The 57,529-nt window shown below is 65.0% G+C and carries 54 protein-coding genes (2 of these 54 running past the window's edge); 22 read left to right on the top strand and 32 right to left on the bottom strand.

Translation table 11 applies throughout. The features are described from left to right. Positions 1-691 carry the 3' portion of a DUF1524 domain-containing protein gene (locus tag CXY72_RS09435; protein WP_233197735.1) on the top strand. It extends 284 nt beyond the left edge of the window, so 691 of the gene's 975 nt are visible here — the last part of the coding sequence; the start codon falls outside the window, past its left edge; its stop codon occupies positions 689-691. A 149-nt stretch (positions 692-840) separates the two neighbouring features. Here the strand turns inward: CXY72_RS09435 and CXY72_RS09430 are convergent, their stop codons facing one another. Further along, positions 841-1,578: a nuclease-related domain-containing protein gene (locus CXY72_RS09430; RefSeq protein WP_146071120.1), complete on the bottom strand. Its 738-nt coding sequence runs from the start codon at positions 1,576-1,578 to the stop codon at positions 841-843. Between the two features lie 195 nt (positions 1,579-1,773). Between CXY72_RS09430 and CXY72_RS09425 the strand changes: the two genes are divergently transcribed. Together CXY72_RS09425 and CXY72_RS09420 are read left to right on the top strand one after the other, a co-directional pair. Next, complete coding sequence (locus CXY72_RS09425; protein ID WP_104127439.1) at positions 1,774-2,199, top strand: hypothetical protein; 426 nt, start codon at positions 1,774-1,776, stop codon at positions 2,197-2,199. A gap of 184 nt (positions 2,200-2,383) precedes the next feature. Then, positions 2,384-2,968, top strand: a complete 585-nt coding sequence (locus CXY72_RS09420; protein ID WP_104127438.1) for a PepSY domain-containing protein — start codon at positions 2,384-2,386, stop codon at positions 2,966-2,968. 60 nt (positions 2,969-3,028) lie between these two features. Here CXY72_RS09420 and rraA read toward each other — a convergent pair whose 3' ends face one another. Then, on the bottom strand, positions 3,029-3,496 hold the full coding sequence (rraA, locus tag CXY72_RS09415; protein ID WP_104127437.1) for a ribonuclease E activity regulator RraA: 468 nt from the start codon (positions 3,494-3,496) through the stop codon (positions 3,029-3,031). 44 nt (positions 3,497-3,540) lie between these two features. On the opposite strand from rraA, the gene CXY72_RS09410 reads away from it, so the two are divergent. Next, complete coding sequence (locus CXY72_RS09410) at positions 3,541-4,464, top strand: Pr6Pr family membrane protein (protein ID WP_146071119.1); 924 nt, start codon at positions 3,541-3,543, stop codon at positions 4,462-4,464. Between the two features lie 59 nt (positions 4,465-4,523). Here the strand turns inward: CXY72_RS09410 and CXY72_RS09405 are convergent, their stop codons facing one another. Next, a complete protein-coding gene (locus CXY72_RS09405; protein WP_104127435.1) occupies positions 4,524-5,936 on the bottom strand; it encodes an NAD(P)/FAD-dependent oxidoreductase in 1,413 nt (470 codons plus the stop codon). 201 nt (positions 5,937-6,137) lie between these two features. Here CXY72_RS09405 and CXY72_RS09400 point away from each other — a divergent pair, with 201 nt between their 5' ends. From CXY72_RS09400 to CXY72_RS09390, 3 genes are read left to right on the top strand one after another with little or no spacing between them, the layout of a single operon-like run. Then, complete coding sequence (locus CXY72_RS09400) at positions 6,138-6,518, top strand: GntR family transcriptional regulator (protein ID WP_104127434.1); 381 nt, start codon at positions 6,138-6,140, stop codon at positions 6,516-6,518. Then, positions 6,515-7,429, top strand: a complete 915-nt coding sequence (locus CXY72_RS09395) for an ABC transporter ATP-binding protein (protein WP_104127433.1) — start codon at positions 6,515-6,517, stop codon at positions 7,427-7,429. Before CXY72_RS09400 ends, CXY72_RS09395 begins: the two co-directional genes overlap by 4 nt. Then, the gene (locus CXY72_RS09390) at positions 7,426-8,208 is read left to right on the top strand and encodes a hypothetical protein (RefSeq protein WP_104127432.1); all 783 of its coding nucleotides are present in this window, start codon (positions 7,426-7,428) and stop codon (positions 8,206-8,208) included. The genes CXY72_RS09395 and CXY72_RS09390 overlap by 4 nt, the downstream gene beginning before the upstream one ends. On the opposite strand, the gene CXY72_RS09385 is transcribed toward CXY72_RS09390, so the two are convergent. The 6 genes from CXY72_RS09385 to CXY72_RS09360 form a co-directional block, all read right to left on the bottom strand. After that, the gene (locus CXY72_RS09385) at positions 8,205-8,684 is read right to left on the bottom strand and encodes an SDR family oxidoreductase (RefSeq protein ID WP_104127431.1); all 480 of its coding nucleotides are present in this window, start codon (positions 8,682-8,684) and stop codon (positions 8,205-8,207) included. The genes CXY72_RS09390 and CXY72_RS09385 overlap by 4 nt on opposite strands. Before the next feature lie 248 nt (positions 8,685-8,932). Beyond that, a complete protein-coding gene (locus tag CXY72_RS09380; RefSeq protein ID WP_104127430.1) occupies positions 8,933-10,540 on the bottom strand; it encodes a methyltransferase in 1,608 nt (535 codons plus the stop codon). 40 nt (positions 10,541-10,580) lie between these two features. Further along, positions 10,581-11,768: an NAD(P)/FAD-dependent oxidoreductase gene (locus tag CXY72_RS09375; protein ID WP_104127429.1), complete on the bottom strand. Its 1,188-nt coding sequence runs from the start codon at positions 11,766-11,768 to the stop codon at positions 10,581-10,583. Next, a complete protein-coding gene (locus tag CXY72_RS09370; RefSeq protein WP_104127428.1) occupies positions 11,761-12,588 on the bottom strand; it encodes a class I SAM-dependent methyltransferase in 828 nt (275 codons plus the stop codon). Before CXY72_RS09370 ends, CXY72_RS09375 begins: the two co-directional genes overlap by 8 nt. Continuing rightward, complete coding sequence (locus CXY72_RS09365) at positions 12,589-13,809, bottom strand: type III polyketide synthase (RefSeq protein WP_104127427.1); 1,221 nt, start codon at positions 13,807-13,809, stop codon at positions 12,589-12,591. It abuts the gene before it with no gap. 50 nt (positions 13,810-13,859) lie between these two features. Beyond that, positions 13,860-14,726, bottom strand: a complete 867-nt coding sequence (locus CXY72_RS09360) for a phosphatase PAP2 family protein (protein WP_158252526.1) — start codon at positions 14,724-14,726, stop codon at positions 13,860-13,862. A gap of 432 nt (positions 14,727-15,158) precedes the next feature. Between CXY72_RS09360 and CXY72_RS09355 the strand changes: the two genes are divergently transcribed. Continuing rightward, positions 15,159-16,097, top strand: coding sequence for a phosphodiesterase (locus CXY72_RS09355; RefSeq protein ID WP_104127425.1), 939 nt, complete (start codon positions 15,159-15,161; stop codon positions 16,095-16,097). Here the strand turns inward: CXY72_RS09355 and CXY72_RS09350 are convergent. Beyond that, complete coding sequence (locus tag CXY72_RS09350; RefSeq protein ID WP_104127424.1) at positions 16,027-17,823, bottom strand: stealth family protein; 1,797 nt, start codon at positions 17,821-17,823, stop codon at positions 16,027-16,029. The genes CXY72_RS09355 and CXY72_RS09350 overlap by 71 nt on opposite strands. Before the next feature lie 496 nt (positions 17,824-18,319). Further along, entirely contained in the window at positions 18,320-20,599 is a 2,280-nt protein-coding gene (locus tag CXY72_RS09345) for a thioredoxin domain-containing protein (RefSeq protein WP_104127423.1), read from the bottom strand. Positions 20,600-20,786: 187 nt separating this feature from the next. On the opposite strand from CXY72_RS09345, the gene CXY72_RS09340 reads away from it, so the two are divergent. After that, complete coding sequence (locus tag CXY72_RS09340) at positions 20,787-21,008, top strand: hypothetical protein (RefSeq protein ID WP_104127422.1); 222 nt, start codon at positions 20,787-20,789, stop codon at positions 21,006-21,008. On the opposite strand, the gene pnuC is transcribed toward CXY72_RS09340, so the two are convergent. Both pnuC and CXY72_RS09330 read right to left on the bottom strand, forming a co-directional pair. Beyond that, positions 20,992-21,657 carry a nicotinamide riboside transporter PnuC gene (gene pnuC, locus CXY72_RS09335; protein WP_104127421.1) on the bottom strand — a complete coding sequence of 222 codons (666 nt, stop codon included), beginning with the start codon at positions 21,655-21,657 and terminating at the stop codon, positions 20,992-20,994. The two genes, CXY72_RS09340 and pnuC, sit on opposite strands and share 17 nt — an antisense overlap. A 161-nt stretch (positions 21,658-21,818) precedes the next feature. Next, complete coding sequence (locus tag CXY72_RS09330; RefSeq protein ID WP_104127420.1) at positions 21,819-22,652, bottom strand: aldo/keto reductase; 834 nt, start codon at positions 22,650-22,652, stop codon at positions 21,819-21,821. Positions 22,653-22,753: 101 nt separating this feature from the next. Here CXY72_RS09330 and hrpA point away from each other — a divergent pair, with 101 nt between their 5' ends. Beyond that, positions 22,754-26,851: an ATP-dependent RNA helicase HrpA gene (hrpA, locus tag CXY72_RS20075; RefSeq protein WP_233197733.1), complete on the top strand. Its 4,098-nt coding sequence runs from the start codon at positions 22,754-22,756 to the stop codon at positions 26,849-26,851. 115 nt (positions 26,852-26,966) lie between these two features. On the opposite strand, the gene CXY72_RS09315 is transcribed toward hrpA, so the two are convergent. The 8 genes from CXY72_RS09315 to CXY72_RS09280 form a co-directional block, all read right to left on the bottom strand. Next, on the bottom strand, positions 26,967-27,734 hold the full coding sequence (locus CXY72_RS09315; RefSeq protein WP_104127419.1) for an amino acid ABC transporter ATP-binding protein: 768 nt from the start codon (positions 27,732-27,734) through the stop codon (positions 26,967-26,969). Next, complete coding sequence (locus CXY72_RS09310) at positions 27,734-28,717, bottom strand: amino acid ABC transporter permease (RefSeq protein ID WP_104127418.1); 984 nt, start codon at positions 28,715-28,717, stop codon at positions 27,734-27,736. The genes CXY72_RS09315 and CXY72_RS09310 overlap by 1 nt, the downstream gene beginning before the upstream one ends. 21 nt (positions 28,718-28,738) lie before the next feature. Further along, positions 28,739-29,632, bottom strand: a complete 894-nt coding sequence (locus tag CXY72_RS09305; protein WP_104127417.1) for an ABC transporter substrate-binding protein — start codon at positions 29,630-29,632, stop codon at positions 28,739-28,741. A 166-nt stretch (positions 29,633-29,798) separates the two neighbouring features. After that, the gene (locus tag CXY72_RS09300; protein WP_104127416.1) at positions 29,799-30,800 is read right to left on the bottom strand and encodes an iron-siderophore ABC transporter substrate-binding protein; all 1,002 of its coding nucleotides are present in this window, start codon (positions 30,798-30,800) and stop codon (positions 29,799-29,801) included. Positions 30,801-30,878: 78 nt separating this feature from the next. Next, positions 30,879-31,718, bottom strand: coding sequence for an ABC transporter ATP-binding protein (locus tag CXY72_RS09295; protein ID WP_104127415.1), 840 nt, complete (start codon positions 31,716-31,718; stop codon positions 30,879-30,881). Beyond that, complete coding sequence (locus CXY72_RS09290) at positions 31,718-32,773, bottom strand: iron chelate uptake ABC transporter family permease subunit (RefSeq protein ID WP_104127414.1); 1,056 nt, start codon at positions 32,771-32,773, stop codon at positions 31,718-31,720. Before CXY72_RS09290 ends, CXY72_RS09295 begins: the two co-directional genes overlap by 1 nt. Continuing rightward, positions 32,773-33,825, bottom strand: a complete 1,053-nt coding sequence (locus CXY72_RS09285) for an iron ABC transporter permease (protein ID WP_104127413.1) — start codon at positions 33,823-33,825, stop codon at positions 32,773-32,775. Before CXY72_RS09285 ends, CXY72_RS09290 begins: the two co-directional genes overlap by 1 nt. Then, entirely contained in the window at positions 33,822-34,805 is a 984-nt protein-coding gene (locus tag CXY72_RS09280) for a siderophore-interacting protein (protein ID WP_104127412.1), read from the bottom strand. Before CXY72_RS09280 ends, CXY72_RS09285 begins: the two co-directional genes overlap by 4 nt. A 170-nt stretch (positions 34,806-34,975) precedes the next feature. Between CXY72_RS09280 and CXY72_RS09275 the strand changes: the two genes are divergently transcribed. Together CXY72_RS09275 and CXY72_RS09270 are read left to right on the top strand one after the other, a co-directional pair. Next, entirely contained in the window at positions 34,976-36,184 is a 1,209-nt protein-coding gene (locus tag CXY72_RS09275; RefSeq protein WP_104127411.1) for an MFS transporter, read from the top strand. Between the two features lie 24 nt (positions 36,185-36,208). Further along, on the top strand, positions 36,209-37,024 hold the full coding sequence (locus CXY72_RS09270) for an aldo/keto reductase (RefSeq protein ID WP_104127410.1): 816 nt from the start codon (positions 36,209-36,211) through the stop codon (positions 37,022-37,024). A gap of 229 nt (positions 37,025-37,253) precedes the next feature. Here CXY72_RS09270 and CXY72_RS09265 read toward each other — a convergent pair whose 3' ends face one another. The 10 genes from CXY72_RS09265 to CXY72_RS09225 all read right to left on the bottom strand — a co-directional run bounded on the left by CXY72_RS09265 (position 37,254) and on the right by CXY72_RS09225 (position 48,093). Then, complete coding sequence (locus CXY72_RS09265; RefSeq protein WP_104127409.1) at positions 37,254-38,240, bottom strand: aldo/keto reductase; 987 nt, start codon at positions 38,238-38,240, stop codon at positions 37,254-37,256. A 46-nt stretch (positions 38,241-38,286) separates the two neighbouring features. After that, positions 38,287-38,403, bottom strand: coding sequence for a type IV toxin-antitoxin system AbiEi family antitoxin domain-containing protein (locus CXY72_RS20405; protein WP_304466362.1), 117 nt, complete (start codon positions 38,401-38,403; stop codon positions 38,287-38,289). Between the two features lie 301 nt (positions 38,404-38,704). Next, a complete protein-coding gene (locus CXY72_RS09260) occupies positions 38,705-40,009 on the bottom strand; it encodes a thymidine phosphorylase (RefSeq protein WP_104127408.1) in 1,305 nt (434 codons plus the stop codon). Then, complete coding sequence (locus tag CXY72_RS09255; RefSeq protein ID WP_370446245.1) at positions 40,006-40,422, bottom strand: cytidine deaminase; 417 nt, start codon at positions 40,420-40,422, stop codon at positions 40,006-40,008. The genes CXY72_RS09260 and CXY72_RS09255 overlap by 4 nt, the downstream gene beginning before the upstream one ends. A gap of 5 nt (positions 40,423-40,427) precedes the next feature. Then, the gene (locus tag CXY72_RS09250) at positions 40,428-41,720 is read right to left on the bottom strand and encodes an ABC transporter permease (RefSeq protein WP_104127407.1); all 1,293 of its coding nucleotides are present in this window, start codon (positions 41,718-41,720) and stop codon (positions 40,428-40,430) included. After that, complete coding sequence (locus CXY72_RS09245) at positions 41,717-42,991, bottom strand: ABC transporter permease (RefSeq protein WP_104127406.1); 1,275 nt, start codon at positions 42,989-42,991, stop codon at positions 41,717-41,719. The genes CXY72_RS09250 and CXY72_RS09245 overlap by 4 nt, the downstream gene beginning before the upstream one ends. Continuing rightward, complete coding sequence (locus CXY72_RS09240; RefSeq protein ID WP_104127405.1) at positions 42,988-44,508, bottom strand: ABC transporter ATP-binding protein; 1,521 nt, start codon at positions 44,506-44,508, stop codon at positions 42,988-42,990. The genes CXY72_RS09245 and CXY72_RS09240 overlap by 4 nt, the downstream gene beginning before the upstream one ends. A gap of 94 nt (positions 44,509-44,602) precedes the next feature. Then, the gene (locus CXY72_RS09235) at positions 44,603-45,709 is read right to left on the bottom strand and encodes a BMP family protein (RefSeq protein WP_104127404.1); all 1,107 of its coding nucleotides are present in this window, start codon (positions 45,707-45,709) and stop codon (positions 44,603-44,605) included. A 137-nt stretch (positions 45,710-45,846) separates the two neighbouring features. Continuing rightward, the gene (locus CXY72_RS09230; RefSeq protein WP_104127403.1) at positions 45,847-46,908 is read right to left on the bottom strand and encodes a BMP family protein; all 1,062 of its coding nucleotides are present in this window, start codon (positions 46,906-46,908) and stop codon (positions 45,847-45,849) included. Positions 46,909-46,971: 63 nt separating this feature from the next. Beyond that, the gene (locus CXY72_RS09225; RefSeq protein ID WP_104127402.1) at positions 46,972-48,093 is read right to left on the bottom strand and encodes a mannose-1-phosphate guanylyltransferase; all 1,122 of its coding nucleotides are present in this window, start codon (positions 48,091-48,093) and stop codon (positions 46,972-46,974) included. Between the two features lie 96 nt (positions 48,094-48,189). Between CXY72_RS09225 and CXY72_RS09220 the strand changes: the two genes are divergently transcribed. The 10 genes from CXY72_RS09220 (at position 48,190) to CXY72_RS09175 (ending at position 57,383) form a co-directional block, all read left to right on the top strand. Beyond that, complete coding sequence (locus tag CXY72_RS09220) at positions 48,190-49,374, top strand: glycosyltransferase family 1 protein (protein ID WP_104127401.1); 1,185 nt, start codon at positions 48,190-48,192, stop codon at positions 49,372-49,374. Between the two features lie 110 nt (positions 49,375-49,484). Continuing rightward, the gene (gene sdhC, locus CXY72_RS09215; RefSeq protein WP_104127400.1) at positions 49,485-49,898 is read left to right on the top strand and encodes a succinate dehydrogenase, cytochrome b556 subunit; all 414 of its coding nucleotides are present in this window, start codon (positions 49,485-49,487) and stop codon (positions 49,896-49,898) included. Positions 49,899-49,909: 11 nt separating this feature from the next. Further along, the gene (locus CXY72_RS09210; RefSeq protein WP_104127399.1) at positions 49,910-50,362 is read left to right on the top strand and encodes a succinate dehydrogenase hydrophobic membrane anchor subunit; all 453 of its coding nucleotides are present in this window, start codon (positions 49,910-49,912) and stop codon (positions 50,360-50,362) included. 17 nt (positions 50,363-50,379) lie between these two features. Then, on the top strand, positions 50,380-52,206 hold the full coding sequence (gene sdhA, locus CXY72_RS09205) for a succinate dehydrogenase flavoprotein subunit (RefSeq protein ID WP_104127398.1): 1,827 nt from the start codon (positions 50,380-50,382) through the stop codon (positions 52,204-52,206). Further along, positions 52,206-52,967, top strand: coding sequence for a succinate dehydrogenase iron-sulfur subunit (locus CXY72_RS09200; protein WP_104127397.1), 762 nt, complete (start codon positions 52,206-52,208; stop codon positions 52,965-52,967). The genes sdhA and CXY72_RS09200 overlap by 1 nt, the downstream gene beginning before the upstream one ends. Before the next feature lie 100 nt (positions 52,968-53,067). Continuing rightward, a complete protein-coding gene (locus CXY72_RS09195; protein WP_104127396.1) occupies positions 53,068-54,138 on the top strand; it encodes a YihY/virulence factor BrkB family protein in 1,071 nt (356 codons plus the stop codon). A gap of 13 nt (positions 54,139-54,151) precedes the next feature. After that, positions 54,152-55,009, top strand: coding sequence for an exodeoxyribonuclease III (locus tag CXY72_RS09190; protein WP_104127395.1), 858 nt, complete (start codon positions 54,152-54,154; stop codon positions 55,007-55,009). After that, positions 55,006-56,010 (top strand): tryptophan--tRNA ligase, encoded by a 1,005-nt coding sequence (gene trpS, locus CXY72_RS09185; RefSeq protein ID WP_104127394.1) that lies wholly within the window; start codon positions 55,006-55,008, stop codon positions 56,008-56,010. Before CXY72_RS09190 ends, trpS begins: the two co-directional genes overlap by 4 nt. Beyond that, positions 56,010-56,615 (top strand): GNAT family N-acetyltransferase, encoded by a 606-nt coding sequence (locus CXY72_RS09180; protein ID WP_104127393.1) that lies wholly within the window; start codon positions 56,010-56,012, stop codon positions 56,613-56,615. Before trpS ends, CXY72_RS09180 begins: the two co-directional genes overlap by 1 nt. A 42-nt stretch (positions 56,616-56,657) precedes the next feature. Further along, positions 56,658-57,383, top strand: coding sequence for an HAD family hydrolase (locus CXY72_RS09175; protein WP_233197732.1), 726 nt, complete (start codon positions 56,658-56,660; stop codon positions 57,381-57,383). An 80-nt stretch (positions 57,384-57,463) separates the two neighbouring features. Here CXY72_RS09175 and CXY72_RS09170 read toward each other — a convergent pair whose 3' ends face one another. After that, positions 57,464-57,529, bottom strand: the end of a protein-coding gene (locus CXY72_RS09170) for an endonuclease domain-containing protein (protein WP_158252525.1). 858 nt of this gene lie beyond the right edge of the window; only the last 66 of its 924 coding nucleotides appear in the window; the start codon falls outside the window, past its right edge — the gene reads right to left on this strand; the stop codon is at positions 57,464-57,466.

The following is a 57,529-nucleotide window of genomic DNA, read 5'->3' as shown; positions in this document are numbered from 1 at the left end:
CGGCTACGACCGCGAGGAAAGCTTCGGATCGGCTTGGCAGGACGTGGACCAGAACGGATGCGACACCCGCAACGACGTACTGGCCCGCGACCTGAGCGTCCTCGTGGTTGACGACGGCTGCGAGGTGCAGAGCGGCACCCTGATCGGACCGTACACCGGTCTGACCATCGCCTTCGTGCGCGGGCGGGCAACCTCGTCGCTCGTGCAGATCGACCACCTCGTGGCACTGTCCAATGCCTGGCAGACCGGAGCGCAGCAGCTGTCGCCGGAGCAGCGGGTGGCGCTCGCCAATGATCCACTCAATCTGCTCGCCGTTGACGGCGTGACCAATGCACGCAAGGGTGACGGCGACACGGCCACCTGGTTGCCACCGCTGAAAAACTTCCGTTGTGCCTACGTAGCGCGGCAGGTTTCGGTCAAAGCGACCTATGCGCTGTGGGTGACCGCGGCCGAACACGATGCGATGAGACGCATCCTGTCCAACTGCCCCAACGAACTCGCGACGACGACGACCCCGAAGACGGACGCCGTCGTCGGGCCCGGAGCGGCACCGTTCGTCGAGACGCCGAACGACGTCTATTTTCCTAACTGCACCGCGGCCCGCGAGTCCGGCGCGGCGCCGGTGCACGTGGGTGACCCCGGCTACGGCGGCCATCTCGATCGCGACGGTGACGGCGCCGGCTGCGAATAGTCCCGCGTAGAAGCCGCTGTGCACCGTGTACCCGCATAGTGTCGCGCCACTTCTGCAGGGCTTGACACTGCGGTTCCGGTGCGGCTACCGCGCGCTGGCAATCTGCGGAAGCAGCAGCAGCACGTGGAGGGCGCCGAGTGTGCTGAGAACTATTCCAAGCGCCATCCATCGCAGGCGGGTGTGTCTCGCACGGGCCACTTCTGCCTCGAGCTCGCTAAAGCGCTGCAGAGTTTCAGCCGGCTGCAGTGCTGTGAGCGCCTGCCAGAGCGCGGGGTTCTCGACGAATCGGGTAATTTCCAACCGGTCGAGGGGGGGGGCAGCACAGAAGGAAGCCCCTGCAACCAGGTACACAGGTCGGTGACCTTGATGATTTTCACCCGCGACGGCTGCGTCTGCACGGTCACACGTTTGGTATCGACGAGTACGACGACACCCCGTACCGACGCTGTGCTCGGCATCCGCTGGGAAAGCAGGGCAGTGAGGCTGACCGCCTCGAATTCAGCCTCCCTTATATACGGAATCTTGCGGGCGCCGACGAGCACACTGCGTCCGGCAACCAGTACAGATTTGCGCGCCTGACGGTCAGAATGGAGGGCGAATACGCCGCCAGGTCCGATCACAAGGTGGTCGACGTCGGCGCCACTGTCGCCCACCGGCAGGGAATGGAAGACGATCCAGTCCCGAGGCAGCTCGGCCAGCGCGAGCCCCACGGCGATTTCCGCCCGGGCGGCATCGAGGCAGCGCACGCTGTCGGCGCCGAGTGGCGACCGACCGACCAGGCGCTCCAACGCCCGACGGGGGGCAACCAGCCGTTGCTCCAGCAGGAGCACTTCTATGATCGACTGCGCGGGGCACCGCAGTCGCATTATGGGCGCATCGATTGTCACGGTTCTCCTGTTCGGTGTTTGAATATATCCGCCCGGCACCCAGTTGGAGCAGCCCCCGATCGGGCGGTGCGCGCATCAGGTGCCCGACCTACACGTTCAGAGAGCGTCGTACACCCCAGTACGGGGGGGCAGTTGGGCACGACCGCGTCTCGATCACAGCGCTCGCGATCCATTCGTCGAGGCGGTGTCGCTCTCATGCTGCTGTCCCCGGTGGTCTGGATCTTCGCCTACTTCTTTGTACTGGTCACCGGCGGTGAAGTCAGCATGCAGGCGATCCTTCCCATCGCCTGGCTGCTGCCCGGCACCGGAGTGGTCTTCGCCGGTGTGCGCATGGCTCGCCCACTGCCCCTGGACGACGCAAACGCAACAGTGGCAATCGTCACTCGGGTAGCCCTGCTCGGTTTTGATCCGCTCAGCCAGCCGGCGCGACTTCCGCGGACGTGGACCGAAGATCCCCGGGTGGGTGAGCGCCTCGACCAATTCATGCGCGACGCCTACACGAATTTTCCGACGCCGAGCGAACTTCCGGCCCTACGCACCCCGGACGTACGATCAGGACGCACCGAGGTGTCTATTCAGGTGCGGGCCTGCTCGAACAGTTCGCCGCAACGGATGCGTTGAATCGCCTCTGACCGGCCGCCTACGGTGGCAGGGTGTCGGCGCTTGCATGATCTACCCGTGAATTGGCTGAGGCTTACGCCGACGTAGAAGGGGCGTACATTCCTTCGCTTATGCTGAACCAAGCAACTTGGGCACGGCCGTTCGGTCTCCGGCTTCTGGGGGCACCGACGTAAGGCATTGATCCATGAATAAGAAGAATGTTCTCATCGCTGTCGCCGCAGGCGTAGTTCTACTCTTCGCCGGCGCCGGTACGGCCCTGGCCGTGAGCGCCAACGACAATGACGGCCCACTCACCGGCGAGACCCTCGACCGCGCGAGCAATGCAGCCATGGCCGGGGTCGGCCCGGGCACCGTGACCAAGGCCGAACGCAATGATGACGGCGGAAGCGCCTACGACCTGGAGTTGCGTCTCGACGACGGCAGGACCGTCGACGTTGAACTCAACGATGCATTCGATGTGGTGTGGGTTGGCGATTTCGACACTGACGACTCCAGCAATTCAAGCAACAGCACCAGCTCATCCACGCCGGGTGCCACCCCTAGCGCCGAAGCCGACACGAGTGCCATCGCCCAAGCGGCGAGCGAGCGAGCCAGCGCTGAGGCCGCAGCTCTCGCTGCGATCGGCAGCGGCCGGGTGACCGACTTCGACCGGGACGACGACTGGAACCACCTCTACGAGGTTGAGGTCACCGTCGATGACGGCACCGACCGCGACGTCGACCTCGACGCCAACTTCGTCGTCGTCAGCATCGACGACGTACAGCAGTAAGACCCGTTTTCGCGTGTGGCGCTGGGTGACTTCGCTTCGCGCCACACGCGTTCAACGTCGTTAGCGCTCGACCAGAATGCCGTCTTCGTCGCAGTAAACGGTGCGTCCGGGCGTGAAGACGACGCCAGCGATCTCAACGACGGCATCCGCTATACCGGCCCCGGTCTTGGAACTCTTGCGCGGGTTGCTGCCGAGGGCTTTCACCCCAAGGTCGAGGGCTCCAATAGCGACGCGGTCACGCACGGCACCGTTGATGATCGCGCCGGACCAGCCGTTCGCCACGGCGAGGTCGGCGATCATGTCGCCCATGAGCGCTGTGTTGAGTGAGCCGCCGCCGTCGATGACGAGCACCGCCCCATGACCGGGCGTGGACAGGATCGACTTGAGCAGTGCGTTGTCTTCGAAACAAGTGACGGTGCGGATGGGGCCGCTGAACCGGGCTCGACCGCCGATCGTCTGAAACTGCAGGGGTACGGACTGCAGCTCGTCGCCACGCTCATCATACAAATCGGCGGTCAACACAGTCATTGTTCCTCCAGGGTTTCGATGCTTCCAGAGTACGGCCCGGCCTCGTGTCTGCCATAACCCTGCGCACCTGCGCTCGTAACCAGCCCGAAGGCAGCACTGAAATCAAGGGGCGGCAAGCATCCGTTACGCGTATGCTGCTCTGGCCGAAAACCGCATCGTGCTGCGCCGCCGTGACCGCCCTCGAGGTGGGTGATGTCACTCCCACCGTCAGGGGCGAGTTGGAGATCATCGCCGGCGAATGGGGGCTTCCCGGCGCTGGCGTAGCGTTAGCCTATGACCGCGCGCACGAGCCCCGCCGGGGTACGGGAATGAGAGCGCGAACCGCGTTCGGTGTGGCGCGCCTCGGATTGACCGCGACAGGACTCGTTGCCCTCATCGGATACTTTCAGTACACCCTCGGGGTGTCCACGTTCGCGATCGCGAATTTCTTCAGCTATTTCACGGTGCAGAGCGCCATCGTATCGATTCTCGTCTTCATGTCGGCCGCCGTTGTCGCGCTGCGACGGCCTACCGACCCGGCCTGGCTCGACATGCTTCGGGCCATGGTCACGACCTATATTCTGGTCTCGGGCGTGGTTTACGGCATCATCGTCTGGCAGTCCTCCAGCGCGAACTACTCCATCGAGGTACCGTGGTCGAGCCAGATTCTGCACTTCGTGATTCCAATATTCGCCCTCATCGACTGGATCATCGATCCGTATAAAGCCCGACTGCCGTGGAAATATCTCGGTTGGGCCATCGTTTTTCCCGTGTTCTGGCTGGTCTTCACGCTCATTCGTGGGCCGATCGTGGGCTGGTACCCCTACTTTTTTCTCGACGCCCGGCAAGTGAGCGGCCCCGGCGAGACCGTGTCGTACTGCTTGCTCATCGTGATGATCATCACCGGAATTGCGGCGCTGCTCACGGGGATCACCCGGCTGAAGCGGATGCCGCGGCATCTCCTTCCGCCGTGGCGCAACTCCCCCTGAACCGGTCGCTTCGGCTAGTTGACGTTCGACTGCCTGACGTTCGGCTGCCTGACGTTCGACTACTTCGCGGCAGGCACCGCGAGGAACGGCTCGAGGCCGGTGAGCGCTGCCGCCAGAAAGGCGTCATCATCGAGCTCGGACAACCTGCTCGCATTTTCGGCGGCGACCAGGCCCATCAGAACAGGTTCGCCGGTGAGCGGCATCATGTTGATCCAGACCGGAAAGTCGGCGTCTGCGCCGGCGATGGTCCAGAGCCTGGCCGACGTGTCCCAGAACGGCACGTCGAAGCGCAGCCAGATCTTATCAACCACGCCCATGCCGAGGGCGGCGATCGCACCTCGGTGAGAAAACGGCAGCGCCGGCGAGAATTCGATCGCCGCATTCTTCAGCACGCCCAGCGGCACGGTCACGATGACTCGATCGGCGGACAACGACTCGCCGGTGCCGAGGCGCAGGCTCACGCCGTTGTTGTCGCGGGCCACACGGTTGACCACCTTGGAGAGCAACAGTTCGAGGCCTTCCGCTTCGCGGGTGAGCAGGGTCGAGTATCCGCCGATCACGATTTGATCGTCATCGCTACTCGCGATGTCGGTTGAGTACCAGGCCGATTGCTGGCTCGGAGTGGCCCCGGATTCGACCTTGAGTTTCGTAGCGATTTCGTAGTCGAGCCAGTCGGCATCCGAGAGGCCTTCGGCGTTCGGGGTCTTCGACAGGCTGGCCTCGCCCGAATCAATCAGGGCGCGTTCGACCGAGACATCCTGCTGCTGATTCGCCGCCCAGTCGAGCGCGCCGGCGATGGCTTGAGCACCCAGCGGTGACACCTCCACGACACTGCCGGCCCGAGTACGCACCTCTGGTGTGCGCGCGAACGGTAAGAGCCTCACCCCGAGGGCGGTCAGTTCGTCGTACAGAAAATCCCCGGACGCGCGCTGCACGAACGAGGGGCCTCGTTCGATCGGAAACGGCCAGTCGCCACTGACGGTATCGATACGCCCACCGATGCGGTCGCGCGCCTCGATGACGACCACGCTGAAGCCGTCGTCGACGAGTTGGCGAGCCGCCGTGATGCCGGCGATTCCGGCACCAATGATGGTGATGCGTTCCCCCGGAGCGGCGACGTCACGCACCTGGCTGGCCGCCAGCAGGCCAGAGGCACGCGCGCCCTGCACGGTTCCAGGCTCCTGCGCTGCGGTAGCTTCACCGGCGAAGAACATGCGGGCGTCGACGGACTGACCGAGGGCCATTCGGTGCTCAGGGGTGGCTCCGACGGCGGCGTAGCTGAAGGATCCGCGGGAGAAAGGGTCGGTCGACCAGTTCGTGCGGGAGACCGTGAGCGGCTGGGGCACGAGGGACGGTGTCAGCGTGGGTGGTGCAACGGATGGCGATGGCATCGGCTGCGGCGTCACGCACGCTGCGAGCGCCAAGACCGAAAATCCCGACGCCGTGCCGAGCAAAAAAGTGCGCCGATTCACGATCGGTCTGTTTCAGAACGGCAAATCTCGGGCGCGCGCCCGCGGGCGTTCAGTACGGCGCCAGTCATGAGTCCAAACTACCGCAGACCATGCGGGTTGACATTTTCTTCTGAAGGTAGTTAGTTAGTTACATGACCAACTAACCAGTGAACCGGCTGACGGTCGTGAGGGCGGCATCCACTTAATGAAAGCAGGCAGTCCTTGATCGAAGCGGGCAAGCCGATCTTCGTGCAGATCGCGGATCAGATCGAGAACGACATTATCGATGGAGTCATCAAAGAGGAAACGCCCGTGCCATCGACCAATGAATTCGCGGCCTTTCATCGCATCAACCCGGCCACCGCCGGTAAGGGCGTCAACCGTCTGGTGGAAGACGGCATTCTCTACAAGAGGCGAGGAATAGGAATGTTTGTAGCAACCGGAGCCAGGCAGCGACTCATCGGCGCTCGCACCGAGCAGTTTCGGGCCAACTTTGTCGGACCGCTGTTGTGCGAGGCCGCCAAGCTCGGCATCACCCCCGAGCAGGTGGCCGGCATGATCCGCATCGAATCCAGTACCGAACGAAAGGGTAGCAATTCATGACCGACACCGCCGTGCGCGTCACCGGCCTCACCAAGAAGTTCGGCGCTTTCACCGCCATCGACGATATGAGTTTCACGGTCGAACGCAACAAGATCTACGGCTTGCTCGGCCGCAACGGTGCCGGCAAGACCACCCTGATGCAGCTGCTCTCCGGACAACAGTTCGCCACGAGCGGCTCTCTTGAAGTATTCGGTGCCTCCCCGGTCGAAAATGCGCGGGTATTGCAGTCGCTGTGTTTCATCAAGGAGAGCCAGAAGTATCCAGACAGCTTTCGGCCGGAACACGTACTAGCGAGCGCGCCGTGGTTCTTCGCCAACTGGGACGCGGCCTTGGCGGACCGCCTGGTCGACGACTTTCGCTTGCCGCTGATGCGCCCGATCAAGAAACTCTCCCGCGGGCAACTCTCGGCGATCGGAGTGATCGTGGGGCTCGCCTCCCGCGCCCCGCTCACCTTCTTTGATGAGCCCTACCTCGGGCTCGATGCGGTCGCACGGCAGATCTTCTACGATCGCCTGCTCGAGGACTATGTCGAGCATCCGCGCACCATTATTCTGTCAACGCACCTCATTGATGAGGTCAGCAACCTGCTCGAGCATGTTCTCGTCATCGACGAGGGCCGCATTCTCATGGACCAGGACGCCGAGCTGCTGCGCGGCTCCGCGAGTACCGTCGTGGGCAAGAAAACAGATGTCGATGCTTTCGTCGCTGGCCGCGACATCATTTCTCGAGATGGTATCGGCGGGCTGGCTTCGGTGACCGTCGCGGGCCTCAGCGAGGCCGAACGAGCCGCCGCCCGCGCCGCCGGGCTCGAACTCTCCCCCGTGTCGCTGCAGCAGCTGATCGTGCAGCGCACAACGAGTATTACCCAAGAACCCGAGATCAAGACCGACGCCTGGAGTGCACGCGCATGACTGCCACCGATTTCGTGACCGACACAGCGACATCCGTGCACCCGCGAAGCGCCCCGGAGCGCATCTGGAACGTGGTGCGGCTGCACCTTGTTGACCGCCGCACCTACATCGGCATCCCCTGGCTGATCGTCGGCATGGCTTTCGTGGTCACTATTTTCGTCGCGCAGATCGTCGGTTTCACGACCGGCGGCCTAGGCACCCCCGACGCGATCGAGGGTCAGCGCTACAGCTGGGCCGTTCTCTCGCCGCAGTGGTATCTCGTCATCGTCGGAGTGCAGGCCATCTCGTTCGGGTTTCCGCTCGCGCTCGGCTTCGGTGTGACCCGCCGGGACTTCTATCTCGGGACCGCGTTGCTGTTCGTGCTGATCTCGGCCGCGAACGCACTGGCTTTCGCCGTGCTGACGCAGATTGAACAGCTCACCAACGGCTGGTGGATTGACACCTACATGTTCAACGCGCTCTGGCTCGGGCTCGACGGGTTCTGGGTCGATCTGTTCTCCTTCTTCGTCATGCAACTGCTCGTGTTCTTCATCGGCGCGTCGATCGCGACCATCTACATGCGCTGGCGCATGCCCGGCATGCTCGTGTTCTGGAGCTCCCTGGCCCTGGCCGTGGTCGGTACCGTCACGATCATCACATTCACGAACAGCTGGCCTGACGTCGGCCTCTGGTACGGCGCGCAAGGCATCGCGGGTATCTTCGCCTGGCTGCTGCTCCCGGCCGCTATCGCGGGTTTCGGCGGTTTCCTGGCCTTGCGCCGGGCCACCCCGAAAAGCTAGGGGTCAGGTCGGGCGACTGGCTCAGCCACGGAGTTTTCCCCGTCGACGACGATCACCTGCCCGGTGACGTGGGCGGCTCCGGGTGAGGCGAGAAATGCACTGACGGATGCGACTTCTCCCGGTGTACCGCTGCGACCAGCCGGTACCAGCGCACCCTCCAGAGCTTCGCTCGTGAGTTCGAAGCCGGTCGCGATCCAGCCGGGGACGAGGGCGTTGGAGGTGATGCCGGCACCGGCTTCGTCGACGGCGAGGGCTCGGGTCAGGCCCACCAAGTCAGCCTTCGCCGCGGCGTAGGCGACATCGCCGCAACTCGCCCTGATCGTTCCGCTCGCGCTCGACACCGTCACAAGGCGGCCCAGCCGGCTGCGCGCAGGAAACTGATCACGGCGCGCGTGGCGTGCAAGGCCGTGGACAGGTTGAGGGCAAGGCCCCCATCCCCCTCGAGCGGGGCTGGTCAGACTGTCGCCGTAGCCCATCTCAGCGTCGCCGACGGCGACAGGTTAGCGCCTGCGCGCCCGGTGCCCGGTGCCCCTTGCCCCGAACCCGGTGTCCGGCGCATAACTCCTGCAATTTGGGGTCGGTGCCAGGCGGATGCCCGAAATTCCGGCCGAATTTTCTGAAGCGTGTGCAGATTGCAGGAGTTATGGGCAGGGCAGGGCGGGGCCGGGCCAGGCGGGGCGGGGGCGCAGGGCGGGGCAGGGCCGGGCCAGGCGGGGCGGGGGCGCTAGGCGGGCTCGGGCAACAACAGGAAGCCGTCGACGAGCAGCTCGCGCACCTTCGGCAGGAGTTCGGCGGTAAGCGCTGCCTCGTCCGCGTCGAGCAGTTGGGCGAGAGCGCCAATGATGGCGCCGACGGCGAGGTCTCCGTCGCAGGCGCCGACCAGACCGGCCAGGGCCGTGTCGAGGGGAACCGAACGGCCGAATCCGCTGCCCTGATGCAGGGTCATGAGCGTCGGATCCTGCTGACCGGGCCAGTAGTGGCGTTCCTCGGTGACGTCGGAGGCCACGGTGAGCTGCGTGCGTAACAGGCGCGCATCCTCTGTTTGGGCCTGCCAGTCGTGGGCGGCGAGGCACTCGGCGAGGTGCGCGCCGAGGCCGGCCGGGTTGTGGCCGAGGGCATCGGGCATCCGTTCGAGGCGACGCAGGGTGGGGGCGGCAAGACGCGCGTGAGGCAGTCGCAGCAGCAGGTAGCCGAACCCGACCCGGCGCACGCCGCGCGCGTCGAAGTCCTGTAACCAGGCGTCGTACAGCCGGTCGAAGTCGGGGCCGGGCCGGGTGCCGCCGTCGCGAATCCAGGTTTCGGCGTATTGGCCTGGCGACTGCACTTCGCGTTCGATGATCCACGCGTCGAGTGCCGGCGAGGATGCGGCCGGTGCGGACGCCGGGAATGTCGCGGGCGCGCCGGCCCCCGGGAGCATCGCGGGCGTGACCCAGCGCTCGAGCCGCTCGAAGGCATCCGTTTCGCCGTGGTATTCCCAATTGCCGAGCAGCTGCACGACGCCGCCGGGCGTGAGGTGCCTCGCGGCCCCGCGCACGACGGCCTCGACCAGCGCGTCGCCGACCATTCCGCCGTCGCGATACTCGTAGCTCGGCACGCCCTCGGCCCGGGGCGTGATCACGAACGGCGGATTGGAGATGATGTGATCGAATTTCTCCCCCGCCACCGGCTCGAACAGGCTGCCGAACCGAAACTCGATATTGTCGATCTCGTTGAGCGTCGCGTTCAGCGCCGCGAGCTCGAGCGCTCGCACCGAGATATCGGTCGCAACAACATGCTCGGCGTTTCGGGAGGCGTGCATGGCCTGGATTCCGCAGCCGGTGCCGATGTCGAGCACGCGCTCCACCGGGTTTGGCATCATGAGTCCGCTCAGGGTGAGGGACGCTCCGCCGATGCCGAGAACATGGGTTTCGCCGAGCGCATGCCCAAGCGCCAGCTCCCCGAGATCGCTCACGATCCACCAGCTGTCGGCGCCGTGGGCGTCAATGAAGCTATACGGGCGCAGGTCGACGAGCGGGCGCACGCGCACGTCATTGTCGGTGGCGACAAGACTCAGCTCCAGAGCGCCAGCAGCCCCGAGCGACGGCAGCGCGGCGTCGAGGTCCGCGACCGAAACCGGGTCACCGAGCAGGAACAGCCGGGCCAGGGTCGCGGCAGGCTCGTTTCGGCCGAGTTTGACAGCGAGGGCGGCGAGCGCCCGCCGGGCCGGAACCCGTTGGTTGCGGTGCAGCGCGGCATCCGCGTCGATCCCCCACAGGCCGGTCAGGCCGGGAACCGAGAAGTGGGCGGCAGCGAGGTCGGTGCGAAGGCGCGGGATCAGAGTTGCAGAAGTCACTCATCTATTCAACTCGATGCGCGGCCGATGCCCGCACCAGTCACAGCCAGCGCATGGTGAACGCGTGGGCGACGACCTCGTTGGCCGGCGGCAGCGTGAGTGAGCGCACGACGGCGTTGCGGGCGTGGAGCCGCGCACCGTGGGCGGGGCGGCCCATATTCATGTTGAACCCGGCCTGCAGGGCAGCGCGACGCCCTGCGCTGCGACGGGTGCGGTCGTAGGTTGCCAAAACGGATGCTGCCGCCGCCGGATCGAGCAACGCCCGCTGCAGTGCCGGCGCGAGTGCAACGGCGTCGAGCCAGCCGAGATTCATGCCCTGCCCGCCGATCGGACTGATCTCGTGTGCCGCGTCGCCAACCAGCACGATGCGGCCCGCAGCCCGGGGACCGGAGCTCGGCCCACCCAAAACGTGCAGCGATTTCGAATGCATGCGCCGGGCCAGCCTCTGCTGTACGGCAAACGCGCTGGCGGCTCCGAGGGGTTCGATCACACGCACCCCCGTTCGATGACGAATGAGCGCGGCCAGGTCGGCGCTGTCGGCATCCGTTGCGAGAAAATCGGTCATCGCCACCCAGCGGCGACGACCATCGGGCAGCGGAAACGATTCGACCACGCCACCGCGCTCGAAATAGAGCACCGCGCCGGCGTCGCCCGGATGGGTGCTCGTCGGGGCAGTATCGACGAAGTCGCCCATGAGGTAGGTTTCGCTGCGCCCAAGCTGCCGCCAGGCGATGCCCGCCGCCTCGCGTACCCGGCTGCGCGCTCCGTCGGCCCCGATCACATAGCGGGCCTCGATCAAACCGGAATCGGTGGACACCGAGACGGCGTCACCGCGATCGCGCACCCCGGTCATCGTCACGCCGCTGCGATATCGTCCGGGCCGGAGCGCGTCGAACCGCGCGCGCAACAGGGCCTCCGTCTCGTACTGCGGCAGGGCGACCACGAACGGATATCCCGGCGCTGCCCGTTCAAACGACAGCTGCCCGAGCCTATGGCCGTCGGAGCGCACCTCCCCCGCGCGAATGCGCACGGCTCGCTCGAGGAGAGCGTTAGCAACGCCGATTGCGGCGAGTGCCCGCAGCGACGGCGGGTGAATGCCAATCGCCCGCGAGCGCAGCGACGGCTGCGCACGTTGCTCGAGCACCTCAACGTCGAGGCCGCCGACGGCGAGGACACAGGCCAGCATCGTGCCCACCGGTCCCCCACCGACGATCAGCACGTCACGCATCCGATGTGCTTTCCGCCTCTGGCGCCGCATCAGGCTCTGATCGTTTGCCCACAGGCCCTGGCGCCTCTGGAGCATCTGGCGCATCATGCAGCGCGGGATCAGCCGCGGTCGTTGCCGGCTGCTTCGGAGCTTCCCAGCGCAGCTCTAACCGAGAGGGGAGGCCACGCGATACGGTCCACTCGGCGGGCACGACCGCCCGCAATTCTTCGGCGGTATAGCTGCGTTGAATCGAGGTGAGCCCGTCGGGGCGTATGTACGAGTGCCGAAAGAACGGCGACGTCGCCGCCGCGAACCCGAGGTAGGCGAAATTCGATCGCTCGAGGTCGGCGTGCAGCACCCGGCGCCTCGCGAGCGCCTCAGAATCCAAGAGCAACCCTTTCAGCTCGTCGACGCTCAAGTGGTGCAGCACGTGATTGGAGACCACGAAGTCGAAGCGCTCGCCGTCCGCTACGAGGTCAGAGCTCAGCGCCCGCTGGAATGACAGCCCGACGATTTTCGGCTGACTGGTCGCGAACACGTGCGCACGGGAGTCCGGATCGATGCCGGTCACCTTGAGCCGCAGACCGTCGCGCACGGCCCAGCGAGCCAGCGCCCGCGACACGTCGCCGCCCCCGGAGCCAACGTCGAGCAGCGTCATCTCGGTCGTCGTCGACAGAGCAGGGCGGATGCTGCGGCGATAGATCTTCCACCAGCCAGACACGACTGCGTTGACCACACGAAAATCCTGATAGGTGCGGGTGAGCATGGCCGGGTCGCACAGCGGAGAATCCATGAGTTCCACGGCCCTGTGCGCCCGCACGCGGAGCGATGGAAGGGCCATTCAGCCCTCGATCACAGTCATCAGGCCGGACTCCACGGTGAGACCGGGGCCGAACGCCAGGGCGCAGACCCGTTCACCATCGGCGGTGGCCGCACCGTCAAGAATGGATTTCATCACGAACAGAATGGTCGCGCTGCTCATATTGCCGTTGGTGCGCAGAGTCTCTCGCGATGGACTCAGCTGGTCGGCGCGCAGTTCGAGCTTTGCTTCGGTCTTGTCGAGAATGCTTCGGCCGCCGGGGTGGATTGCCCAGTGCTCGATCACCGAGCTGAGCGAGGCCGGGGGCGCGAGGGTGAGAACACGGGCGGCCACGCTATCTCCCGCAGCTGATTCGCTCGTCCCCTCGCTGAGCGGAGCTGCGAGCTGCGCGGTAATTGATGCATCGCGGGCGAACAGTGGAGCGAGGGCTTCCTCGATGTGCTCGTCGATGATGTGCGGCACATACGTGCTCAAAATCATCTCGAAGCCCTCATCACCGATCTTCCACGCCATGTCGCCTTCGCCGACCGGGGTGATCACCGTTTCGAACAGGTCGAGGCCGAGGGCTTTCTCGCCGGGCAGCGGGGCTCTGGCGCTCACGATACCGGCGGCGGCACCGTCAGAAAATAGCGAGGAAGCAACGATGGTGTCCGGGTCGTTCGAGGTGCGCAGGTGCAGCGAGCAGAGTTCAGCGCTGACCACGAGCACGACCGCGTTCGGGTCGGCCTCGACGAACTGCTTTGCGGTGCGAAGAGCCGGCATCGCTGCATAGCAGCCCATGAATCCCAGGTGGTACCGCTGGGTACTGGCCTTCAGCCCGAGCTCCCGCACCAGCATGTAGTCGGGGCCGGGCGCGTAAAACCCGGTGCACGAGACGGTGACCACGTGGGTCACATCGTCGGGCCGGATATCGGGGCAGGCGGCGAGCGCCCGGCGGCCAGCTTCAACGAAGAGTTTGGTGGCCTCGGTGATGTAGAGCTCGTTGCGTACTTTGGTGCTCGGGACCAGCAGAAGCTGCTGGCGCGCATCGAAGAACTGGGGTTCGGCTGCATCGTTGTCGATGGTGAGTTCGGCGATGACGGTGTGTCGGGTCTCGATGCCCGACACGTTGAAACTCGTGCTGACCAGCCGTTGAGCTAGTCGGCTCAGCCCCGGCTGGGCGGCGAAGATGTCGCGCACCTGCTCTTGAATCAGAATCGTCGGGGGAACTACAGTCTGGATCGCTCTTAGCGTGACGGCCATGATTCAGTGTCGCACGTGGCTCTGACTGAGTACACCCCTCGGCGATGAATCTAGTGCAGGCGGGCAAACAGCCGGGTTCCGCTGAGCGCCAGCAGCAGACCGGCCGTCACGATGGCCGCCACTCCGCCCAGGTAGGCGACGACGGTTCCCAGCGTGCCGACGCGCTCGAACAGGCTGCTGTCCAGCACGAGAGTCGCGATGAACGCCACGGCAGAGAACGCCCCACAGCCAATCGATACCCACCGAACAATGCGAACCGTCGAGTGGCGCAGCCCGGTGAATTCTCGGCGACGAGGTGTCGGGGCCGGGATCGCAGTACCGGCACGCGTCACGATGCCCGGGCGCGGCCAGGCCAGAACCGCCCCGGCGAGGCACCCCCATAAGGCGACCCAGAGCAGAGCTGCGATGACGTCACTCGGTCGATGCCACTGGTTGGCGAGCGTTGCCACACCGGCCAACACGGCGAAGGCTGTGCCCCAGCCGGCGACCATCGGGCGCAGGCGCGGGCTCGCGACCAGAAATACCACGAGAGCGGATGCCGCCGCCACCGTCGTATGCCCCGACGGGAATGAATTTCCGGCATACCCCTCGACCGCAAGGTCAGGGCGGGCCAGTATCCCGTATTTCAGCAGTTGCGCCGACCCCGTGGCCGCCGCGGCCGCGACCAGCGCAACGATCAGGGTGCGCCAGTTGCGGCGCACCAGCGCGATGATCGCGGTCAGCACCACCCCGAATACCACGGCGATATCCGGCACGGAGTCGAGCACCCGGCCGGTGAACGGCGTGATGCTGAGCCGGCCGAATTCGGCGCCGTCATACGCGAGCTGGTCGGCCTCCTGGCCGGCATGGCTGCGTACGAAGAAAAGATAGAGGCCGAGGAAGGCGAACGCGGTCAACGATGCCCCGACGAGGTACATCAGCGGTCCCTGCCGGAGGGAGCTTCGAGGTAACCAATTGCGCACGGTCAAGCATGCCACGGGTTTCGAGGAGGCACAGTGTCGCCTGCGATCAGACCGGGTCCACATGAATCCGCTTGCTGTCGAACACGGCGTCACCGATTGGAAAACGCGGGACAGCATCACCCAACTCGTCGATGACGCCGGATAAATCGTTGCCGTTGCTGTTTGCCGACGCCGTTGCCGCGGGGTGAAACCGCCTCGTAGCGCGGTGCTGCCGGGCCGCCAGCGCAGCGCCATCACTGATTGAACGAACTTTTACCCATTTACCCCAGCGATGTTCGATTGATGTGTGGCGTACACCCGTTGTTCAAGAACTTCTGATCCAATAGTAAGAACAATCGTGATGACGCGCCAGATTGAGCACGCCCGCGACAAACGAATGGACGCTCTGTGAGCATTCGAACGGCTGAATTTCCCCGGCCGGACCACTTTCTGTTACACCTGAGCGACACCCACCTGTTGGCGGGAGGCTCGAAGCTTTATGGCAGCATCAACGCTGAAATCCATCTGGCCGACCTTTTCGCCGAGGTCGAGGCCTCAGGCGCCCGTCCCGAGGCGATCGTCTTCACCGGCGATCTAGCCGACAAGGGCGAACCGGGTGCCTACGAACTACTGCGGGCAATCGTCGAACCGGCCGCTGAACGTCTCGGCGCCCGCGTTATCTGGGTGATGGGCAACCACGACAATCGCTCGGCGTTTCGCGCTGAACTGCTCGACCAACTGCCCAGTGAATCGCCCATCGACCGGTCCTATGACCTCAATGGTTTGCGAATCATCACCCTCGACACGTCCGTTCCCGGCCACCACCACGGCGCCGTGACCGACCAGCAGCTGCTCTGGCTCGCCGCAGAACTGCGCGTGCCCGCGCCCGACGGCACCATTTTGGCCATGCACCACCCCCCGATTCCGAGCGTGCTCGACCTGGCCACCGCTGTTGAGTTGCGCGATCAGGAGCGCCTGGCCGAGGTGCTGCGCGGCTCCGACGTGCGCAGCATCATCGCCGGTCACCTGCATTACTCGTCGATGGCGATGTTCGCGGGCATCCCCGTGTCGGTTTCGTCAGCGACCTGCTACACCCAGGACCTCAACGTTCCCGTCGGCGGCACCCTCGGCCGCGACGGCGCTCGCGCATTCAACCTGGTGCACGTTTTCCCGGGTACAGTGCTGCATTCCGTGGTGCCACTCGGCCAGCATCCAACACTGGAATACGTCGATGCCGCCGAAAGCGCTCGTCGCCTGCACGCTTCCGGCGTCGAGACTATGCCGTCGGCAACTCTGCCCGCACTGCGCGAGCCCCCGATGACCAGGCCGATCCCGGTTCTGCACTAGTCGCCGGGCTGGCCCGTTCCCATGGTGCCACGATCGGAAAGTACAGCTCCAGAAATTCGGTCACCGCGGCGCGGCGCACCTCGGTAGAGATTTCCGGGCGACTGCCGTCGTTCAGGCAGAACATGTCCTGATCGCGATGCTTGCGCAGGTGATTCATCTGTCGCAGGGCGATACGCAGCGTCGTCTCGATATACAGCGAACGCACCTGCGTCTGCGCGACCGCGCGACCAGTCATCAAGGCGTAGTAGTGATAGAGCGAGTTGGTGACCGAGATGTCGGTCGGCGAGCGAAACCGGCTGGCGGCTGTGCGGCTGAAGTCCTCGGGAAACTCCCGTTCCAGCTCAAGCAGCACACTCTTACGCATGGGTGCCGGCGTGTGCTCGAGGTGCCGGGTGGTGACCTTGCCGAAGCGCCCACGCAACAGCGCCCGATTCACCCGAGCAGCGTTCTCGAACCCACTGCGGGTCGGGTCGTTCTCGCCCAGACCGATACGAGTGGCTGCCTCGACGAATTTGGTCACGCCGCCCGGCGAGAAGAACAGCTCTGGACCGACCGGACGACCAAAGAACATGTCGTCGTTCGAGTACAGAAAGTGCTCGGCCAGGCCCGGAATGTGGTGCAGCTGGCTTTCCACGGCGTGCGAATTATGAATGGGCAGCACGCTCGTGTCACCGAAGAAGTCTTCGCTGCGCATGATCGTGACACGCGGATGCTCGGCCAGCCATTCCGGCGCGGGCGAATCGGTCGCAATGAAGATACGTCGAATCCACGGGGCGAACATATACACGCTCCGCAGCGCGTACTTGAGCTCGTCGATCTGGCGAAAACGGGCGTCGGAATCGTCACCCTCGCCGATGACGTAGGCCTTCATCCGCTTGGCGCGTTCCCGCTGAAATTCGTCGCTCGACCCGTCGACCCAGCTGAACACAAGGTCGATATCGAAAGAAACGTCGCTCGCCAGGTCATCGAACATGTTCTGCAGGGTCAGCCAGGAGCGCCCGTACAGGTCGACCGTGGTTTCACGGGCTTCAGCGCGCGGCAGCCGGGTGCGCATGAGGGCATTTTCCACCGGGGCGATTATTTCGTCTTCGCCGAAGCGCCACAATTCCAGCTGAAACGCGGTCTGGGCGCCGTAGCGTAGGCGGCCGATCGGTTCGATACGCGGCCGGTAGACGCGAAACACGGAGGACTTGCGCAGCGTCGTGAGAGCGCCGTCGGCGAGCAGAAATTGCTGGCTGACGTTGCCATCCTGCGGCTTGGCGTAGAAAGGCTCGTTGGCGAACGCCCGGCTCAATACCTTGGTGATTTCCTTGCGTCGTTTGCGGTCGACGGCAATGACCGGCCGGTTGTGGTCGCCGCGCACAAGCAGAAAGTCGATGCCAGCAGCGGTGAGGGCGTCGTACACGGCCACGAGGTCCTTCACCATGGACTCGTGCGGCGTGTAGTGGCCGTTGATGAGGGCTATCTCGCCCTTACGCACGACGAGATCGTCACGGTCGAAGCGACGGGTGCGGGCATCCGGTGTGATCAACACCAACTCGGGCTCACTGCTGAGAGACAGGGTCGGAATCAGCCCGGTGTTGGTGGGGGGTTCAGGCTCGCTCGAATCGAATCCGACCGAGTCGGGGCGAAACGCGTCGGTGTCAAAGATGTCACCGTCGAAAGTATCGGCATAGCCCTGGTCGGGAGTCTCGGGTTGTGCCTCGGGGATATCACGTGTCGCCATGGTCCTCCTTGAGAAAGTGGTGCGCACGATCGTGGACCAGCCAGGGCTGACACCGAGGAGTGCATCGAAATTGCCGGCGTGAATGATTCAGGGTGTTTTGCAGCGACGATCTTCTCGAGAAGCGACGAGGTTCTCGATGAGCGACTGGCGTTTTGTGAAACGCGGTGGCATTTGTACTTAGTGTACGTCTTGACGTCGGCAATTCGGTGCCGCGACCGACCAACAGACCGGCCGCGCATGAACGGATGCTGCGGCATCCGTTCGCCGGTTTAACGGGGCCAGAGCGCGGCGATATCGAAGAGGCCCCTGATCAGGGCCATCAACAAAATCATCCCCCGTTCTGGGGCGAGGGTAAGCCGCTGAGGCCGGCCGGGCGGCGATCGAACGTAACGTGCGTGACCTTGTGCGCTGCAGTGAATCCGGCCCAGATTTTGATTTCGGGAACCATGACGGTTCTTTCGATGGGTTTTTCGGATAGGGGACGGGTTGGCCGAAGTTAGTGTGTGGGCGCCGAGTCGGGGTTTTGCCGTTCGGCCACCACGCGAGCGATCAGGTCGGTCGTCGCCGCCGGCAACGGCAGCTCGCCCGGGTCGGTCACCGGCAGCTGGCAGACGAAATCGCGGCAGAGATACGCGGTGGGTAGACCGCTCGGCGCGGCGCGCTGGTCGAACAGGGCGAAGCCGGCGGCGGCGAAGGCCCGGGCCTGGGTCTCTGAAACGGATGCGACGACCTGCGCCGGATGCCGCCGTGCGAGGTCGGAGAGAGTGACGGGGTGCGGCGTGACGGGGTGCGGCGTGACGGTCTGCTGGTTTTCGTCGCTCCGGTCGGGCGAGACGATTACGAGTTGCTCGATCGGGGTGCTCAGTTCGTCGAACAGGTGCAGTGCGGCGCCGAAGGCAAGCGGCTGCCGCGGCGCGGGTGAGGCCACCAGGCTGAGGCCCGCCTGCGCGGCCCGGCGATAGCGATCGTCGCCGGTGAGGCGGTACAACAGCAGGGCGGCGTCGGCGGTCGCGGACAGTCCGGACGGGTAGGCCCCTTCGGAGGGATCGACAACGCTGACCAGCCCTTGCGCACTGAGCACCGGATCCGCGCCGTGCGGCGGGCGGAAAATAGCGGATTGGTGCGTGCCACTGGCTCCGGACCGCGTCGCTGATTGCGGCGATTCGGCGGCGGAGGGGGCGTTTGAGATCGTGCTGTCGAGCAGGCGGCGAGCCCGGCTGGCGTAGGTCACGTCACCGGTAACGAGTGCGAGTTCGAGGAGCCCGCGTGAGTACATGCCATAGTCCTCCAGCGTGGCTTTGGCCGCTGACGTACGGCCGGAGAGAGCACGATCGGCAGCAGCGGCGTCGGCAGCGATACCATCGGCAGCAGCAGTGGCGGCGGCAGCGATGTCATCGCGGGTGGCGCGGCGCGCGTTGACCCGGGCGGCGCCTACATCGGCAACAGAGGCGCGCACGAGGGTACCGTCGGCGCGCTCGTGTTGCTCGTGCAGGGAATCAGCGGCACGACGGGCGGCGCTGATGAGGTCGGGGCGGTCGAAGACGAAACCGGCTCGGGCCAGGGCCTGAATGGCGAGGCCGTTCCAGCCGGTCAGCACTTTCTCGTCCAGTGCGGGAGGAATTTGCCGCTCGCGGTCACTCGCCGCGAGCGCGTAGTAGCCCCCCTCGACCCGCACGCCATCAACCGTGCTCTCAGAGTCTTGCGCGCTGGCGAACCCGCCGCTCGGAAGCTGCATCACATCAGTGAGAAAACCTGCGACGCCCTCGGCCACGTGGCGTGCCCACGCCCCGCCGGTGAGCATCCAGGCGCGCGTGTAGAGGCCGAGCAGTTGAGCATTGTCGTAGAGCATACGTTCGTAGTGCGGATCGCTCCAATCCCGGTTGACCGCGTAGCGAAAGAAGCCACCCTCGATCGAGTCCCGCAGCGGGGATGCACCCATGATCTTGAGCGTGCGCAGCGCAAGGGCCGTGCCGTCGCTTGGGACCGCGCTACTCAGCGCGGCGTCGTGCTCGGGCTCGGGCTCGTGCTCGGGCTCGTGCTCGTGCTCGTGCTCGGGGGCGACCTCGATATCGCGCCTCGACACCCTGCCGTGCCCGAGCAGAAACGAGAGCGTCGGCGACGCCGGAAACTTCGGCGCGCCGCCGAAACCGCCGAAAAGGGTGTCTTCGAAGCCGACGAGCTCCGCGACGGCGTGGTCGAGTTCTTCCGCGCTGGGTCGGGCGTCAGCCGTGGAACCATCCCCTCCAACCGACTCCGACCCCGCGGCAAGCTGCCGAGCCGACTCGGCGAGCACTTCGGCTACCCGAGCTGCACCCGCCGTCACCTCCTCGCGGCGGGTGAGCCAGGCATCCGTCACCGCGGACAGTACGTCGCGAAATGATGGATGTCCCGGCTGACCGACCGGGGGAAAATACGTTCCGGCATGGAAGGCCTGCCCGTCGGGCGTGACGAACACGTTCAGTGGCCAGCCGAGGCCCTGCACGAAGGCGCTCGCGGCGGCGAGGTAGCTCGCGTCGACATCGGGGTGTTCCTCACGGTCCACCTTGATGCTCACGAAGTGCTCGTTGAGATAGCCGGCGATATCTGGATCGCTGAAGCTTTCCCGAGCCATCACGTGGCACCAATGGCAGGTCGAGTATCCAATCGATACCAGAACGGGCAGATCACGTTTTTTTGCCTCGACAAAGGCTTCGATGCCCCAGCTGTGCCAGTGCACGGGGTTTTCTGCGTGGGAACGCAGGTATGGACTGATGGCATCAGCTAGGTGGTTGGGCATTCTTCCATTGTGCTCCGACCGCGCAGGTTAGGGTACCCGCGCTCGATCGCTGTCTCGGCACACGTGACAACAGATGGGCACATTGCAGCGAAGAATGCTCTGGTGATGAATCAGAAATCCCATCACATGCTCGCAAAATAAACCGTCGGACGATTTCATGTAGAAGAAGTCGACATCAAATGTTCGTTTGACAATCAAAACTTGGTTCGAGCTGGCTCTCCCGGATATGCCGTGGTTCTCGTGTGGATTGGGGACAGAGGGTCACAATGGCGCGAGCGCGGCAACGACCCAGGAGACCCTGCAAGTGATGCGGGAGGGCATAACCGCCCAACGCGACGTTGCCGAACAGTGGCGACTGCTTGAGAGCCGGCTCACGGCGATGGAGAAGACGCTCAACGACGTATCGTGAGTGCTTGGGCGCGGCGATGCACCCGCACCCAGACAATGAACCCGATGACGGTAAACGCCCCGTAGAACAGGTACAGCACGGCGGAGGCGTAGTAGCCGGCACTGATCAATAGCGGCACCCCGACGATGTCGACGGCCACCCAGATGAGCCAGAATTCGGTCCAGCCCTTGGCCATGCCGTAGGTCGCCAGCAGGGAGCCGGTGAAGATCCAGGCATCCGCCCAGACCGGCTCGAAGGAGCCGAGCGCGCGAAAGATCGGGGTGAGCACCAGCGTGCCGGCGACGAGGCCAAGACCCAGCAGAACACGCGTGCGATTGCTGGCCCAGTGCGGCACGACGGCCACCTGCACCGTGGAGATACGGCTGCGGCGCCACTGCACCCAGCCAAAGATCGACACAACGATGAACATGATCTGGCGGCCAGCCTGCCCGAGCAGGTTCACCGGATTGGGCGTGCCGAAAACGGCTCCGAGGAACACGGTGAACAGCAGCGCATTGCCGATAATGCCCACCGGCCAGGCCCAGATCTTGCGGCGCATGCCGCCGACCGCGCTCGCGATTCCAAACGCATTGCCGACAACCTCGCGCCAGAGAATGGTCTGGGTGCCGATCTGCAACTGGGCGTCGAACAGCCATTCAATCGGATTCATGGGATCTTTCTGCCTATCGGCGCGGACGCGCGCCCGCGCCTCATAAAAAACGCAACGCATCCCAATGTACGCCGCTGGCGGGCCGAATCCAGCCGAGCAGAAGGCCGTGGCCCCACCGACCATGAGTCAGCGGGGCCACGGCCTCACATGCACGCTGCGTGCTAGTTCACCTCATTGGGGTGCGCCGAGACGCGGCCGGCGCGCTCCAGAGCGGAGATCATGGCGACCTCGGTGTGGGTGAGTTCGAAGTCGAAGACGTTGAAGTTCTCGGTCATGCGCTCCACCCGGTTCGACTTGGGGAACAGGATGTTGCCGACCTGCAGGTGCCAGCGAATGACGACCTGTGCGGGCGACTTGCCGTGCGCGTCGGCAGCATCCGCTATCACTTGCTCCTCAAACAATGGGTACTTGCCCTGGCCGAGCGGGCCCCAGGCTTCGATGTTGATGCCATTCTCGCGGGAGAAGGCAGTGACCTCTGGCTGCTGGTGCGCCGGGTGCAGCTCGATCTGGTTGATGGCCGGCACGATGCTCGTCTCATGCAGCAGGCGGTCAAGGTGCGGCACCAGAAAGTTCGAGACACCGATGGAGCGGGCCCGGCCGGACTCTCGAATCTTCTCGAGAGCTCTCCAGCTTTCGACGAATTTGTCGTTGGCCGGGGCCGGCCAGTGGATCAGGTAGAGGTCGACGTAATCGAGGCCGAGCTTCTCGAGACTTTCCTCGAACGCATCGAAGGCCGACTGGGTGCCCTGACGGTCGTTCCAGAGCTTGGTAGTGATGAACAGTTCGGAGCGGTCGATGCCGGAGGAAGCGAGGGCCTTGCCCACGCCCTCCTCGTTGCCGTAGACGGCGGCGGTGTCGATGTGGCGGTAGCCGACCGAGAGCGCGTCGGCCACGATGCGGGTGGTTTCGTCGGGTTCGACTTTGAACACGCCGAAACCGAGCTGCGGAATCGTGTAGCCGTCGTTGAGGGTGATGGTGGGAACAGATTTCGTCATCCCGTCAGCCTATTGGCTGTTGTTCTGCCGCAACCCCCGTGAACGCCCAATGTTCACTCACCGCGAAAGCGGTGATGTGGCCGACGTAATATTAAGGCTTCATGGAAACGCTGAATATCACCTTCCCGCCCGAACTGCCGGTCAGCCAGCGTCGGGACGACATCGCCCGCGCGATTCGCGATAACCAGGTCGTGATCGTCGCCGGGTCGACCGGGTCGGGCAAGACCACCCAGTTGCCCAAGATCTGTCTGGAGCTCGGCCGCAAGAACATCGGCCACACCCAGCCGCGCCGGCTCGCCGCGCGCACCATCGCCGAACGGATCGCCGAGGAGCTCGGGCAGGAAGTCGGGCAGCTGGTCGGCTACCAGGTGCGGTTCACCGACAAGGTCGGCGCCGACACCCGTATCAAGTTGATGACCGACGGCATCCTCTTGAATGAGATTCACCGCGACCGCATGCTACGCAAGTACGACACGATCATCATTGACGAGGCGCACGAACGCAGCCTCAACATCGACTTTCTGCTCGGCTACCTGCGGCAGCTGCTGCCCAAACGCCCCGATCTCAAGCTCATCATCACCTCGGCCACCATCGACCCGGCCAGTTTCGCGAAGCACTTCGCCGCCGCCGACGGCACCCCGGCGCCGGTTGTCGAAGTGTCTGGCCGCACCTTTCCGGTCGAGATTCGCTACCGACCACTCGTCGCCGAGCCGGGAATCGATGACGATGACGACACGACGGACTCCGCTCCCCCGGTTGACCGCGACTACATCGAGGGCATCACCGCGGCTCTCGACGAGCTTGAACGGGAGTCCAACGGCGACGTTCTCGTCTTTCTTTCCGGCGAGACCGAGATTCGCGACGCCGCCGACGCGCTGCAGGGCAAATACGTCTCCTCGGCCAGCCGTAACCCGACCGAGGTGTTGCCGCTTTACGGCCGACTGTCGTCGGCCGACCAGCACCGGGTGTTCCAGCCGTCGACCGTGGCGGGGGTGAAACGACGCATCGTGCTCGCGACCAACGTGGCCGAAACCAGCCTGACCGTGCCGGGCATCCGCTATGTCATCGACGCGGGAACCGCGCGCATCAGCCGCTACAGCGTGCGCTCCAAGGTGCAACGACTACCGATCGAGGCGATCTCCCAGGCCTCCGGCAACCAACGCAGCGGCCGCAGCGGGCGCACCAGCGACGGCATCGCGATTCGGCTGTACTCCGAAGAAGACTATATGCGCCGCCCGGAATATACCGAGCCTGAGATTTTGCGCACGAACCTCGCCGCCGTCATTTTGCAGATGATCTCGCTCGGCCTCGGCGACATCGCCTCGTTCCCATTCCTGACCCCGCCGGACAGCCGCAATATCAAGGATGGCCTTGACCTGCTCGCCGAACTCGGCGCCATCGAGGCCGCGGGCGCCGGGCGCACCAAGAGCGGTCGCGGCGCTGCCCGCGGTGCAGCGGATGCCGCGGCGCCGGCCGTCACCACCGGCCCGGCCACCCCGCGCCTCACTCGCATCGGCCAGCAACTCGCGCAACTGCCGATCGACCCGCGCTTTGGCCGCATGGTGATCGAATCGAAGACGCAGGGCACCAGCCGGGAGGTCATGGCGATCGTGGCCGGACTCACCATCCAGGACCCGCGGGAGCGCCCGCTCGAGCGTCGCGCCCAGGCTGACCAGTTCCATGCCCGGTTCGCCGACCCCACGAGCGACTTTCTCAGCCTGCTCAATCTCTGGAACTACCTCGAAAAACAGCAGTCCGAGCTGGGCTCGAGCGCCTTTCGGCGGTTGTGCAAGAACGAATACCTCAACTACCTGCGGGTGCGCGAATGGCAGGACGTGTTGCGGCAGTTGCGCCAGCTGGCCAAGCCGCTCGGCCTGCATCTCGGTGAGCCGAGCGCGAACCCCGACGGCGTCCACCGTTCGCTGCTCGCTGGGTTGCTCTCGCACATCGGCCTGAAAGACGTCGCGAAGAAGGACTATGTCGGCGCTCGAGCGCAGCGTTTCGTGCTCTTTCCCGGATCGACCCTGGCCAAGAAGCAGCCGAACGCGGTCATGAGCGCCGAACTGGTCGAAACCAGCCGGCTGTTCGCCCGCATGAACGCGGTCGTCGACCCGGCCTGGGCGGAACCGCTCGCCGGCAACCTGTGCAAGCGCAGCTACTCCGAACCGCACTGGGAAATGAAGCAGGGCGCCGCCGTGGTCTACGAACGTGTGACGCTATACGGCGTGCCGATCGTGGCCCGCCGTCGGGTGCAGTTCTCGCGGATCGACGCGGCCTATGCCCGCGAGCTGTTCATTCGCCATGCGCTGGTCGCCGGGGAGTGGGACCGGGCCTCGGGGCCGCAAACGCCCGTGGCGGAAAAGGAAGCGGATCGCGGCGGTCGCGGGCCGTCGCGCAACGAACGCGTCGGCATCGCGGTCGACGGCGGCACAGCGTCGAGTGGGCGCGGTTTTGGCCGATCAGACGGCGCGCCCGCCGTCGGCTCGAGCGCGAGCCGTGGCGGACGGCCCGGCCAAACGGGCGACCCCGGCATGTGGGCGTTTGAACGCGCCAATGCACGGCTGCGGGAGGAATTGGCCGAGCTGGAGGAACGCACCCGGCGCCGGGACATCCTCTTTGATGATGAAGCCGTCTTCGACTTCTATCAGCGCCGTATTCCGGCCGAGGTGTCGTCGACCAAAAGCTTCGAGGGCTGGTGGCGTACGGCCAGGTTCGACACCCCCGACCTGCTCACGATGACCGCCGACGCCCTCGTGGCCGAGGACTCCCCCGAAATCGACGAGGGACTCTTTCCGCCGAGCTGGCAGCAGGGCGACCAGCGCCTGAACCTGGGTTACCGCTTCGAGCCCGGCGAAGAGGACGACGGAGTGACCGTGCGCATTCCGCTCGCGTTACTGGCCCGCCTGTCACCGAACGGTTTCGACTGGCAGGTACCGGGCCTGCGCGCCGAACTCGTCACCGCCATGATCAAGTCGCTGCCGAAAAGTATCCGGCGTAATGTCGTCCCCGCTGCCGACTGGGCCGTTCGGCTGCTGGGCGAACTGCCCGGCGAGCCCGGCATCGTCGAGACTTTGCCGACAGCAGTGCCGGAAGCATCGTTCGCCGAGACGCTCGCGGCACTGATTCAGAAGCTCACCTACGTGCCGGTCAGCATGCGCGATTTCGAGCTCGACCGAATTCCCGCGCACCTGCGCATGACCTTCGTCGTCACCGACGAGCGCGGTCGCACGGTCGCCGCCGACAAGGACCTCGCCGACCTGCAACGCCGGCTCGGCACCCGGGTGCGCGAGAGCGTCGCGAAGGCGACGAGCGCCGCTGCGCCGAGCAACGCGATCGAGCGGGGCGGCCTCACGACCTGGGACCTCGGTGAACTCCCCCGCTTCCTGGACACCAAGCAGGGTGACAACACGATTCGCGGGTATCCGACGCTCGTCGATGATGGGGCATCCGTTTCTATTCGCATGATGAGCACCGAGCTGGAGCAGGCCCGCGCTCTGCCCCGCGGTGTGCGCCGGCTGCTGTTGCTCGCGACGCCGTCACCCGCCGCGTACGTGCAGCAGCACCTCACCGCCGCCGAAAAGCTCAGCCTTGCAACCAGCCCATACACAACCACGCAGGCCCTGTTCGCGGATTGCCTGGCCGCCGCGGTCGACGACGTGTTGTTTCGGGTGCGCCCCGACGGGCAGGTGTTCATGAAGGCGGAGTTCGACACCATCCGTGACCGGGTGTCCGGGGTGGTGATGGATTCCATGTTCGAAACGGTGGGTTTGGTCGCCCGCATCCTCACCGCGCAGCGCCTGGCTGATAAGGCGCTCAAGGCCGCAACCAGCATGGCGCTGCTGCCGGGAATCAGCGATGCCCGCCAACAGCTCACCGCCCTGGTCTATCCCGGCTTCGTCAGCGAAACCGGTCTCGTCCAGCTGCGCCACCTGCCGCGCTACCTCGGCGGCATCAGCGCCCGGGTACCCAAACTCGTCGACAACCCGAACCGCGACCGGGTCTGGATGAACGAAACCCAGGCGGCCACCGCCCGGTTCGAGAACGCCGGCGGTACCATGCCGCTCCAAGCGGATGCCACGGCATCCGTTCTGCGCGCCCGCTGGATGATCGAGGAGCTGCGCATCAGCCTGTTCGCGCAGGAGCTCAGGGCGGCGGAGCCCGTCTCGCTGCAGCGCATTCAGAAGGCGCTCGCCGGATAGTTCGCGCCCCCGGCCCACCTTATGAACGCGGGCCCAGTCTATAAACTGGGCCCGCGGACGGGGCCCGGGCCCCGTCCGCATTCGTTGGTGCGGGTGTGGGTGGGGGTGGGTGGGGCTAGAGCACCTTGGAAAGGAAGGCCTGGGTGCGGTGGTGCTGCGGGTTGGCGAGCACCTCGGTGGGCACGCCGCTCTCGACGACGACTCCGCCGTCCATGAAGACCAGCGAATCGGCGACCTCACGGGCGAAACCCATCTCGTGGGTGACCACGATCATGGTCATGCCGTCGCGGGCCAGGCCCTGCATGACGTCGAGCACCTCGCCGACGAGCTCGGGGTCGAGCGCGCTGGTGGGCTCGTCGAACAGCATGAGCTTGGGCTCCATCGCCAGGGCGCGGGCGATCGCGACCCGCTGCTGCTGGCCGCCGGAGAGATGCGCCGGGTAGTAGTCAGCGCGTTCGGCGAGACCGACCCGCGCCAGTAGAGTCCGGGCGTTGGCCTCGACCCCGGCCTTCGACAGGCCCTTGACCCGGATGGGTGCCTCCATCACGTTCTGCAGCGCGGTCATGTGTGGAAACAGGTTGAACCGCTGGAACACCATGCCGATGTCCCGGCGCTGCCGGGCCGCTTCCCTCGGGTGCATCTCGTAGAGCTTGTCATTGGTCTCGCGGTAGCCGATGAGCTCTCCGTCGACGCTGAGCCGCCCGGACGAGACGACTTCGAGATGGTTGATGCAACGCAGAAAGGTGGACTTGCCCGAACCGCTGGGGCCGACCAGGCACATGACCTCGCCGCGCTTGACCTCGAGCGAAATGCTCTTGAGCACCTCGTTGGAGCCGAAGCTCTTGGAGACGCGGTCGGCGACGACCATGGGTGTGTCGAGCATCAGCGATCTCCCTGGGGCGGGTCGGTGGGGGGCAGCACCACGGTGGGTTGGCCGCTGCCGACGACCGGGGTGGCCCCCGTGAGCGACGCGGCCGCGTCATCCGCTTTCTTGTCTGGGCGACGGTCGCCAATACCGCGGGCGAACCGCTTTTCGAGGAAGTACTGGCCGACCATGAGAATAGACGTGAAGAACAGGTACCAGATCGACGCGACGATGAGCATCGGCACTGTTTCGAAGGTCACTGCGGCGATGTCGCGGGAACGTGTGTAGAGCTCGAGGGTGAACGGAATGGCCGTCACCAGCGAGGTGGTCTTGAGCATCGAGATGACCTCGTTGCCGGCCGGCGGAATGATCACCCGCATCGACTGGGGAACGATGATGCGCACCATGGTCTGGAACCAGCTCATACCCAGCGCGGTCGCCGCTTCTTCCTGCCCGCTGTCGACCGAGAGCAGGCCGGCGCGCACAATCTCGGCCATATAGGCGGCCTCGTTCAGGGCCAGTCCCACGATGGCGAGAATGAACGCGCTCAGCGCGACGCGGGTCGGAAAAGACACCCACGGTTCGGTGAAGGGCAACCCGATGTCGATGGTCTGGTAGATCGTGCCGATCAGGCCCCAGAATGCGAGTTGAACGTACACCGGGGTACCACGGAAGATCCAGAGGTAGACCCAGGCGATGCTGCTGACGACCGTGTTGGGTGAGAGCCGCATGATGGCGAGGGTCACTCCGAGGATGATCGCGATGACCATGGAGTAGACCGTGAGTTGCAGGGTGATGAACGCCGCCTGCGAGATGCGCTGGTCGAACAGGTACTTGCCGACCGCCGGCCAGTCGTAGGCCGGGCGCATCGCCGCATCGGTGATGAACAGCGCAACGATGATCAGTAACACGACCGCGAAGATGTTGCGCCAGGGGTGGCGCAGGCGGATGGCCTTAATACCGGGCTCGGTCTCGACGCCGGTCGCGGTCGTGTGAGTCATGATGTGGGTCGCTTACTCTTTCTAGCCTTTGGAGGCGACGTTGATGGTGATGGTGTCGATGCCACCGTCGGTGACACCCCAGGCGTCAAGGATCTTGCCGTAGGAGCCGTCATCGACCATGGACTGCAGGGCGGCCTGCACGGCCGCCGTCAGCTCGGACCCCTTGTCGACGGTGATTCCGTACGGCGCCGTGTCGAAGCTCTCGCCGGCGGGCTCCAGCTCGCCGTCGGCCTTGCTGATGGCGTAGAGGGTGACGGGCGAGTCGGCGCTGAGGGCATCGGCCTTGCCGAGCACGACCGCATTGGTCGCTTCGTCCTGGGAGCCGTAGGGCAGCACATCGATGGGCTCCTTGCCGGCGGCGACGCAGGCCGCGTTCTTGGCGGGCAGCTCGTCGGTCTCTTCAACCGTGTTGTCCTGCACGGCGACGGTCAGACCGCAGGCATTGTCGGGGTCGACGGTGTTGCCAACGGGCGCGGCCCAGAGAATTCCAGCGTTGTAGTAGTTGACGAAGTCAACCTGTTTCTCGCGCTCGAGGTTGTCGGTGAAGGAGGATTCGCCAATGTCGACGGTGCCACCGGTGATGCTCGGGATGATGGTGTCGAACGACGCGATCTGATACTTGGTGGTGAGGCCGAGCTTGGCGGCGATACCGTCGGCGAGCTCGATACCCCAGCCGATCGGTGCACCGGACGGGTCCTTGAACTCGTTCGGCGGGTAGGCCGCGTCCGTTCCGACGACGAGCACCCCTGCACTTTTAATGTCCGCGGGGAGCAGTGCGACAGCGGCGGGATCCGCTTCAATGGAGCTTGCAGCATCGGGCGTCGTCGTGGCTGCAGGAGTGGAGTTGTCGACACAGCCGGTCAGCAGCACGACGGCGACGGCAGCGAATGCTGGAATAATGTATCGTGCGCGCATGGCACTTCCTTCTCTGGATGGTCGAAAATGCGTGGGTTCGCCGATGAACCCACACGCAGGTATGACCTGTCGAGCTTAGTGCACGCGCGGCGCGGCAAATTCGAGCGTTTACCCCGGGGGGAAATTTTGACGAGCGGATGCGGCCGCATCCGTTTCGAAAACAGTCCTACTTGACCGCGGCTGCGAGCAGGGCGACGTAGTCGTCCAGGCCCCAGGACAACGACAGTCCCGTGGGCGGGGAGACCGAGGTGATGAAGGCCGCGCCGACCGGGGATGCGACCGTGCCGGCCTGCACCTGCGGCATGGCCTGCGCGTAGCTGGCGGCAAGGAACGCGTCGGACTCCTCCGGGGTGGAACCGAAGTTCACCAGCAGGTCGCTGCCGAGCTGGTCGAGCTGTTCGTAGCTGAGCGTGTAGTAGAAGCTCGCCTCGTCGGTTGCGAGCTCATCGACGGCGGGCGCGCTGACGAAGCCGAGGTCGAGGGTGAAATCGACGCGCGGGTCGTGCTTCTTGTAGACGTAGAAGCTGCCGGCGCTGTCGCTCGTGAGGGCAATGGTCTTGCCGGCGAATTCGGGATGCGCGGCGGCCTGGTCGGCGATTTCGGTGTCGATCGACGCGAGCAGGGCGCTCGCTTCGTCGGTCTTGCCGAGCGCGGTTCCGGTGATCTCGATCAGATCGCGCCACGGGGTGGCCCAGGCGTCGCCCGGGTAGGCGACAACGGGGGCGATCTTGCTGAGCAGGTCGTATTCCTGCTCGGTGATGCCGGAGTAGGCGGCGAGAATCACATCGGGGGCTGCTGCTGCGATGTCTTCGTAGGGCGGCTCCTGGGTATCGGGCAGCACGACGGGCATCTTTTCACCCTGAAGGGCCTCGACGATCCACGGCAGCACGCCGTTCTCGTCGCCACCGTAACTCTGGAACGGGATAGCCACCGGGATCACGCCGAGCGCGATCGCGTCGTCGGCGCTGCCCCATCCCCAGGCCACCACGCGGGCGGGCTGCGAGTCGACCGTGGTTTCACCGAAGGCATGCTCGATGGTGACGGGAAAGCTGCCGGATGCCGCGGCGTCGACAGGGTCAGCCGTATCGTTGGCGGCCGTGCAACCACTCAGGCCCAGGGCAAGGATGCTCGCTGCGGCAACAAACGTGAGGGTCAGGCGTCGGGTCACGAAGTTCTCCAGTTCGTCGGGCGCGGGCGACAGGGTGCCCCGCCAATATAAGGTTAGCCTAACCTAATTTCCGATGTGCTAATACTCAAGGGCAGGGACGTTCAGCCTCGGTGAGCCCGGCGGAACAAGTCCGTGGAACCGGCCGATCGGCACGACCATGGGCGCGCCGCAGACCGGGTCGGACACAATCGTGGCGTCGAGGTCGAAGGCCTTACGCACGATGTCTGCGCTGAGTATCTCGGCGGGCGTTCCGTTCGCCACGATGCGTCCGGCGCACATGACGACGAGGTGGTCGGCGTAGCGGGCGGCCAGGTTGAGGTCGTGCAGCACCATCACGACGGTCGTGCCGCGCTCACGGTTGCGCTCGAGCAGAAGGTCGAGCACCTCGATCTGGTGGGTTACGTCGAGAAACGTGGTCGGTTCGTCGAGCAGCAGAATCTCGGGGTCCTGCGCGAGCGCCATGGCGATCCAGACGCGCTGGCGCTGTCCGCCGGAGAGGTCTTCGAGGCGGCGCTCGGCGAGTTCGTGGGTGTTGGTGGCGGCCATTGCTGCGGCGACGATCGTGTCGTCGGTGCTCGACCACTGCCGAAACCACCCCTGGTGCGGGTAGCGGCCGCGGCTGATGAGGTCTGCCACGGTGATGCCGTCGGGCGCGATGGGCTGTTGCGGCAGCAGACCCACGATGGTCGCGACCTTTTTTGCGGGGAGCGCGGCGATGTTGCGCCCGTTCAGGGTGACCTGGCCGGTATCCGGTTTCAGCAGGCGCGCGAGGCCTTTGAGCAGGGTGGACTTGCCCGAGGCGTTGGCTCCGACGATGACCGTGACGGCACCGTGAACGATCTCAAGGTCGAGGTTTTCAATGATGGGAGTGTGGTCATAGCCGAGACTGACACTCTCGGCGCGCAGTAGGTGGGTCATCAGGCGCTCTTTCCGGTTGTATTGCTGGTGGCGAGCAGCCAGAGCAGGTAGGGGGCGCCGATGGCTCCCGTGATGATTCCGGCAGGCAGTTCGAGCTGCCCGGGCAGCAGGTGCTGGGCGGTGAAGTCGGCGACGGTCGTGATGAGCGCTCCGATAAGCGCCGTGGGAATCAGGGCCAGACCGCCGGTGCCGAGCAGGCGCCGGGCGATCGGTGCCGCCACGAACGCCACGAAGGCGAGCGGTCCGACGGCGGCGGTCGCCGTCGCGGCGAGCGCGACAGCGACTACGAGCAGCACGAGCCTGGTGCGTTCGGCACCGACGCCGAGGCTCGTGGCGAGGTCATCGCCGAGTTGCAGTACGCGCAGGCGGCCGCTGAGAACACGAACGACGGGCAGCAGCGCGAGTAGCACGACGGCCACGACCGCGATCTCTTGCCATCCGGCGCCGTTGACGCTGCCGACTAGCCAGAGCAGAGCGCCCTGGGCGTCGTTGAGATCGGCGCGGGACAATAAGTAGCCGAGCAGGCCCTGCACCATGAACGCGACGCCAACGCCGATAAGCACGAAGCGGTAGCCGACCACGCCGCCGCGGCCCGCCAGCAGGTAGATGGCGCAGGCAACGATGCTGGCGCCGGCAAACGCAGCGAGGGAGGTGGCGACGCTTCCGAAACCGAGGATGAGCATGCCGAACACCGCGGCGGCGCTCGCTCCCCCGGTGACCCCGATGATGTCGGGGCTCGCGAGCGGATTGCGCAGCACGGTCTGGAACAGTGCGCCAGAGATCGCGAACGCTACCCCGACCAGCACGGCGAGGGTCAGCCGGGGTAGGCGCAGCGAGAGCACGATGAAGTTCTCGCTCTGGGTGCCCTGACCGGTGAGGGTGCGCAGCAGGTCGGGCACGCCCAGCGAGTACGCGCCGACCGCGAGGCTGAAGGCGGCCACGAGAACGAGGGCACCGAGCAGCGCGAGCACGAGCCGGTGCTCGCGCCTGATCTGCCGGGCGCGCGCGTGGCTGAGGGGCGCGACATCCGTTTTCACCTCGCTGCGGGTGGTCATCACAGACCGGCCAGCTTCACGCGGCGCACAAGGGCGATGAGTACCGGTGCCCCGAGGAACGCGACGACGAGGCCGGCCTGGATCTCCCCCGGCTGGGCGATGATGCGGCCGAGTACGTCCGCCGTGACGAGCAGGGTGGGCCCGAAGAAAGCGGAGAACGCGATGATGAGCCGGTAGTCGGGGCCGGTGATCCAGCGGGCCACGTGCGGCACGGCGAGGCCGACGAACACGATCGGACCGGCCATCGCGGTCGCCGAGCCACACAGCAGCACGATCGCGACGGCGCAGACGATGCGTGCGGTGACCAGGTTCTGGCCGAGACCACGGGCGAGATCGTCGCCGAGGGCGAGGGTATTGAGCATGCGGGCGGCCACGATGGCGAGAATCGTCCCCACCAGGATGAACGGGGCCAGCGGTAGGGCGGCGTCGAGGCCGCGGGCGACGAGAGAGCCGGCCGCCCAGAATCGGTAGCGGTCGAAAGCCTCGGAGTCGGCCAGTAACACGATCGTGATGAGCGAGGTGAACGCTGCCGTCAGCGCGGTTCCGGCGAGGGCGAGCTTCACCGGCGTCGCGCCTTCACGGCCGAGCGATCCGATCAGGTAGACGATCGTTGCCGCCACAGCGGCGCCGGCGAAGGCGAACCAGACGTAGCCGAGCGAGGACGTCACGCCGAACCAGGCGATGCCGGCAACGACGAACAGGGAGGCTCCGGCATTGACGCCGAGTAGGCCGGGGTCGGCGAGCGGGTTGCGGGTGACGCCCTGCATGAGGGCGCCGGCCAGGCCGAGGGCGAGGCCTGCCAGTAGGCCCACGACCGTGCGCGGCACTCGCAGGTCGAGGATGACGGTGTGGTCGGTCAGGGTGCGGTCCGGGTTGAACAGCGCGCTCCACACGGTGACCGGGGAGATCTCGCGGGTGCCGACGAGGAGCGACGCGGCGATACTGAGCCCCAGCAGCACGAGCGCCATGATGAAGCCGATGACGACGCGGCGCGGGTGAACGCGGGCCGGCGCCGGTGCAGCGGGTGCAGGTCGTTCGAGAGTCCGGGTCATTGAGCTTCGGACCGGCCCCGCCGCCAGTAACCCATGAAAGCCACCCGTGAACGGTCGATGCCGGTTTCGCTCACCAGAAAACGTCGAAGCAATTTGATCATGCCGCATTCGCCGGCAAGCCAGGCGTAGAAACCGGTGCCGCTTTCGTCGTTCGGTGATTCCCAGAGCCGGTCGCAGTCCACGTCGACCTCGACGAGCGGCTGCGCGTGTGCGGCGACCGCCAGATTGATCAGCGCGTCGTTGTCGGCGACCCAGTCCCGTACGGCTGCATCCAGGCGTTCTCCGTGCGGCGCTGTATCGCGGGCCAGCCAGGTGATCTCACAACCGGTCGGTAACACGAGGGGTAGGGCATCCGCTTCGACAGGCACCTCGATGAAGGCGCGGGCGCGGCGGCCAGCGGGCAGGCTCTCGAGGATGCTGCAGATAGCAGGGGCGGCGGTTTCATCACCGGCCAGCAGCAGGTCGGTCCCATGGGCCGGGTGCCAGTCGAGGCCGATCGCACGATCCGGGCTGCGTTCGTCGGGGCCGACGATGACTACGTCACTCCCGATGGACGCAGCCTGCAGCCAGCGCGCGGCCGGCCCGGGGGCGCCGTGGCCGGCGTGGGTCACGAAATCCACATCGATTTCGCGCGCTTCGGGGCGCACTGCTCGAATCGTGTAGGTGCGAAGGGGGTTACGTTCGGCGTCGGGCAACGCACGCCAGCGGTCGTACCAGGTGCCGTCGGCGTCGGCGCCGGCGCGTTCATCATCTTCGCCGATATCGGACAGGCCGCAGCCGGGCAGCGGTAACACTATTTTGATGCGCTGATCGAGCCCCGCCGTGCCGAAGGTATCGAACTGCGCCCCGAAAAACGTCACCCGGGTGAAATGATCACTCAGCGCGCGAATGCCGACCACGGTGCCCCGGTAGGGCCGGTAAGCCGGGCGGTCAGTGACCGCCGGGGCGCCCAATCTGCTCCGAATCGGTAAGGTAAGCATTACCTAAGTATGGCATGCCTTGCCTCACAGTGGGCCGCTCTGTCGCCCAGGGACTCAGCATGGCCACCTGTCTCCCCCGATTTCACTGCCCCAGTCTGAGCGTCCCAGTCTGAGCGTCCCAGTGGCGACGCCCCGGTTATCGACGCGCACGACCGTAGACTGAAATCATTGTGAAAAGTTACTGGACGCTCCTGCGCACCCCCGGCGTGTCCCGCCTGATCGGCGCGCAGCTGACGGCCCGTTTTCCGTTCGGCATGCTCTCACTCGCTTTTCTCATTCACATCGAGCAGATCTTTGATTCCTATGGTGCTGCCGGGCTGGTTCTCGGCGCAATGAGCATCGGCCAGGCCATCGCGGGCCCCCTCACCAGTCGTCTGATGGGACAGCTCGGAATGCGCCCGGTGATCATCGCGACCATGTTCATCTGCGCGGTGTCGATCGTCGTTATGGCGTTGGTTCCGCTGTCGGTGCTGAGCCTCATGCTCATCGGATTCGTGGCCGGCCTGTCAACGCCGCCGATTCAGCCGGCCGTGCGCACCATCTATCCCAAAATCGTCAACTCTCGCCAGCTCACCCCGCTGTTCTCACTCGACGCCTCGGCGCAGGAGATCATCTGGGTACTCGGCCCCGTCATCGCGACCTTCGTGGCGCTGCAGGTTTCGACGACCGCGGGCATCCTGCTCGCCGCATTCTTTCTGGTCGCCGGCGGAATCTGGTTCGTCTCCCTGCCGGAGGTGGGGCGGGTGCGCATTCCGCGCAGCCGCCGCAAGCTCGGTGTGGTGCTGAAAAAGCCCGCTGTGCTGCTCAGCACCATCGTCGGGTTCACCCTCGTCGCCGCCTGCGCCGCCGTCGAAGCCGGAGTGGTCGCGGTGTTCGGGCATGGCAGCGCTGACGCTGGCTGGGTGCTGGGCATCTTCGCCGTCGGTTCCCTGATCGGCGGGCTCGCGCTCGGCCACACCCCGATCGGGCCGTGGGCACTGGCCTCCCGCATGCTCATCGTCACGATCGGACTGGCCCTGGCAAGCCTCTGGCTCACCTTCTGGTGGCTGTCCCTGGCCTTGCTCGTGGCCGGGGTCGGCATCGCCCCCGCCTTCGCGGTCTTGTTCGGCATCGTCTCGGCGAGCGTGAAGTTCAGCGACACCGCCGAGGCCTACGGCTGGGTCGGTACCGGCCAGTTGATCGGCGCCGCTATGGGCTCTGCCATTGCCGGGTTCTCGATCGACCAATCCGGACCGGTCTCGGCGATCTATGTCGCCGCGGGCTTCGCCGCCCTCGGCTGCATCATTCCCGCGCTCGGTCGTCGCTGGCACCCCGACCTGCGTGGCCGGGACATCAGCCCCATCCCCGATACCGAGCCCATTCAGGTGCAGGTTTCCTAGCCCCTGTTCTCCTAGCATGAAGGGATGAACTCACTCACCCTCAACGACGGCCACCTGATTCCCCAGCTCGGTCTCGGGGTGTACAAGGTAGCGGATGACCTCGCCGCCGAAACCGTGCAGGTCGCGCTCCACGCCGGGTACCGTCACGTCGACACCGCCGCGCTCTACGAGAACGAGGTCGGCGTCGGGCAGGGACTCATGCGTTCCGGTGTGCCTCGGGAAGACGTGTTCGTGACGACCAAAGTCTGGAATGACCGCCACGGCTACGCCAAAACGTTGAAAGCCTTCGACGAGAGCCTCGCCAAGCTGGGCCTGGACTACGTCGACCTGTACCTGATCCACTGGCCGGCCCCGAAGCAGAACCGCTATGTCGACACCTATCGCGCCCTCGAAGCGATCCGCGCCACGGGCCGGGCCCGCTCGATCGGCGTTTCCAATTTTCACCCGCACCACCTCGACCGGCTCCTGGCCGAGACCGAGGTCGTGCCCGTGCTCAACCAGGTGGAGTTGCACCCGTGGTTGCCGCAAACCGAAGTGCGCGTGTATGACGCGGCCCGCGGCATCCGTACCGAAGCGTGGTCACCGCTGGCCCGCGGGCGCGCGATCGGCAACCCGATCCTCGACGCGATCGGCGCCAGGCACGGCAAATCGGCGGCGCAGATCGTGATCGCCTGGCACCTGTCGCTCGGCAACATTGTCATTCCCAAGTCGGTCACACCAGCGCGCATTCGCGCCAACATTGACGTGTTCGACATTGTGCTCGATCCGCAGGATCTTGCGGCGATTGCGGCACTCGACAGCGGCGAGCGCACCGGTAAGGACCCCGACGACCTCGACTGAGCGGCCGCGGGCCGAGCCCGGAACCGCGGGAGGTGGTCGTAGGCCCAACCGCTTATCGTCATCATCGGGCTCAGATGTTTGACGCTATGCTGGGCGGACCCTGATCGTGAACGTCCTGCGTGCAGTCGCGCCGGTGTCGTCCTCCGAAGCCGGCCCGTCGACAGCCGCGGCGACCCTGACGCATTGGAATGACCGGCTGATCCCGGGCCTCAACCGGGGCCGGTCGGATTCACCAGCGCGGGTGGATCTGCTCCCGCAGGAGCCGGTCGTAGATGTCCTGAACGCCCTCGTTGAAGGCGACGCCCAGCGGCTCAGTTACGCCGGCGGCGGCATTGGCCTGCGCTTGCGCGACCGAACGGGCTCCCGGGATGACGGTGCTCACGCCGTCGATCTGGGCGACCCACGCCAGTGCGGCCTGGGCCGGGGTGAGGCCGACCGGGGCCAGGGCAGTGAACTCGATGGCGGCCTCCAGGCCGACCTCGAAGTCGACGCCGGAGAAGGTCTCGCCGACGTCGAAATGGCTGCCGTCACGGTTGAAGTTTCGATGGTCGCTGTCGGCGAAGACGGTCTCGTGAGAATATTTGCCGGTGAGCAGCCCGCTGGCCAGCGGAACCCGGGCGATGATGCCCACCCCGGCAGCGCGCGCGGCGGGCAGCACCTGCTCGAGCGGCTTGAGCCGAAAAGCGTTCAGGATGATCTGCACCGTGGCGACGCCCGGGCGGCTGATCGCGGCGAGAGCCTGGTCGCAGGTCTCCACGCTCACACCATAGTTCTTGATGACACCCTCGCTGACGAGGGTGTCGAGCGCGTCGTACACCTCGCCGGATTCAACGACCGCGCTCGGCGGGCAATGCAGTTGCACGAGGTCGAGGGTATCCCTGCCGAGGTTGGTGCGCGACCGGTCGGTCCACTCGCGAAAATTGGCGAGCACAAAATTCTCCGGCAGCTGTTCGGCGCGGCGGCCCATTTTGGTGGCGACGGTGATTTCAGCACCTGAAGCGCCGTTCGCGAGAAACTGCCCGATCAAACGCTCGCTGCGGCCGTCACCGTAGACATCCGCTGTGTCGAAGAAGGTGATTCCGGCATCAGCGGATGCCGCCAGCACGGCGGTCGCGTCGGCGTCAGTCACGGCGCCCCAATCGCCCCCGAGCTGCCAGGTGCCGAGACCAATCACAGAAACAGTGCGGCCGGTTCTTCCGAGGATTCGTTTTTGCATGCCCCCAGCTTAGGCACCGGCGCCCCGTTTTGTGACGGCGGCGAAGCTACGGGCGCCACCCGCGCGACCGCAGGCGCTTAGCCGAGATGCCCGCTGCCAGCGCCTCGGCAGAGGTGAACGCTCCGGACTCGAAGCCGGGAGGGAGGGAAGTTGGGATATTCATGGCCTGAGAGTGCCACGGTCGACGACCGGCCCGGCAGTTATCCACAGGGTTGCGGGCAGTCGTATGCGATCTCGCCCTGAAACGTCGCGTGAGCCACGCGAGGCGCCCCCGTTAGCCCGACGAGCACTGCCCGACCCCGGCGAGATGCCACCTTTAACCCCAACAGCACCTCCCGATCCAGGCGAGATGCCACCTTTAACACCATGAAAGCGCGTCAAGCGGCCAAAAGTGGCACCTCACCAAGATCAAGGGGCCAAGGTTGACATCTCACGCCACTATTGGGGCGCAAGAGGGCGCCGCGCTAGCGGCTCCCGATGCGTTCCGCGATCAACGGACCGCCATCCTGCACGGGCTCCCCCGGGTCACCGATGCGCCAGGCTCCCTCGACGGCGGCAAGCGCCCGGGCGAACCGCTCGGGCTCGTCGGCACTGAGTGTGAAGAGCGGCTGACCTGCCACGACGGTGTCACCGGGCTTGGCGTGCAGGTCGATTCCGGCGGCATGCTGCACGGGATCTTGCTTGCGCGCCCGGCCAGCCCCGAGCCGCCAGGCGCCGATGCCGAAGGGCAGTGCCTGCTGTTCGACCAGCACGCCGCTCCTCTCGGCGAGCACGACGTGGGTTTCGCGGGCGACCGGCAACGCGGCATCCGGGTCGCCGCCCTGCGCCCGAATCACCGCGCGCCACTTATCCATAGCCCGACCGTCCGTGAGGGCCGCGCCCACGTCGACGCCGGTGATCCCGGCCAGGGACAGCATCTCCTCTGCCAGGGCGACGGTGAGCTCGACCACGTCGGCCGGGCCGCCGCCAGCGAGCACCTCGACCGACTCGCGCACCTCATTGGCGTTTCCGATGGCGAAACCGAGCGGCACGTTCATGTTGGTCAGCAGAGCGGATGTCGCCACCCCGGCATCTTCGCCGAGCTCGACCATCGTGCGCGCCAGTTCCCGCGACCGCTCGATGTCTTTGAGAAAGGCACCGGAGCCGAACTTCACGTCGAGCACGAGCGCACGGGTGCCCTCGGCGATCTTCTTCGACATGATCGACGACGCGATCAGCGGAATCGACTCGACCGTGCCGGTGATGTCGCGCAGGGCGTAGAGCTTACCGTCGGCCGGAGCCAATCCGCTGCCGGCCGCGCACACCACCCCGCCGAAGTCCTGTAACTGCTTCCGCATCTCGGCGTTGGTGAGATTGGCACGCCAGCCTGGAATGGACTCGAGCTTGTCGAGGGTACCTCCGGTATGGCCAAGGCCACGGCCGGAGAGCTGCGGAACGGCCGCGCCGAACACCGCGACGAGCGGCATCAGCGGCAGGGTGATCTTGTCGCCGACACCGCCGGTGGAGTGCTTGTCGGTGGTCGGCTTGCCGAGGCCGGCAAAACTCATCCGCTCGCCGCTCGCGAGCATGGCCATGGTCAGCGCACGAATCTCGCTTCGGCTCATGCCGTTAAGAAAGATGGCCATGGTCATGGCGGCCATCTGCTCATCACCGACAAAACCACGCGTGTAGGCGTCGATCAGCCAGTTGATCTGCGGCTCGCTGAGTTCGCCGCGATCGCGCTTGGTATGAATGAGGTCGACGGCGTCAAACGCTTCGATGGCGGTCATGGCGTGGACTCCTTGACAACGCGGTAGTCGGCGAGTTGGCGAGGCCCGAACGCATCCGGAAGCACCTCGTCGATGGTCTTGACGCCCGACACCGTTTCGAGCAGCATGCCCGGAGCGGAGTGTTCGTAGAGCAGCTGCCGGCAGCGACCGCACGGCATGAGGATGTTGCCATTGCCATCGACGCAGGTGAACGCGACGAGCTGGCCACCGCCGCTACGGTGGAGCGCCGAGACCAGACCGCACTCGGCGCAGAGGGTGAGGCCGTAGGAGGCATTCTCCACGTTGCATCCGCTGATGATCCGCCCGTCTGTGACGAGCGCGGCAACACCGACCGGAAACTTCGAGTACGGCACGTAGGCCGTCTTCATGGCGGCGAGGGCGACCTCACGCAGGGCGGGCCAGTTGACGGTCACCGTAATCACTTGATGTATGGCTTTCCGTCGGCGGCGGGCGCCCGCGAGCGGCCGACGAACCCGGCGACAGCGAAGATCGTCACGACGTAGGGCAACATGAGCATGAATTCGCTCGGCACCGGCGAGCCGATGATACCCAGCACGTTTTGCAGGTTGGTCGCGAAGCCAAACAGGAGCGCCGCGAGGGTGGCCTTGATCGGATGCCACTGGCCGAAGATCACCGCGGCCAGGGCGATGAAGCCCATCCCGCTGGTCATTTCTTTGTTGAATGCACCGACCGCGCCGAGCGTGAAGTACGCCCCGCCAAATCCGGCGATGACGCCGCCCAGGGTGACGGCGATGAAGCGCGTGCGGTTGACATTGATGCCGACCGTGTCGGCAGCCTGCGGATGCTCACCCACGGCCCGCACGCGCAGGCCCCACTTGGTGCGAAACAGACCGAAATACACCAGGGCAATCGCGACGTACATGACGTAAACGATGATGGTCTGGCGAAACAGCACCGGACCGATGATGGGGATCTCGCTGAGGAACGGAACGTTGAGCCGGGCAAAGACATTCGGAGAGTTGAGGTTGGCGCTCGGCGCGAGCACCTGCGAATAGAGAAAACTGGTCAGGCCGATCACGAGCACGTTGAGCACGACACCGACGATGACCTGATCGACGAGGTATTTGAGAGCGAAGGCGGCCAGCACCATCGACACGAGAGCACCGGCGACCATGGCCGCGAGCAGGCCGAGGTAGGAGTTGCCCGTGGCGGAGGCCACAACGGCCGAGCTGAAAGCTCCGGCCAGCAGCTGCCCCTCAATGGCCACGTTGACGACGCCGGCACGTTCTGAGAGCACCCCGCCGAGGGCGCCAAAGATGAGCGGTGCGCTCAGGGTAACCGTTCCGATCAGCAGTCCGGGCACCGGAATCGTGGAGCCGGACGCCGCCCAAGCCAGAAATCCGACCAGGAACAGCAGCGCGAACGGGATGGTCAACACGATCGGAATCTTGGCATGACGGTAGACCAGCCAGGCCGACGCCGCGGCCATGAGCACGAGGACGACGGCGACGAACATTCCGGTAGCGAAGGTCGGCAGGGCAACCTCGGGGAGTTGAATCAGGTCGCGTCCTTCGGACAGGCGGAAGGTGCTGAGTTCACCGCGCTGGCCGCGCCCGAGTACGACGAACAGAATCAGCGACAGCACGGCAAAACTGCCGAAGGTGATCGGAATCTTCCAACTGCGAATCTGCGCCGTTGGCTTCACGATCGGGGCCGAAGCCGGAGCGGAGCTCTGTGTGAGAGTGCTCATTTCGCCACCACCTCGTTGGTCTGGCGCGTCTTGACAGCGCGAATTGTCGGTTTCCTGGAAGTGCCGGGTGTGGGCAGGTGGAACATGGCGCGCACCAGCGGCGGGGCCGCGATGAACAGCACGATGAGAGCCTGCACGACCACGACGATATCGATCGGCACACCCTCAGCAGCCTGCATGGCGAACCCACCGGCTTTGAATGCACCGAAGAGGATGCCGGCGGCGAAGATGCCCCAGGGTTTTGAACGACCGAGCAGGGCGACGGTGATGGCGTCGAAGCCGATACCAGCGTCGATGCCGGACCCGAACCCGGTGGTCACCGTGCCGAGCACCTGATTGATGCCGGCCAGGCCCACGAGCGCGCCCGAGATGGCCATCGCATACAGGTAGACGTTCTTCACGTTGATGCCGGCCACCCGAGCCGCGCTCGGGTTTTGCCCGACGGCGCGAAACTGAAACCCGAGGTTGGAGCGACTCAGCAACCACCAGACGAAAATCGTGGCCGCGACGACCGTGAGAAAACCGGCGTGCAGGTTGTACCTCGGCCCGAACAGGTCAGGAAACACCGCGGTGGCCGCCATGGCCGGGGTCTTCGGGTTGTTGCTCCCTGGAGCCTGCAGGGCACCCGGGGTACGCAGCAGGAACTGAATGAGATAGAGGGCCACAAAGTTGAGCATGATCGTGACGATCACCTCGTGGGCTCCGGTACGCGCCTTGAGCAGGCCCACGATTCCGCCCCAGATGGCGCCGCCGAGCAGTCCGGCCAGAATGGCAACGATCAAATGGATGCCAGCGGGCAGCTCCACCGCGAAGGCAACCCACCCGGCGGCCCCGGCAGCGATGAGCATCTGCCCGCGGCCGCCGATATTGAACATGCCGACCCGGAAAGCGAGTCCGACACCGAGACCGGCCGCGATCAGCGGGGTAGCGAAGGTGAGAGTCTCGGTCATTGGGCGAATCGCGGTGAGAAAGTTCGTGGCGCGGAAGTTGTAAATCGAACCTTGGAACAGGGCGGAGTACGCCCCCGCGACAGCGTCCCAGACGGCTCGAAGCAGGTCGGTCGGACGCGAGAAGAAGTATCCGGCGGTCTCCTGTACGCGTTCGTTGGTGAACGCAATCAGTATGGCACCGACCACAAGCGCGAAGAGAACAGCGAGGACGGAGATCATGGCGCTGCCGCCGGTGATGTCACGCAGGGTCTGGGTCCAGCGCTCGGAACCGTCCTTCCTGCTGTCACGGCCCGCCGGTGCAGTCGTCGTCGTGGCGCTCATAGTCCGGACTCCGTTGCCGGGGCGTGTTCGCCCGCCATCATGAGGCCGAGCGTGGCGCGGGGGGTGTTGCCGGGCACGATTCCCACGATTTCTCCTCGATACATCACCGCGATGCGGTCTGCGAGAGCGACGACCTCGTCGAGCTCGGTGGATACAACGATCACCGGAATGCCTGAGTCCCGGGTTTCAATGATGCGCGTGTGCACGAATTCGATCGACCCGACATCGAGGCCGCGCGTCGGCTGCGCCGCCACGAACAATCGCAGTTCTCGGCTCAGTTCCCGCGCGAGCACGACCTTCTGTTGGTTGCCGCCGGACAGCCGGCCGGCTTCCATCTCACTGCCCTGCGACCGAATATCGAATTCCGCAATCTTTTCCGCGGCGAATTTAGCCCGAAATCCCAGCTGCAGATTGCCGGCCTTCACGAACGGCGCCCCGGAACTGCGATCGAGCATGAGGTTCTCAGCGATGCTGAAGTCGGCGATCAGGCCGTCCTCGGTGCGGTCTTCGGGCACGAACCCGACTCCAGAATCAAGAATGTGCCGCACGCTGTAGCCGCGCAACGGTTTTCCGTCGAGTTCGATTGATCCGGTCACGTGATGCTGCAGGCCGAGCAGGGCTTCGGTCAGCTCGGTTTGACCGTTGCCCTGCACGCCGGCGATGGCGAGCACCTCGCCGGCCTGCACGTCGAAGCTCACATTGTTCACGACGCTCTGGTTGCGAGAGTCGATCACCGAGAGGTTCTTCACCGTCAGGGCGGGTCCGCGCAGTTCGGGAGCGTTCTTGTGCACCGTCAGCTCGACGGCGCGGCCGACCATGAGCGAGGCCAGCTCCGCGTTCGTCGCGGTTGGCGACGCGTCACCGACGACGGTTCCCAAGCGGATGACGGTGATGCGGTCGGCGACGGCGCGCACCTCCCGCAGTTTGTGCGTGATGAACACGATCGAGGTGCCGGACTCGGCGAGCTGTCGCATGATGATCATGAGCTCGTCGGTTTCTTGCGGAGTGAGCACGGCGGTCGGTTCGTCGAACACCAGCACCTTCGCATCCTGAGACAGCGCCTTGATAATCTCCACTCGCTGCTGCACGCCGACCGGAAGTTCTTCGATCAGGGCGTCGGGGTCGATGTCGAAGCCGAAACGGTCGGAGATCTCGCGCACTTTGGCCCGGGCCGCGCTCAGGTCGAGGCGGCCGCCGAAGGTGGTTTGCTCGTGGCCAAGCACGACATTCTCGGCGACAGTGAACACCGGAACGAGCATGAAGTGTTGGTGCACCATGCCGATTCCCGCGTTCATAGCGTCGCCAGGGCCAGCAAACTTCTGCACCACGTCGTCCAGCAGAATATCGCCTTCTTCGGCGATATACAGGCCGTACAAAACGTTCATCAGGGTGGACTTGCCAGCGCCATTCTCACCCAAAAGGGCATGAATTTCACCCGACTCGACGGTGAGGGAGATGTTGTTGTTGGCGACCAGCGCACCAAAGCGCTTGGTGATGCCGCGAAGTTCGAGCTTCATTCATCCTGAATTCTTGGGTCGAGCACGGCGAAACTGTACGTGGGAAATGAAATAGGGAGGCCGACAATCAGGCCTCCCCAGTTCAACGAGCCTATTACTGCTTGGGCGAAGCGGGCGATTCGACCGTGATCGAACCGTCGATGATGCCGGCCTTGATGGCGTCGATGTCCTCGATCACCGTCGCGGGAACCTTGGACTCGAAGTCGTGGAACGGTGCGATGCCAACGCCTTCATTGTCGAGGGTTCCGAGATAGGCGGTCGCGTCGAACGTACCGGATCCGGAGGCGGCTACCACGGTGGACACGGCGAGCTTGATATCCTTGAGGATGCTGGTGAGGAACAGGCTGGAATTGGCCGGGTTGGTTTCGAACAGGTCGGCGTCTACACCGACCATCGCGATGTCCTTGCCCGAGCTCTTGATCGCTTCGATCGCGCTCAGGAAGATCGGTCCGCCAACGGGCAGGAGCACGTCGGCATTCTGGTCGATCAGGGCCTGTGCCTTGGCGAAGGAATCAACGCCGGCAGCGAAACCACCGGTGAAGGAGCCGGTCTGCGAGGCGACGTCCCAGCCGATGGTCTTAACGGCGGTGTCGTTCTTCTCGTTGTAGTACACAACGCCGTCGGCGAAGCCGTCCATGAAGATGGTGACCGGCGCAATCTGCCGTCCGCCATAGGTGCCGACAACGCCCGTCTCGCTGTAACCGGCAGCGGCGTAACCGGCCATGAAGCCGGCCGGTGCGGTGTCAAAGAGCAGCGGCTTGATGTTCGGGGCGTCGACCTTGTGGTCATCGTCGAGGTCGGCAGCGTTATCGATGAGGGCGTAATTCACTTCGGGGTTCGCGAGGGCCGACTCAACGGTCGCGGCGGCGAGGTCGAACCCTACGGTGATGATGAGGCTGCAGCCCTGGTCAACGAGGTTTTGCACGTTCGACTGGTAGTCGGTCTCAGCGGCGGATTCAACCGTGATCGGCGTCACGCCGAGTTCACCGGCGGCCTCATTGAGGCCCTCGAAGCCGAGCTGGTTGAAGGACTGATCGTCGAATCCACCGGCGTCAGACACCATGCAGGGCAGAAAGTCGCTGGCTGCGGCGGAGTTGGTGTCGTCGGTGGCAGCCGGCGCCTGAGCACAGGCGGCCAACATCGCCGCGGTACCGAACATTGCGAGACCGGCAATTACGGTCTTACGGGTCGAAATTGTCAAGAGGACCTCCAGGATGCAGCCCAGCGAGATCGCATGGACGTAGACCACGTTACCCAAAGAGACGCTGCGCGGATGAGCAATGTGGGTGCGCGAGCGAGTCGTTACCAAGCCGCGACATTGCCGAAGAAGTTCTGCCCCTATTGGGGTGTACTGGGGCCCTCTACGGAGATAATCCCGGCTATGATCGCAGCTCTGATCTGGTCGAGCTCGGCACTCAGTTCGGGGGTGACCAGCGAGGCTAGGTCGTGGAAGTCGGCGATCTCGACGCCGCCGTTCTTCAACGTACCCACGAAAGCCGTGTTGTCGAAGGTGCCGTCAAGGTCGGACCCGATAGTTTCCACTACCGCAGCCGAGGTGTTCTTCAGCACACTCGTGAGTACGACGGACTGAAACTGCTCCGGCAGGGTCACGTAGCCGTCGTTGTCTACCCAGATGATCGACACGCCCGGATTCTCGATGGCGGCGGCGGCGGCACCCTGACCAACCTGGCCGGCCACCGGCAAGATAATGTCAGCGCCCTGGTCGATGAACGCCTGCGCAAGAGCCTTACCCTTGTTGACGTCTTCGAAATCGCCGGTGAACCTGCCGTCCTGGGTGTCCTTGTTCCAGCCGAGCACCTGCACGGCAGCTGTGTGTTTGTCGTTGTACATGGCGACGCCGTCGACGAAACCGTCCATGAACAGGGTGACCGGCGGCTGATTGCCGCCACCGAAGGTGGCCACTATGCCGGTTTTGCTCACGCCGGCCGCAAGGTAGCCGGCCAGAAAGGATGCCTGCGCGGTGTCGAAGACGATCGGTTTCACGTTGGACGCATCGACGACCTCGTCGACGAGCGCGAAGTGTATGTCGGGGTTGGCCGTCGCCTCGGCGAGCGTGGCCTCGGCGAGTTCAAAACCGACGGTGAGAACGAACTGGCATCCGGTCGAAACGGCCTGACTCACGTTGGGTGCCAGATCGGCCTCCGACGTCGACACGATCGCCTGAGTATCGATGTTGTACTTCGTCGCCGCTTCCTGCAGCCCTTCCCAGCTGGACTGGTTGAAGGACCGGTCGTCGAGACCGCCCGAGTTCGTGACCATGCGGGCGCAGTAGTCGGGCGCTGTTGCATCCGTTGTCGCGGTCGGTGTCGGCGCCTGCGCGCACCCGGCCAGCAGCAGAGCGGATGCCGCAAGGGCAGAAACAGCAATCAAGTGACGCATAAAGACACTCCCTTAAGCATGATCTGGAATTCTAGTCAGTGCGAGCCGAACACCGGTACAGGTTTAGAGCACATCGCTCGAACCCGAGAGCTTCAACGCGTCGACGACCGCCTTGACCTTCTGGGCGTTCGCACTCGTGGTGACCAGCAACGCGTCGGGCGTGTCGATCACGACAATATCTTCGACACCGATCAGCGCGATCATGCGGCCGGTGTTGCTGACCACGATGCCGCTCGACGAGTCGGCGAGCACCCGGGCACCGTCGCCGAGGATGGCGAGGTTGGACTTGCTGCCTCCTGAATGCAGCTTGGCGATCGACGCGAAGTCGCCGACGTCGTCCCAGTCGAACTGGCCGGGAATCACCACGAGCTTGCCGGCCGCCGCGGCCGGTTCAGCGACCGAATAGTCAATGGCGATCTTCTTCAGGCGCGGCCAGACCTGATCGACCATGGCGCCGCGGGCCGGGGTGTCCCATGCCTCGGCGAGCCTCATGAGCCCGGCGTGCAACTCGGGCTCAGTCGACGCGATCTCGTCCAGCAAGCGGTCGGCGCGGGCGATGAAGATCCCCGCGTTCCACAGGTAATTGCCATCGGCGAGGTACCGTTCAGCAACCTCGGGGCTCGGCTTCTCCACGAAGGAGTCGACGGCCAGTGCGGTCGGGGCGCCATCGACCGCCAGCGCGGCGGCGCTCTTGATGTAGCCGAAGCCGATCGCGGCTTCGGTCGGCCGGATGCCGATCGTGACGATATAGCCGGCATCCGCCGCAGCCACCGCCTCGGTCACGGCCGAGCGGAACAGGGCGTCGCCCTTGATGACCTGGTCCGCCGGGAACGATCCGATGATCACTCCGGGTTCGCGCAGCTGCAAGATTGCCGCCGCGAGGCCGATCGCGGCGGTCGAGTCGCGCGGTTCGCTCTCGAGAACGACGTTCGGGTCGGTCAGTTCGGGCAACTGCTGTTCAACGGCAGCACGATGCGCCCGTCCGGTGACGACCATGATGCGCTGCTCGCTCGAGAGCGGAACCAGACGATCCCAGGTGTCGCGCAGCAGCGTCTGGCCCGAGCCGGTGAGGTCGTGCAGAAATTTGGGGGCGTCCGCTCGCGACAGCGGCCACAGTCGGGACCCGATGCCGCCGGCGGGAATCACACTGTACAGGCGGTCGATGGGCTCAGAGGACGTAATCATGGGCCCAGACTATCCGGCGCCCGCACTACGACGGCGCGAGACCACTGTTCACGCGCCCGTTACTCGGCGGCAATGCTCGTTGTTTACCCTCAAATCATGCGGATTGCAGTAATCAGCGAAAGTTTTCTCCCCACCGTGAGCGGCGTGACCACGAGCGTCTGCCAGGTGCTCGAGCACCTGGCTGCCGCCGGTCATGAGGCCATGGTCATCGCCCCCCACGGCGCCCCCGTCGAGTACTCCGGTTTTCCAGTGCACACCGTTTCGGCGGTCAACTACCGTGAATTTCCGGTCGGCATGCCGAGCCCGCAGGTGCAGAAGTTGCTCGCTGACTTTCGGCCCGATGTCCTGCACGCAGCCTCGCCGTTTCTGCTCGGCGCCCAAGGCATCAGCGCCGCCAACCGGCTCGACATTCCCTCGGTTGCAATCTTTCAGACGGATGTCGCCGGCTACGCGCACCGAAACCACCTCGGTCCCGCCACGGCCCTGGCCTGGCGGTTCGTGAAGTGGGTGCACGAGGGCGCCACCCGCACTCTCGTTCCGTCATCGTCGTCGATGGCTGCCCTGCTGCGCCTCGGCGTTCCCCGTCTGGCGATGTGGACTCGCGGCGTCGATCTCGCCGGGTTCCACCCGAATCTGAAGAATGACCCGGCGGTCGCCGCCCTGCGGGAACGAATTGCGCCGCAGCACGAAGCACCGACGGGCTCTGGCGCTGAACGTGACGTGATTGTCGGGTATGTCGGCCGCATGGCCCCGGAGAAGCAGGTGGAGCGACTGCGTGCGCTGCGCGGGGTCCCGGGCATCCGTCTAGCTCTCGTCGGAGACGGGCCGAGCGTCCCGTCCATTCGGCGCGCTCTCTCGGGCATGCCCGTCACCTGGCTCGGACGCCTGTCGGGCCGCGAACTTGCCGTTGCCTACGCGAGCTTTGACCTGTTCGTGCACGCGGGTACCGAGGAAACCTTTGGTCAGACGCTGCAAGAGGCGCACGCCGCCGGCCTGCCCGTGGTGGCCCCGCACGCTGGTGGACCGATCGACCTCGTGACCCACGGCGTGAACGGCTACCTGTTTCGGCCGGACGACGACTCCGACCTGCGGCACTGGGTGTGCCAGCTCGCACGTGACCCGATGTTGCGGGCACGCATGGGCGAAGCTGGGCGTCGCGCAGTGCTGGGGCGCTCCTGGCCGACGGTCTGCGCCGAACTGGTCGAGTACTACGAGCAAGCCGTCGACGAGCGTCTGGCCGTGCGCGCCGGCACGCACGTCCCGCCCTCGCTGCAACGTTAGGGCAACCTAACTGACACGAGCGGGCGGCGCGCTTGTAGAATAATCACATGTGCTTATAGCGCATTCTCGGTCTCATTAGAGAGCCATTATTCAGCCAGGGAGGGTTGTTCATGCCACAGACGGCAGGAACCCTAGATTCTCAGCAGAAGACGACGTCACGTCGCCCCGCCGGCACCCTGTATCGGGGTAACACGGGGATGTGGTCGTGGGTATTGCACCGCATCACGGGCGTCGCGATTTTCTTCTTTCTGCTTGTTCATATTCTCGACACGGCGCTCGTGCGGGTCAGTCCCGAAGCGTACAACGCTGTTATCGCGCAATACCAGACGCCGATCATGGGTCTCGGTGAGGTCGCACTTGTCGGAGCCATCGTGTTCCACGCGTTCAACGGATTGCGGATCATTCTGATCGACTTCTGGAACGCCAAGTACCAGCGGGTACTGTTCTACGTCGTCATCGGCCTGTGGGTCGTCACCATGCTGGGCTTCGTACCGCGCCACCTCATCAACGTGTTCAGCCACTAGGGGGCGACATTATGACTTCAACAATCGAAGCTCCCCGCAGCCCGTACACCCGCTCCACCAAGAAGAGCGGTGTCAACTGGGAAAAGTGGGGCTGGATCTACATGCGTGTCTCCGGCGTCGTGCTGGTCGTGCTCATCTTCGGCCACCTGTTCGTCAACCTCATGATCGGCGAGGGCGTCAGCGCCCTGAACTTCGCGTTCGTCGCCGGTAAGCTAACCAACCCGTTCTGGATGGTCTGGGACGTCATCATGCTCTGGCTTGCCCTGATTCACGGCGGCAACGGTATGCGCACCCTGGTCAATGACTACGCGACCTCGCGAATCAGCCGCGGCATCCTCAAGGTTGCCATTCTGGTCAGTGTTGTCTCGCTGATCGTGCTCGGCACCCTTGTGGTGTTCACCTTCGATCCCTGCCCCGCCGGTGCGCCCGCCGACCTCGTCGCCTCGTTCTGTAAGTCCCTCTAGGAGCTGCACACACACATATGACTTCTTCCACTTCACCCGCCGTTCCCAATCCGGCTCCGGAGTCCACCGTCGTAGACGGCGTGCACTACCACCAGCACGACATCGTCATTGTGGGAGCGGGTGGGGCTGGTATGCGTGCCGCCATCGAAGCCGGCCCCCACGCCAGCACAGCGGTCATCTCCAAGCTCTACCCGACGCGTTCGCACACCGGTGCGGCTCAGGGCGGCATGGCTGCCGCCCTGGCCAACGTCGAGGAAGACAACTGGGAGTGGCACACCTTCGACACGATCAAGGGCGGTGACTACCTGGTCGACCAGGACGCCGCCGAGATTCTGGCCAAGGAAGCCATCGACGCGGTCATCGACCTTGAGAACATGGGCCTGCCGTTCAACCGCACGCCGGAGGGCAAGATCGACCAGCGTCGTTTCGGCGGCCACACCCGCGACCACGGCAAGAGCCCGGTTCGCCGGTCCTGCTATGCCGCCGACCGCACCGGCCACATGATTCTGCAGACGCTGTATCAGAACTGCGTCAAGCGCGGCATCAACTTCTTCAACGAGTACTACGTGCTGGACCTCGTCATGACCAACGTCGATGGCGTCGACCAGCCATCGGCCGTGGTCGCCCTCGACCTGTCGAGCGGCGAGTTGCACGTCTTCCAGGGCAAGGCGTTCATCTTCGCCACCGGCGGTTTCGGCAAGATCTACAAGACCACCTCGAACGCGCACACCCTCACCGGTGACGGCGTCGGTATCGTCTGGCGCAAGGGTCTCCCACTCGAGGACATGGAGTTCTTCCAGTTCCACCCGACCGGCCTGGCCGGGCTCGGCATCCTCTTGACCGAGGGAGCCCGCGGTGAAGGCGCCATTTTGCGCAACGCCTCCGGTGAACGCTTCATGGAACGCTACGCGCCGACCATCAAGGACCTCGCCCCGCGTGACATCGTCTCGCGCTGCATGCTCAAGGAGGTCGCTGAGGGTCGCGGCGCCGGACCGGAAAAGGACTACCTATACCTCGACTGCACGCACCTCGGCAAGGAACTGCTCGAGACCAAGCTGCCCGACATCACCGAGTTCGCCCGCACCTACCTCGGCGTTGACCCGGTCACCGAACCGGTGCCGGTCATGCCGACCGCGCACTACGCGATGGGCGGAATCCCCACCAACGTGAAGGCCGAGGTCTGGCGCAACAACGGAGAGGTCGTTCCCGGCCTGTACGCCGCCGGTGAATGCGCCTGCGTTTCGGTGCACGGCTCCAACCGCCTCGGCACCAACTCGCTGCTGGACATCAACGTGTTCGGCAAGCGCGCCGGCAACAACGCGGTCGAGTACGTCAAGACGGCCTCGTTCACGCCCCTGCCGGAAGACCCGGCCAAGGAGGTGCGCGAACTGCTGGAGGGCATCCGCTCATCGACGGGAACCGAACGCATTGCTGTGCTGCGCAAGATTCTGCAGGAAGAGATGGATAAGAAGGCCCAGGTGTTCCGCACCGACGAGTCCCTCGCTGAGGTCACCGAGACCATTCACCTGCTGCGTGAGCGGTACAAGAACATCGGTGTGCAGGACAAGGGCCGACGCTTCAATACCGACCTGCTCGAGGCGGTCGAACTGGGTTTTTTGCTCGACCTCGCTGAGGTTGTCGTCTACTCCGCCCGCAACCGCAAGGAAAGCCGCGGCGGACACCAGCGTGAGGATTACCTCGTGCGCGACGACGAGAACTACCTCAAGCACACCATGGCCTACCTCAAGGGTGACGCCATGAGCGCGGATGCCGCCGACCACATCAAACTCGACTGGAAACCGGTTGTCATCACCCGTTACCAGCCGATGGAGAGGAAGTACTAGTGAGTTCCGCCACGATTGATCAGAAGCCCGCCGTTCCCGAGGAGATCAAATCCTTCACGGTGACGCTTATTATTCGTCGGTTCAACCCGGAGGTCGACGACGAGCCGCACTGGCAGGATTTCGATGTGCAGCTATACCCGACCGACCGCGTGCTCGACGCCCTGCATAAGATCAAATGGGAGCAGGACGGTTCACTGACCTTCCGTCGCTCGTGCGCACACGGCATCTGCGGCTCCGATGCCATGCGCATCAACGGCCGCAACCGTCTGGCCTGCAAGACGCTGATGAAAGACCTCGACATCACCAAGCCCATCTACGTGGAAGCTATCAAAGGCCTGCCGCTGGAGAAGGACCTCATCGTTGACATGGAGCCGTTCTTCGACTCCTTCCGGGCCGTGCAGCCGTTCCTGATGAACAGCGTCACGCCGGTCAAGGGCAAGGAACGCATCCAGACGGTCGCCCAGCGCGCGCGCTTCGACGACACCACGAAGTGCATTCTGTGCGCAGCGTGCACGTCGAGCTGCCCGGTCTTCTGGACCGACGGCCAGTACTTCGGCCCGGCCGCGATCGTGAACGCGCACCGCTTCATCTTCGACTCCCGCGATGAGAATGCGGCCGTGCGCCTCGACATTCTCAACGACAAGGAGGGCGTGTGGCGTTGCCGCACGACCTTCAACTGCACGGATGCCTGCCCCCGCGGCATCCAGGTGACCCAGGCCATCTCCGAGGTCAAGCAGGCCATTATGCGCGGCAAGGCGTAACTGTTCGATTGTGTGAAGAGTCACCCCTGTCAATTCGACGGGGGTGATTCTGCGTCCAGGCTTGCCGACGTCCCTCCACACGCCCCGTTAAGCTAACTCCGTGAAAGAGTTTCTGGCGCGCATCCAAGCGTGGCGTCCGGTGCGGGTATTCGCCCACTTCACCAACGTGGGTGGCGGCATCCTCGCCGGCGGGATGTCGTACCAAGCCATCTTCGCCATCTTCGCGGCAGTCTGGGTGGGGTTCTCCATCGCCGGCCTGTTTCTCACCGCGAACCAGGGACTGCTGAACGCCCTGTACGCGATCATCAACCAGTCGGTTCCGGGCCTGATCGGCACCGACGCCATCATCGATCCGAAGGTACTCGCCACCGCTGGCATTCTCACCTGGACCGGCGCCATCGCCCTGGCGGGATTGCTCCTGACCGCCCTCGGCTGGCTCTCGACCACCGCACAGGCGGTGCGCACCGTCTTCGGGATGCCACCGCAGATCACGTTCTTCATCTGGGTCAAGCTGCGCGAGCTCGGCCTGGGGCTGATCTTCGGGCTCGCCCTGGTCGTGTCGGCGCTCGTCTCCGTCGCGAGCACCGCGCTGCTCGGCGCCCTGTTTCGGCTCTTTCAGATTGCGCAGGATTCGTTCTTCTACGAGGCGTCTGCTCGCGGCATCGGCCTGGCCGTCGTGCTCGTCATCGACACGCTCACCCTCGCCGGCCTGTTCCGGGTGCTGTCGCGGGTGCGTATTCCGGTGCCACGGCTGTTCGCCGGGGCACTGCTCGGCGGTGTCGCGCTCGGACTCCTGAAAATTCTCGGTGGAGTGCTCCTCGGTGGCGCCAGCCGCAACCCGCTGCTGGCGACCTTCGCCGTGATCATCGGTCTGTTGGTCTGGTTCAACCTCGTGAGTTCCGTCACGCTCATCGCCGCCTCGTGGATCGCGGTCGGCATGGCCGACGCGGGCATTCCGCCGCACACGCTGAGTGCCGATGAGGCCGCAGACCGGCAGGAGAAACGGATGCACGACGCCCTCCGGTTGACCGCGCAGGCCGAGCTCACGGCAGCCAAGGCCGACCTCGATGCGTCGCCGTGGTACGCCCGGTGGGCCGCCGGCCGCCGGCTGAAGGCGGCAAACGCGCGGGTGGCGGACTACGCCCTGGCCGATTCGGCAGATGCGCCCTAACTAGACTTGACCCATGTCTTCTGCCAAACCGCTCCGCATTGCCAGCATCAACACAAACGGGGTACGAGCCGCGTACCGCAAGGGAATGGGCGACTGGCTGAACCAGCGCGACGTGGACATTCTGGCCATCCAGGAGGTGCGCGCCTCGACCGAAGACCTCGAGGGGTTGCTCGGGCCGGACTGGAATATTCTGCACGACGCCGCCACCGCCAAGGGCCGGGCCGGTGTCGCCCTCGCCAGCCGGGCGGGCGCATCCATTCACCGGGTTGCCCTCGGCGCCGAAGAGTTCGACAGCGCCGGCCGCTGGCTCGAAGCCGACTACGAGGTCGACGGCCAGATGATCACCGTCGTGAGCACCTACGTGCACTCCGGCGAGACCGACACCCCGAAGCAGATCGAGAAGTACAAGTTTCTCGACGCCATGTTAGCCCGGCTGCCCGAGCTGACCGAGCACAGCCCGCTCGCGCTCGTGCTGGGTGACCTCAACGTGGGCCATCGCACCCTCGACATCAAGAACTGGCGCGGCAACAAGAAGCACGCGGGTTTTCTCCCGGAGGAGCGGGAATATTTCGACCGTATCCTCGGCGGCGAAAGCGAGCCGGAGTACAACGCGGGGGCGGGACTCGGCTGGGTAGACGTCGGCCGTAAGTGGGCCGGCGAGGTTGCAGGACCGTACACCTGGTGGTCGCAGCGCGGGCAGGCTTTCGACACCGATACCGGGTGGCGCCTGGATTACCATCTGGCCAGCCCCAAGCTGGCGGCATCCGTTCTGAATTATGCGGTCGACCGGGCCGCCGCCTACGACCAGCGCTGGAGCGACCACTCCCCCGTCGTGGTCGACTATGACCTCGCGAAGGAAGCACACTCATGACCAAACCCCGCCTGTATTCGGGCATGCAGCCCTCCGCCGAGTCCCTGCAGATCGGCAACTACATCGGCGCGCTTTTGAACTGGAAGTCGCTGCAGCAGACGCACGACGCGTTCTTCTCCATCGTCGACCTGCACGCCATCACGGTCGCCCAGGAGCCCGCCAAGCTACGCGAGAACACGCGTCGCACAGCGGCGCAGTATATTGCGGCCGGGATCGACCCGTCGGCGTCAACGCTGTACGTGCAGTCGCACGTCGCCGCGCACGCCCAGCTGGCCTGGGTGCTCAACACCATCACCGGCTTCGGTGAGGCGAGTCGCATGACGCAGTTCAAGGACAAGTCCGTGCGACACGGCGCCGACGCGACATCCGTTGGCCTGTTCGCCTACCCGACACTGATGGCGGCGGACATTCTGCTGTACCAAACCGAGGTGGTGCCGGTCGGGGAAGACCAGCGCCAGCACGTGGAACTCACCCGCGACCTCGCCCTGCGCTTCAACTCACGCTTCGGCGACACCTTCACGATTCCCGAAGTGGCGATCGTGAAGGAGACCGCGAAGATCTACGACCTGCAGAATCCCACGTCGAAAATGTCGAAGTCGGCCGAGTCGCAGGCCGGAATCATCTGGCTGCTCGATGAGCCCGGCGTCACTCGAAAGAAGATCATGCGGGCCGTGACGGATGCCGACGGCGGCGTAATCTTCGACCGCGAGAACAAGCCGGGTGTGGCCAACCTGCTCACGATCTACTCCGTGCTCGCCGGCCAATCGATCGAGTCGATCGAAAACGAATTTGCTGGCCGCGGGTACGGCGACCTGAAAAAGGGACTCGTCGAGGTGGTTCTGGGTACCTTCGATCCGATTCGCCAGCGCGTGGCCGAACTGCTGGATGACCCGGCCGAGCTCGACCGGGTTCTCGCGTCCAACGCGGCCCGGGCCTCGGATGTTGCCAATGAGACCCTGGCCACCGCCTACGACCGCGTTGGCTTTCTCCCCCCTCGCTGATGCAGCCGTTCTCGCTCTCCTCCCGGCTGGTACTGCTTGATGCGCCTGTCGCCGGAGACACCGATCGGGTCTTCGAATACTGCCAGGACCCGCTTTTTGAGCGTTACCTGACCGTTCCCTGGCCCTATCGTCTGGAGCACGCCGAAGGATTCCTCGCTGAGTATGTCCCCTCCGGATGGATGTCCGATCGGGAATATACCTGGGCGGTGCGAGACCCGGCCGCGCCGGAACTGCGAGGCGTGATTTGCCTGCGCTTGAGCGGGGAATCCGTCGCGGCGGACGCATCCGTTCACCGGGTGGGCTCCATCGGCTTCTGGCTCGGCGCCCCGTACCGCGGCTCCGGGCTCATACCCGAAGCGCAGCGGCTCGTCGCCGATTGGGCATTCGCGGGGGGAATCATCGACGTGCTGAACTGGGAATGCCTGGTCGGAAACGTCGCGTCGGCCCGAGCGGCATGGAAGTCGGGATTTCGATATTCCCGCACGGGGCCATCCGTTACCGCCTACCGGGACGGATCCTTTCCCGACTCCTGGCACGGCCACCTCGCAGCCGGCGATGACCGCAGCCAGCAGCCCGGCTGGCCAGCAGCGGCCCTCGCCCGATGACCGTGCCGCGCGTCGTACTGTTCGACCTCGACGACACCCTGTTTGTTCGCTCACCGGGACGCGGTCGCTGCCGGTATTCTGCTACACCTCGACCGGATCGGCGGTGCCTTTGCAGCCGCCGACCGCGCAGCAGCGACGGTGCTGTGGAGTGCGCTCGAGGAAGAGCACTATCACTCCTACCTCGCGGGCACTCTCACCTTTGCCGGCCAGCGCCGCGCCCGCGCCCAGGATTTCGCGTCGTCGTTCAACATCGTGCTGACCGACGCCGAAGCAGATGAGTGGTTTGACGAATATTTCGAAAGCTACCGGTCCCGGTGGCGGCTGCACGACGATGCGCTCCCCTGCTTCGATGCGCTGGCCGAGGTGATTCCCGCAGTGCGCTTTGGCCTCATCACGAATGGCGACCCGGTTTTTCAGGGCGAGAAGATTCGCCGCGTCAGCCTGGCTGACCGGTTCGAGCATGTCATCGCCTCGGGCGCGCTCGGCTTTGCCAAGCCCGACACGCGCATCTTCGAGCACGCCTGCGCGCTGTTCGACGTGCCCGTCGAAGAGGCCGTTTACGTGGGAGATCGGCTGCGCACGGATGCTGTGGGCGCTTCCGCTGCGGGGCTGACGGGAGTCTGGCTCGCCCGCGCCGGTGCCGGCGCATCCGCAGTCGCCGTTGCCGTTGCCGTTGCCGACACCGACGATGCCGCACGCCTCGGAGTTCTCCGCATCGACACTCTCGCCAGCCTGCCGGGCCTGTTCGCCGCCCTCCGGGGAGCATAACTCCTGCAAATTGCCGCCTAGACTCGATAAAGCCCAGAATTGTGGGCCTTCTACTTCGAGTCATTCGAAATTTGCAGGAGTCATGCGCCGCGGATGTCCGTGGCTTGGGCAGCTGTGAAGACTCGGGGGCTCCCATACCGGCAAAT

Source organism: Cryobacterium sp. Y57, from assembly GCF_002929505.1.
Taxonomy (GTDB): domain Bacteria; phylum Actinomycetota; class Actinomycetes; order Actinomycetales; family Microbacteriaceae; genus Cryobacterium.
The sequence above is the reverse complement of the archived record's forward strand: the minus strand, read 5'-3'. Positions and strand labels throughout refer to the sequence as shown.

Bases quoted from the DNA above. Each gene is read 5' to 3' on its own strand.
- CXY72_RS09295 (WP_104127415.1), bottom strand. From the start codon at position 31,718: ATGACCCACCTACTGCGCGCCGAGAGTGTCAGTCTCGGCTATGACCAC.
- CXY72_RS09390 (WP_104127432.1), top strand. From the start codon at position 7,426: ATGACTGCCACCGATTTCGTGACCGACACAGCGACATCCGTGCACCCG.
- hrpA (WP_233197733.1), top strand. From the start codon at position 22,754: ATGGAAACGCTGAATATCACCTTCCCGCCCGAACTGCCGGTCAGCCAG.
- CXY72_RS09270 (WP_104127410.1), top strand. From the start codon at position 36,209: ATGAACTCACTCACCCTCAACGACGGCCACCTGATTCCCCAGCTCGGT.
- CXY72_RS09310 (WP_104127418.1), bottom strand. From the start codon at position 28,717: ATGACTCACACGACCGCGACCGGCGTCGAGACCGAGCCCGGTATTAAG.
- sdhA (WP_104127398.1), top strand. From the start codon at position 50,380: ATGACTTCTTCCACTTCACCCGCCGTTCCCAATCCGGCTCCGGAGTCC.
- CXY72_RS09350 (WP_104127424.1), bottom strand. From the start codon at position 17,823: ATGGCGACACGTGATATCCCCGAGGCACAACCCGAGACTCCCGACCAG.
- CXY72_RS09250 (WP_104127407.1), bottom strand. From the start codon at position 41,720: ATGAGCACTCTCACACAGAGCTCCGCTCCGGCTTCGGCCCCGATCGTG.
- CXY72_RS09365 (WP_104127427.1), bottom strand. From the start codon at position 13,809: ATGGCCGTCACGCTAAGAGCGATCCAGACTGTAGTTCCCCCGACGATT.
- CXY72_RS09375 (WP_104127429.1), bottom strand. From the start codon at position 11,768: ATGCGTGACGTGCTGATCGTCGGTGGGGGACCGGTGGGCACGATGCTG.
- CXY72_RS09180 (WP_104127393.1), top strand. From the start codon at position 56,010: ATGCAGCCGTTCTCGCTCTCCTCCCGGCTGGTACTGCTTGATGCGCCT.
- CXY72_RS09260 (WP_104127408.1), bottom strand. From the start codon at position 40,009: ATGACCGCCATCGAAGCGTTTGACGCCGTCGACCTCATTCATACCAAG.
- CXY72_RS09315 (WP_104127419.1), bottom strand. From the start codon at position 27,734: ATGCTCGACACACCCATGGTCGTCGCCGACCGCGTCTCCAAGAGCTTC.
- CXY72_RS09265 (WP_104127409.1), bottom strand. From the start codon at position 38,240: ATGCAAAAACGAATCCTCGGAAGAACCGGCCGCACTGTTTCTGTGATT.
- CXY72_RS09245 (WP_104127406.1), bottom strand. From the start codon at position 42,991: ATGAGCGCCACGACGACGACTGCACCGGCGGGCCGTGACAGCAGGAAG.
- CXY72_RS09290 (WP_104127414.1), bottom strand. From the start codon at position 32,773: ATGACCACCCGCAGCGAGGTGAAAACGGATGTCGCGCCCCTCAGCCAC.
- CXY72_RS09425 (WP_104127439.1), top strand. From the start codon at position 1,774: ATGCTGCTGTCCCCGGTGGTCTGGATCTTCGCCTACTTCTTTGTACTG.
- CXY72_RS09360 (WP_158252526.1), bottom strand. From the start codon at position 14,726: ATGTACCTCGTCGGGGCATCGTTGACCGCGTTCGCCTTCCTCGGCCTC.
- CXY72_RS20405 (WP_304466362.1), bottom strand. From the start codon at position 38,403: ATGAATATCCCAACTTCCCTCCCTCCCGGCTTCGAGTCCGGAGCGTTC.
- CXY72_RS09225 (WP_104127402.1), bottom strand. From the start codon at position 48,093: ATGATTACGTCCTCTGAGCCCATCGACCGCCTGTACAGTGTGATTCCC.
- CXY72_RS09345 (WP_104127423.1), bottom strand. From the start codon at position 20,599: ATGCCCAACCACCTAGCTGATGCCATCAGTCCATACCTGCGTTCCCAC.
- CXY72_RS09385 (WP_104127431.1), bottom strand. From the start codon at position 8,684: ATGGGCTACGGCGACAGTCTGACCAGCCCCGCTCGAGGGGGATGGGGG.
- CXY72_RS09395 (WP_104127433.1), top strand. From the start codon at position 6,515: ATGACCGACACCGCCGTGCGCGTCACCGGCCTCACCAAGAAGTTCGGC.
- CXY72_RS09190 (WP_104127395.1), top strand. From the start codon at position 54,152: ATGTCTTCTGCCAAACCGCTCCGCATTGCCAGCATCAACACAAACGGG.
- CXY72_RS09280 (WP_104127412.1), bottom strand. From the start codon at position 34,805: ATGCTTACCTTACCGATTCGGAGCAGATTGGGCGCCCCGGCGGTCACT.
- CXY72_RS09210 (WP_104127399.1), top strand. From the start codon at position 49,910: ATGACTTCAACAATCGAAGCTCCCCGCAGCCCGTACACCCGCTCCACC.
- CXY72_RS09220 (WP_104127401.1), top strand. From the start codon at position 48,190: ATGCGGATTGCAGTAATCAGCGAAAGTTTTCTCCCCACCGTGAGCGGC.
- CXY72_RS09330 (WP_104127420.1), bottom strand. From the start codon at position 22,652: ATGACGAAATCTGTTCCCACCATCACCCTCAACGACGGCTACACGATT.
- CXY72_RS09240 (WP_104127405.1), bottom strand. From the start codon at position 44,508: ATGAAGCTCGAACTTCGCGGCATCACCAAGCGCTTTGGTGCGCTGGTC.
- CXY72_RS09285 (WP_104127413.1), bottom strand. From the start codon at position 33,825: ATGACCCGGACTCTCGAACGACCTGCACCCGCTGCACCGGCGCCGGCC.
- pnuC (WP_104127421.1), bottom strand. From the start codon at position 21,657: ATGAATCCGATTGAATGGCTGTTCGACGCCCAGTTGCAGATCGGCACC.
- rraA (WP_104127437.1), bottom strand. From the start codon at position 3,496: ATGACTGTGTTGACCGCCGATTTGTATGATGAGCGTGGCGACGAGCTG.
- CXY72_RS09230 (WP_104127403.1), bottom strand. From the start codon at position 46,908: ATGCGTCACTTGATTGCTGTTTCTGCCCTTGCGGCATCCGCTCTGCTG.
- CXY72_RS09370 (WP_104127428.1), bottom strand. From the start codon at position 12,588: ATGGCCCTTCCATCGCTCCGCGTGCGGGCGCACAGGGCCGTGGAACTC.
- trpS (WP_104127394.1), top strand. From the start codon at position 55,006: ATGACCAAACCCCGCCTGTATTCGGGCATGCAGCCCTCCGCCGAGTCC.
- CXY72_RS09305 (WP_104127417.1), bottom strand. From the start codon at position 29,632: ATGCGCGCACGATACATTATTCCAGCATTCGCTGCCGTCGCCGTCGTG.
- CXY72_RS09420 (WP_104127438.1), top strand. From the start codon at position 2,384: ATGAATAAGAAGAATGTTCTCATCGCTGTCGCCGCAGGCGTAGTTCTA.
- sdhC (WP_104127400.1), top strand. From the start codon at position 49,485: ATGCCACAGACGGCAGGAACCCTAGATTCTCAGCAGAAGACGACGTCA.